At 40.6% G+C, this 57,671-nt stretch carries 53 protein-coding genes (2 of these 53 cut by a window edge); 44 read left to right on the forward strand and 9 right to left on the reverse strand.

The window, feature by feature from the left end; genetic code table 11:
* The 5 genes from ABIM45_07055 to tsaD form a co-directional block, all read left to right on the forward strand.
* On the forward strand, positions 1–1,255 hold the end of the coding sequence (locus ABIM45_07055) for a S8 family serine peptidase (GenBank protein ID MEO0239657.1). 1,586 nt of this gene lie to the left of the window's left edge; only the last 1,255 of its 2,841 coding nucleotides appear in the window; its start codon lies off the left edge, out of view; the stop codon is at positions 1,253–1,255.
* Positions 1,256–1,357: 102 nt separating this feature from the next.
* Positions 1,358–2,488: an amidohydrolase family protein gene (locus ABIM45_07060; protein MEO0239658.1), complete on the forward strand. Its 1,131-nt coding sequence runs from the start codon at positions 1,358–1,360 to the stop codon at positions 2,486–2,488.
* Complete coding sequence (locus ABIM45_07065) at positions 2,473–3,630, forward strand: amidohydrolase (GenBank protein ID MEO0239659.1); 1,158 nt, start codon at positions 2,473–2,475, stop codon at positions 3,628–3,630. Before ABIM45_07060 ends, ABIM45_07065 begins: the two co-directional genes overlap by 16 nt.
* A 9-nt stretch (positions 3,631–3,639) precedes the next feature.
* On the forward strand, positions 3,640–4,764 hold the full coding sequence (locus ABIM45_07070; protein ID MEO0239660.1) for an amidohydrolase: 1,125 nt from the start codon (positions 3,640–3,642) through the stop codon (positions 4,762–4,764).
* A gap of 1 nt (position 4,765) precedes the next feature.
* Positions 4,766–5,755, forward strand: coding sequence for a tRNA (adenosine(37)-N6)-threonylcarbamoyltransferase complex transferase subunit TsaD (gene tsaD / locus ABIM45_07075; GenBank protein MEO0239661.1), 990 nt, complete (start codon positions 4,766–4,768; stop codon positions 5,753–5,755).
* Here tsaD and purB read toward each other — a convergent pair.
* The 3 genes from purB to ABIM45_07090 are packed head-to-tail and all read right to left on the reverse strand — an operon-like array spanning position 5,748 to position 8,607.
* Positions 5,748–7,055, reverse strand: a complete 1,308-nt coding sequence (purB, locus tag ABIM45_07080; GenBank protein ID MEO0239662.1) for an adenylosuccinate lyase — start codon at positions 7,053–7,055, stop codon at positions 5,748–5,750. The two genes, tsaD and purB, sit on opposite strands and share 8 nt — an antisense overlap.
* On the reverse strand, positions 7,052–7,885 hold the full coding sequence (gene sppA, locus ABIM45_07085) for a signal peptide peptidase SppA (protein ID MEO0239663.1): 834 nt from the start codon (positions 7,883–7,885) through the stop codon (positions 7,052–7,054). Before sppA ends, purB begins: the two co-directional genes overlap by 4 nt.
* Before the next feature lie 5 nt (positions 7,886–7,890).
* Positions 7,891–8,607, reverse strand: a complete 717-nt coding sequence (locus ABIM45_07090) for a UDP-2,3-diacylglucosamine diphosphatase (protein MEO0239664.1) — start codon at positions 8,605–8,607, stop codon at positions 7,891–7,893.
* Between the two features lie 155 nt (positions 8,608–8,762).
* Between ABIM45_07090 and ABIM45_07095 the strand changes: the two genes are divergently transcribed.
* Genes ABIM45_07095 through ABIM45_07105 form a run of 3 tightly spaced genes read left to right on the forward strand, consistent with a single transcriptional unit; the run spans position 8,763 to position 10,204 of the window.
* Positions 8,763–9,281 carry a DJ-1/PfpI family protein gene (locus tag ABIM45_07095; GenBank protein ID MEO0239665.1) on the forward strand — a complete coding sequence of 173 codons (519 nt, stop codon included), beginning with the start codon at positions 8,763–8,765 and terminating at the stop codon, positions 9,279–9,281.
* 36 nt (positions 9,282–9,317) lie between these two features.
* Positions 9,318–10,043, forward strand: a complete 726-nt coding sequence (locus ABIM45_07100; protein ID MEO0239666.1) for an SIMPL domain-containing protein — start codon at positions 9,318–9,320, stop codon at positions 10,041–10,043.
* Between the two features lie 2 nt (positions 10,044–10,045).
* On the forward strand, positions 10,046–10,204 hold the full coding sequence (locus ABIM45_07105; GenBank protein MEO0239667.1) for a hypothetical protein: 159 nt from the start codon (positions 10,046–10,048) through the stop codon (positions 10,202–10,204).
* Positions 10,205–10,580: 376 nt separating this feature from the next.
* On the opposite strand, the gene ABIM45_07110 is transcribed toward ABIM45_07105, so the two are convergent.
* Positions 10,581–12,068: a sodium-dependent transporter gene (locus ABIM45_07110; GenBank protein MEO0239668.1), complete on the reverse strand. Its 1,488-nt coding sequence runs from the start codon at positions 12,066–12,068 to the stop codon at positions 10,581–10,583.
* A gap of 213 nt (positions 12,069–12,281) precedes the next feature.
* Between ABIM45_07110 and ABIM45_07115 the strand changes: the two genes are divergently transcribed.
* The 9 genes from ABIM45_07115 to ABIM45_07155 all read left to right on the forward strand — a co-directional run bounded on the left by ABIM45_07115 (position 12,282) and on the right by ABIM45_07155 (position 20,124).
* Positions 12,282–12,827: an MjaI family restriction endonuclease gene (locus tag ABIM45_07115; protein ID MEO0239669.1), complete on the forward strand. Its 546-nt coding sequence runs from the start codon at positions 12,282–12,284 to the stop codon at positions 12,825–12,827.
* A gap of 10 nt (positions 12,828–12,837) precedes the next feature.
* On the forward strand, positions 12,838–13,650 hold the full coding sequence (locus ABIM45_07120; protein ID MEO0239670.1) for an extracellular solute-binding protein: 813 nt from the start codon (positions 12,838–12,840) through the stop codon (positions 13,648–13,650).
* A gap of 125 nt (positions 13,651–13,775) precedes the next feature.
* A complete protein-coding gene (locus ABIM45_07125; GenBank protein ID MEO0239671.1) occupies positions 13,776–14,147 on the forward strand; it encodes a PadR family transcriptional regulator in 372 nt (123 codons plus the stop codon).
* 15 nt (positions 14,148–14,162) lie between these two features.
* On the forward strand, positions 14,163–14,447 hold the full coding sequence (locus tag ABIM45_07130) for a DUF5320 domain-containing protein (GenBank protein ID MEO0239672.1): 285 nt from the start codon (positions 14,163–14,165) through the stop codon (positions 14,445–14,447).
* A gap of 23 nt (positions 14,448–14,470) precedes the next feature.
* The gene (locus tag ABIM45_07135; GenBank protein MEO0239673.1) at positions 14,471–14,848 is read left to right on the forward strand and encodes a NifB/NifX family molybdenum-iron cluster-binding protein; all 378 of its coding nucleotides are present in this window, start codon (positions 14,471–14,473) and stop codon (positions 14,846–14,848) included.
* 126 nt (positions 14,849–14,974) lie between these two features.
* Positions 14,975–17,029 (forward strand): prolyl oligopeptidase family serine peptidase, encoded by a 2,055-nt coding sequence (locus ABIM45_07140; protein ID MEO0239674.1) that lies wholly within the window; start codon positions 14,975–14,977, stop codon positions 17,027–17,029.
* Positions 17,026–18,339, forward strand: coding sequence for a methylenetetrahydrofolate--tRNA-(uracil(54)-C(5))-methyltransferase (FADH(2)-oxidizing) TrmFO (gene trmFO, locus ABIM45_07145; protein MEO0239675.1), 1,314 nt, complete (start codon positions 17,026–17,028; stop codon positions 18,337–18,339). The genes ABIM45_07140 and trmFO overlap by 4 nt, the downstream gene beginning before the upstream one ends.
* A complete protein-coding gene (locus ABIM45_07150; GenBank protein ID MEO0239676.1) occupies positions 18,306–19,211 on the forward strand; it encodes a tyrosine recombinase in 906 nt (301 codons plus the stop codon). Before trmFO ends, ABIM45_07150 begins: the two co-directional genes overlap by 34 nt.
* On the forward strand, positions 19,201–20,124 hold the full coding sequence (locus ABIM45_07155; GenBank protein ID MEO0239677.1) for a lysylphosphatidylglycerol synthase transmembrane domain-containing protein: 924 nt from the start codon (positions 19,201–19,203) through the stop codon (positions 20,122–20,124). Before ABIM45_07150 ends, ABIM45_07155 begins: the two co-directional genes overlap by 11 nt.
* Here the strand turns inward: ABIM45_07155 and ABIM45_07160 are convergent.
* From ABIM45_07160 to ABIM45_07170, 3 genes are read right to left on the reverse strand one after another with little or no spacing between them, the layout of a single operon-like run.
* A complete protein-coding gene (locus tag ABIM45_07160) occupies positions 20,121–21,323 on the reverse strand; it encodes a 2,3-bisphosphoglycerate-independent phosphoglycerate mutase (GenBank protein MEO0239678.1) in 1,203 nt (400 codons plus the stop codon). The two genes, ABIM45_07155 and ABIM45_07160, sit on opposite strands and share 4 nt — an antisense overlap.
* Positions 21,324–21,335: 12 nt before the next feature.
* Positions 21,336–22,103, reverse strand: a complete 768-nt coding sequence (locus tag ABIM45_07165) for an ABC transporter ATP-binding protein (protein ID MEO0239679.1) — start codon at positions 22,101–22,103, stop codon at positions 21,336–21,338.
* Positions 22,084–23,040, reverse strand: a complete 957-nt coding sequence (locus tag ABIM45_07170) for an iron ABC transporter permease (protein MEO0239680.1) — start codon at positions 23,038–23,040, stop codon at positions 22,084–22,086. Before ABIM45_07170 ends, ABIM45_07165 begins: the two co-directional genes overlap by 20 nt.
* A 74-nt stretch (positions 23,041–23,114) precedes the next feature.
* Here ABIM45_07170 and ABIM45_07175 point away from each other — a divergent pair, with 74 nt between their 5' ends.
* From ABIM45_07175 to ABIM45_07185, 3 genes are all read left to right on the forward strand, one after another.
* On the forward strand, positions 23,115–24,371 hold the full coding sequence (locus ABIM45_07175) for a DUF1015 family protein (GenBank protein ID MEO0239681.1): 1,257 nt from the start codon (positions 23,115–23,117) through the stop codon (positions 24,369–24,371).
* Positions 24,372–24,381: 10 nt separating this feature from the next.
* Positions 24,382–24,822: an OsmC family protein gene (locus ABIM45_07180; GenBank protein MEO0239682.1), complete on the forward strand. Its 441-nt coding sequence runs from the start codon at positions 24,382–24,384 to the stop codon at positions 24,820–24,822.
* A gap of 156 nt (positions 24,823–24,978) precedes the next feature.
* Complete coding sequence (locus ABIM45_07185; protein ID MEO0239683.1) at positions 24,979–26,097, forward strand: glycosyltransferase family 4 protein; 1,119 nt, start codon at positions 24,979–24,981, stop codon at positions 26,095–26,097.
* Here the strand turns inward: ABIM45_07185 and ABIM45_07190 are convergent.
* Positions 26,084–27,529, reverse strand: coding sequence for an oligosaccharide flippase family protein (locus ABIM45_07190; protein ID MEO0239684.1), 1,446 nt, complete (start codon positions 27,527–27,529; stop codon positions 26,084–26,086). The two genes, ABIM45_07185 and ABIM45_07190, sit on opposite strands and share 14 nt — an antisense overlap.
* 334 nt (positions 27,530–27,863) lie before the next feature.
* On the opposite strand from ABIM45_07190, the gene ABIM45_07195 reads away from it, so the two are divergent.
* The 17 genes from ABIM45_07195 (at position 27,864) to ABIM45_07275 (ending at position 49,637) form a co-directional block, all read left to right on the forward strand.
* Positions 27,864–28,223, forward strand: coding sequence for a hypothetical protein (locus ABIM45_07195; GenBank protein ID MEO0239685.1), 360 nt, complete (start codon positions 27,864–27,866; stop codon positions 28,221–28,223).
* Positions 28,220–32,758, forward strand: coding sequence for a S8 family serine peptidase (locus tag ABIM45_07200; GenBank protein ID MEO0239686.1), 4,539 nt, complete (start codon positions 28,220–28,222; stop codon positions 32,756–32,758). Before ABIM45_07195 ends, ABIM45_07200 begins: the two co-directional genes overlap by 4 nt.
* 366 nt (positions 32,759–33,124) lie before the next feature.
* The gene (locus ABIM45_07205; protein ID MEO0239687.1) at positions 33,125–33,964 is read left to right on the forward strand and encodes an RIO1 family regulatory kinase/ATPase; all 840 of its coding nucleotides are present in this window, start codon (positions 33,125–33,127) and stop codon (positions 33,962–33,964) included.
* Between the two features lie 32 nt (positions 33,965–33,996).
* Positions 33,997–35,244 carry a flippase gene (locus tag ABIM45_07210; protein ID MEO0239688.1) on the forward strand — a complete coding sequence of 416 codons (1,248 nt, stop codon included), beginning with the start codon at positions 33,997–33,999 and terminating at the stop codon, positions 35,242–35,244.
* A gap of 13 nt (positions 35,245–35,257) precedes the next feature.
* Positions 35,258–36,016, forward strand: a complete 759-nt coding sequence (locus ABIM45_07215) for an NAD(P)-binding protein (protein MEO0239689.1) — start codon at positions 35,258–35,260, stop codon at positions 36,014–36,016.
* 19 nt (positions 36,017–36,035) lie between these two features.
* Complete coding sequence (locus ABIM45_07220) at positions 36,036–36,530, forward strand: hypothetical protein (GenBank protein ID MEO0239690.1); 495 nt, start codon at positions 36,036–36,038, stop codon at positions 36,528–36,530.
* A 322-nt stretch (positions 36,531–36,852) separates the two neighbouring features.
* On the forward strand, positions 36,853–37,203 hold the full coding sequence (locus ABIM45_07225; protein ID MEO0239691.1) for a hypothetical protein: 351 nt from the start codon (positions 36,853–36,855) through the stop codon (positions 37,201–37,203).
* A 339-nt stretch (positions 37,204–37,542) separates the two neighbouring features.
* The gene (gene glf, locus ABIM45_07230) at positions 37,543–38,694 is read left to right on the forward strand and encodes a UDP-galactopyranose mutase (GenBank protein MEO0239692.1); all 1,152 of its coding nucleotides are present in this window, start codon (positions 37,543–37,545) and stop codon (positions 38,692–38,694) included.
* A complete protein-coding gene (locus ABIM45_07235) occupies positions 38,691–39,728 on the forward strand; it encodes a glycosyltransferase family 2 protein (GenBank protein MEO0239693.1) in 1,038 nt (345 codons plus the stop codon). The genes glf and ABIM45_07235 overlap by 4 nt, the downstream gene beginning before the upstream one ends.
* A gap of 221 nt (positions 39,729–39,949) precedes the next feature.
* Complete coding sequence (locus ABIM45_07240; protein ID MEO0239694.1) at positions 39,950–40,861, forward strand: glycosyltransferase family 2 protein; 912 nt, start codon at positions 39,950–39,952, stop codon at positions 40,859–40,861.
* Entirely contained in the window at positions 40,855–42,261 is a 1,407-nt protein-coding gene (locus ABIM45_07245) for a hypothetical protein (GenBank protein ID MEO0239695.1), read from the forward strand. The genes ABIM45_07240 and ABIM45_07245 overlap by 7 nt, the downstream gene beginning before the upstream one ends.
* The gene (locus ABIM45_07250) at positions 42,258–43,412 is read left to right on the forward strand and encodes a glycosyltransferase family 4 protein (GenBank protein MEO0239696.1); all 1,155 of its coding nucleotides are present in this window, start codon (positions 42,258–42,260) and stop codon (positions 43,410–43,412) included. The genes ABIM45_07245 and ABIM45_07250 overlap by 4 nt, the downstream gene beginning before the upstream one ends.
* Positions 43,409–44,785 (forward strand): hypothetical protein, encoded by a 1,377-nt coding sequence (locus tag ABIM45_07255; GenBank protein MEO0239697.1) that lies wholly within the window; start codon positions 43,409–43,411, stop codon positions 44,783–44,785. The genes ABIM45_07250 and ABIM45_07255 overlap by 4 nt, the downstream gene beginning before the upstream one ends.
* A complete protein-coding gene (locus ABIM45_07260) occupies positions 44,782–46,023 on the forward strand; it encodes a glycosyltransferase family 4 protein (protein ID MEO0239698.1) in 1,242 nt (413 codons plus the stop codon). The genes ABIM45_07255 and ABIM45_07260 overlap by 4 nt, the downstream gene beginning before the upstream one ends.
* Positions 46,020–47,210, forward strand: a complete 1,191-nt coding sequence (locus ABIM45_07265) for a glycosyltransferase family 4 protein (GenBank protein MEO0239699.1) — start codon at positions 46,020–46,022, stop codon at positions 47,208–47,210. Before ABIM45_07260 ends, ABIM45_07265 begins: the two co-directional genes overlap by 4 nt.
* Positions 47,182–48,294, forward strand: coding sequence for a DUF1972 domain-containing protein (locus ABIM45_07270; protein ID MEO0239700.1), 1,113 nt, complete (start codon positions 47,182–47,184; stop codon positions 48,292–48,294). Before ABIM45_07265 ends, ABIM45_07270 begins: the two co-directional genes overlap by 29 nt.
* A complete protein-coding gene (locus tag ABIM45_07275) occupies positions 48,291–49,637 on the forward strand; it encodes a hypothetical protein (GenBank protein ID MEO0239701.1) in 1,347 nt (448 codons plus the stop codon). Before ABIM45_07270 ends, ABIM45_07275 begins: the two co-directional genes overlap by 4 nt.
* A 27-nt stretch (positions 49,638–49,664) precedes the next feature.
* Here ABIM45_07275 and ABIM45_07280 read toward each other — a convergent pair whose 3' ends face one another.
* A complete protein-coding gene (locus tag ABIM45_07280; GenBank protein ID MEO0239702.1) occupies positions 49,665–50,744 on the reverse strand; it encodes a glycosyltransferase in 1,080 nt (359 codons plus the stop codon).
* A gap of 144 nt (positions 50,745–50,888) precedes the next feature.
* Between ABIM45_07280 and ABIM45_07285 the strand changes: the two genes are divergently transcribed.
* The 7 genes from ABIM45_07285 to lysS all read left to right on the forward strand — a co-directional run.
* Positions 50,889–51,608, forward strand: a complete 720-nt coding sequence (locus ABIM45_07285; GenBank protein MEO0239703.1) for an ABC transporter ATP-binding protein — start codon at positions 50,889–50,891, stop codon at positions 51,606–51,608.
* Positions 51,605–52,870: an ABC transporter permease gene (locus ABIM45_07290; GenBank protein ID MEO0239704.1), complete on the forward strand. Its 1,266-nt coding sequence runs from the start codon at positions 51,605–51,607 to the stop codon at positions 52,868–52,870. The genes ABIM45_07285 and ABIM45_07290 overlap by 4 nt, the downstream gene beginning before the upstream one ends.
* 115 nt (positions 52,871–52,985) lie before the next feature.
* Positions 52,986–54,131, forward strand: coding sequence for a hypothetical protein (locus ABIM45_07295; protein ID MEO0239705.1), 1,146 nt, complete (start codon positions 52,986–52,988; stop codon positions 54,129–54,131).
* Between the two features lie 9 nt (positions 54,132–54,140).
* Positions 54,141–55,421 carry a TIGR04013 family B12-binding domain/radical SAM domain-containing protein gene (locus ABIM45_07300; GenBank protein ID MEO0239706.1) on the forward strand — a complete coding sequence of 427 codons (1,281 nt, stop codon included), beginning with the start codon at positions 54,141–54,143 and terminating at the stop codon, positions 55,419–55,421.
* 7 nt (positions 55,422–55,428) lie between these two features.
* On the forward strand, positions 55,429–55,866 hold the full coding sequence (locus tag ABIM45_07305; GenBank protein ID MEO0239707.1) for a radical SAM protein: 438 nt from the start codon (positions 55,429–55,431) through the stop codon (positions 55,864–55,866).
* Positions 55,863–56,105 carry a hypothetical protein gene (locus ABIM45_07310; GenBank protein MEO0239708.1) on the forward strand — a complete coding sequence of 81 codons (243 nt, stop codon included), beginning with the start codon at positions 55,863–55,865 and terminating at the stop codon, positions 56,103–56,105. Before ABIM45_07305 ends, ABIM45_07310 begins: the two co-directional genes overlap by 4 nt.
* A 133-nt stretch (positions 56,106–56,238) precedes the next feature.
* On the forward strand, positions 56,239–57,671 hold the 5' portion of the coding sequence (gene lysS, locus ABIM45_07315) for a lysine--tRNA ligase (GenBank protein MEO0239709.1). The gene runs 43 nt beyond the window's last position; the window shows 1,433 of its 1,476 coding nt (coding positions 1–1,433); its start codon is at positions 56,239–56,241; the stop codon falls past the right edge of the window.

Genomic DNA, 57,671 nt, shown 5'->3' on the forward strand with positions numbered 1-57,671 from the left:
CATAGTGAGCTCAAGCGCAAACACACCAAACGGAACAAGTATTGATTTCAATTTGAATATTACCTGCGATGGTGGGTACTCCTGGAACTACAGCTTCTCTTTGACCGTAGGTATTCCTGGAGTCGATTATGCGGACCATTCACCGGGTAATATTGTTTTAACGGTAACAAAGTATGGCACGCTGGGATATATGAGCTCAAGTCAGTCTCAAGGGTCCGGTTGTAAATATCCTTCATCTTCCGCATCTCATCTGTTCTACGGCGCTTTTGCCGTTGGGACCCAGCTTCCTTATGTAATCGATAGATATTACGAATCCAGTTCCGGAGACGATGACGACTGGGTCACAACGACCAATCCCGATGGGAGAGTCTTTAAATACAATCCCTATCCACCCTACTATGAATATTCACAGGCCATTTTTACTGACGCTGGTGGTGAAGTGTCCAAGGGTTTATGGGTCTATCAAAGGGGATATACCTTTAACGATGGCGTTGCTCCCAACTATGTAATCCTTGAATACACTCTATACAACTCCTCGCCTAATCCAATCAACGGTCTCTATGCAGGCCTCTTTACCGACTGGGATATCGGAGGAAGCAGCGGCGCCTCATCCAACGCTGGCGGCACCGATGCCACAAGGAATTTGGCCTACCTCTACTATTCTTCCACCTTTATGGGAACAGCCATTCTTAACCCTTCACGTCAACAAACCACACTAATTGCAAACCGTTCAGTGATAGACCATGACACCTATGTTTACCCCTACAATGGCCTTCCCGACAGTGTAGAAATGAAATTCCTCAACGGCACCTATACTTCAGCATCCACCAATAGAAACTATGATTGGTCAACGGTTGTATCGGCAGGACCTTTCAATATTGCACCTTACGATTCTGTGAAGGTGGCCTTTGTTGTAGCCGGGGCATCGAGCTTAGCCAACCTACAAAGCTATGTAGAGGATGCCTATGCAAGATACTGGAGTACTGTGGTAAATGCTGGTGAAGCCCCACAGCAAACAAATATTACGATACCCACCATTTCACGGAGCAACTTCAACTTCTCCATTGGCAAAAACGTAAGAGAGGTTAAAGTATCCGTTTACGACGCAAAGGGTTCACTGGTTAGGAGCGATACCTATGCTCCTACAAACGGGATGGTTAATGTAAATCTTTCAGGGCTCTCCGCTGGACTTTACATCGTAAAGGTGGAAAGTGAAAACGTAAAGAAGACATCAAAAATTATTCTCGTAAAGTAAGGACTGCACTAAGGGAAAATTCATGCGGGGCCCCCTTCGGGGGCCCCGCCCTTTTTGATTGTTCGCGTTGCAAACTAAAAAATTATTGCAAAAGGAGTAGCAATGAAAATCATTAAAGCCGGTAAAATTATAACCCTGAAAGGCAACGAGATACTTGAGAACAAGTACATCGTGGTCGAGGATGGGATAATCCAGGATATAACCACATCAAAACCTTCTGTGGGTGAATTTATCCATGCAGAAAAACTTGTGGTTATTCCATCCTTCATCGACCCTGCAACCCAGATAGGACTTGCAGAAGAAGGTGCAGGATTTAACTACTATGACTCTGACGAAGCCACTTTTCCATCCCTTCCCCACCTCCGAAGCCTCGACGCCTTCTACCCAAAAGATCTTGGTATAAAGGATGCAGCTAAGGGCGGTGTTTCTTATTTCGTCTCCTCTCCTGGCGACTCTGCTGTTTTCTCAGGCCTCGAAGGTATATTTGCAAGCATGGGAATTACAGCGGATGATATGGTAAGGGTATTCCCCTCTGCATTGAAACTCAATATGAATTACAGTTCACGAATCCGCTGGAGATCAGAGGGTAAATACCCATCGACAAAAATGGGAATTCTGGCACTAATTCGAGAAAAATTCGAAAAGGCAAAAAATTACGAAAAGAAGAAAGAGAAGGAAAAGGACTTAGAGATGGAAGCCCTTCTTAAGGTCCTGCGTAAAGAGATACCTATTAAGATCTCCGTAAACACAAGGGATGAAATCGAAAAGGCCATTGAATTAAAAAGGGAGTACGATATTAACATCATTCTCCAGGAGGCAGAAGATTCTTTCCAGGTTGCAGACCTTTTGAAAAAAGAGGAAATTCCTGTTATTGCAGGTCCCTATTTTATCGCCGGTAGGCTATACCACCAGAGAAACCATTATGCAAAAAATCTCTATCCCCTTTACGAAAAAGGCGTAATCTTTGCTCTAACTACCCTCCATCCCGTGGTACCCGTTCATCTCCTTTACCATCAGTCAGCCCTCCTTGTAAAGGTGGGAATTCCAGAACTTGATGCACTGCGTTCAATATCCACAAACCCCGCTAATATACTAAGCCTTGAAAGGGAGGCAGGTACTATTGAAAAGGGAAAAAAGGCAAACCTTGTCTTCCTTTCCGACGAGCCCTTTACAAAGGAATCTGATGTGGTTGGCCACATGTTAGAAGGAGAAATGGTATGGAAAAACTTTTAATCATAAAAGGTGGTAAAATTTTCACCATGGAGGGCGCACCCCTCGAAGGTGGCTATGTGGTGATTAAAAATGGTAAAATTGAAGATGTCACCCCGAGGATGGAAGTTCCTAAAGATGCAAAGGTGATTGACGCAGCAGATAGCTTCATTTACCCTGGATTCATTGACATTCACACCCATACTGGCTTATGGGAGGAAGGAGTCAATATTGAGGGTTCCGATGGCAATGAGGCAACAGACCCTGTAACTCCTCATGTCAGAGCCATCGACGGGATCAACTTCCACGATGATGGATTCAAAGAGGCGATTTCTTCCGGTGTCACAACAGTCAACATAATGCCCGGAAGCGCCAATGTAATTGGCGGTCAGGGCGTTGCCACAAAGACAACGGGCGAAATCCTTTTGAATCCCTCTGGCATCAAAATGGCCCTCGGTGAAAACCCCAAAAGGGTTTACTCCTCTCAGAAAAAGTTGCCATCTACGAGGCTTGGCAACGCCGCTATTTTGAGAAAGGCCCTCATCGACACCCTTAATTACATCGAGAAGAAAAAGAAGGACAAGAAGGCCTTTGATTTCAAACTCGAACCCTTGGTTGGCCTTTTTGAGGGGAAATACCCTGCACGAATTCACTCCCACAGGGAGGATGACATCCTCACCGCCCTCAGAATAATGAAAGAATTCGGAATAAAATTTGTGATTGAGCATTCTACAGAAGGACATTTCATTGCAGAAATCCTAGCTAAGGAACAGGTGCCCTGTGCCCTCGGTCCTACAATAACTACAAGAATAAAACAGGAACTCAAATTCAGAACTCCCGAAACTGCAAGGATTTACGAAGAAAAGGGCGTTCTTTTCGCCTTCACCACCGACTTTCCCGTCCTTCCCCACTACGGTCTCTTTTACTCCGCCCAAATCGCAGTGAGACATGGCCTTTCAGAAGAAATGGCCTTAAAGGCACTAACAATAAACGGCGCAAAAATCCTCGGCCTTGACCACAGGATAGGGAGCCTGAAAAAAGGGAAAGATGCCGATATCGTTATAACTAACAAAGAAGTCCTGGATCCCAGATTTCGTGTAAAAATGACCATCATCAGCGGCGAAATTGTCTATGAACACAAATCAAGAGAGGACCTCTATATTTAGGAGGGATGAATGATCGTCCTTATTGGAGGGAAAATCTTTACCGGCGAAGAATTCATTGAAAACGGGGCAATTTTCATTGAAAATGGAAAAATCGTAAAGGTTTTAAGAAGGAAACGAATACCGAAAAATGCCGAAATAATAAACCTTAAAGGTAAATACATCCTTCCCGGTTTAATCGACCCGCATACTCACATCGGAATGAGAGATGAGGGAGCTCCGAGGGATTATTCTGACATAAACGAGGCTACTGACCCTGCCACTCCTCATCTCTATGCGATCGACGCCTATAATCCGCAGGACCCAGCTGTTGGAAAGGCCTTGAAAAGCGGTGTGACAACGGTTTTCATTACCCCCGGCAGCGCAAACCCCATAGGAGGGATTGGTTCTGTTATAAAACTCAAAAACGCACCTATTTCAGAAATCATTGTGAAAAAAGAAGCAGGTCTAAAAATGGCACTGGGGGAAAATCCAAAGCTTACCTACAGAGAGAAGAAGACCTTTCCATCGACAAGAATGGCCACTGCCGCAGTAATCAGAGAATGGTTCACAAAGGCAAAAAGATACGGAGAGGAGAAAAGGAAAAAAGAAAGGGATTTAAAACTGGAAAATATCTTAAAGGCTTTAAGAAAGGAAATACCCTGTAGAATTCACTGTCATTCGGTCCAAGACATTGAGACTGCATTAAGACTTCATGAGGAATTCGGTTTCGAAATGATATTGGAACACGCCAGTGATGCGCCCCTTGTTGCTGAAAAACTTAAGGGAAAAGTAAAGGGAATCGTCGTAGGGCCTCTTTTTGGTGTAAGTTCGAAGCCTGAGTCAAAAAATCTTAGTTTCGAAAACCCCGCGAGGCTATCGACCTATGGTATCCCTGTGGCGATCACCTCCGATCATCCATTTAACGCCCTTTATCACCTCAACCTCTATGCCGCAATGAGCTTCAAAGAGGGTCTTGATGAGATCACAGCATTCAAAGCAATAACATCCACGCCCGCTGAGTTCCTCGGTGTTGCAGATCGTGTTGGCTACATTAGAAAAGGAAACGATGCCGACATAGTTGTTTTTAATGGCCATCCCTTCGATGTAATGTCGAGGGTTGAAATGGTTTTCGTTGATGGAGTGAGGGTGGTTTGATATGATTGTTCTTGGAATTGAAACATCCTGCGACGAAACGGCGGTAGGAATCGTTAATAACGAATACAAAGTATTGATAAACCTTTCGAAGACCCACCTTGAACACAGCGTTTTTGGCGGCGTAGTCCCCGAAATCGCCTCAAGAATGCACACAAAATTGATTCTCCCTATGACCGAAGAGGCTTTAAAAAGAGCCAACTTAAATTTTGATAACATAGATGGAATCGCTGTTACTTACGGGCCTGGACTTGTGGGTTCACTCCTCGTGGGACTTGCCTTTGCCAAATCCTTAGCATACTTTTTCAATAAACCCTTCATTGGCATCAACCATTTAGAAGCCCATATGTTTTCAATATTTTTGAACAAGAGACTTCCCGAAGAACCCTACCTTTTTCTCATCGTTAGTGGTGGACACACGGAACTGGTACTTATGGAAAGGCCAGGCAAGTATAAATTTCTTGGTGGCACTGTAGATGATGCAGCGGGGGAAGCCTTGGACAAATTCGCAAAGATGGTGGGATTACCATACCCCGGTGGTCCTATAATCGACAAACTTTCTCAGACAGGAGACCCCAATTTTTACCGATTCCCAAGAGCAAAGGTAGAAGGCTTGAACTTCAGTTTTAGTGGCCTTAAAACGGCAGCCTTATACCTCATAAAAGAAAAAGGTGAGCAATTCGTGAAAGAAAATCTGAACAATCTTTGTGCCTCTTACCAGGAGGCTGTAGTCGATATGCTTCTTGAAAAGGTTAAAAGGGCCATCGAACAAACAGGCGTGAAAAACCTCGGAGTCGTTGGTGGAGTAAGTATGAACTCGCGACTCAGGAAGATCTTCACCGAGGCATTAAAGGGCATCAAAGTTGAATTTCCAGAGCCTCAATTCACAGTGGACAACGGAACTATGGTGGCAGCGGTCGGGGTATTTTATCTCGAAAAAGGCAAAAGGGACGAATTCAATTTGCCCGCAGACCCTTCACTAATCTTCAGCTAAGGCCAAATCTCCTGTAAACTTCATCTACGTTTCTGAGGAAATCCGTCTTAAAGATCTCATCGATTTCTTGCGGTGTAAATATTTTGCCGAGTTCTGCATCTGAGAGAACCATTTCTCTGAGGCCCACGCCTTCATCAAAGGATTTGTGGGATACCCTCTTTACAATCTCGTAGGCATCCTTTCTGGGGAGCCCCTTTTTCACGAGGGCAAGAAGAAGTGCCTGTGAGTAGTAAAAATCGCCGTACTTTCTGAGATTTTCCTCAATTTTCTCTCTATTTACTACAAGGCCTTCAACGATACCCTTCATTAGCCTGATAACATAGAAAAGCGTACAAAGGGCGTCTTCAAAGATGTATCTCTCGTTGGAAGAGTGAGAAATATCCCTTTCGTGCCATAGCGGGATGTTTTCCAGGGCAGGAATAAGGTAGCCCCTTAAAAGTCTCGCAAGGCCACAAACCCTCTCAGATTTTATAGGATTTCTCTTGTGAGGCATCGCAGAGGAGCCCCTCTGACCCTTGCCAAAGGGTTCCATAATCTCGTTGACTTCCGTTCTCTGAAGAAGTCTTATTTCTGTAGCAAATCTCTCGAGGGAGGAGGCAAGGATGGCAATCTGTGACATCATAAAGGCATGCCTGTCCCTCGGCACAATCTGGGTCGATACCCCTTCGGGCTTCAGATTAAGCCTTTTAAGAATCTTCTCCTCTATATCTGGAGAAAGGTAAACATAGTTCCCAACAGCCCCGGAAATTTTCCCTACGGAAATCTCATTCAGGGCCACCACTAAACGGCTCCTTGCCCTTAAAAGCTCTGAGTAAAAATAGAGAAATTTAAGGCCAAGGCTCGTCGGCTCAGCAAAAACCCCATGGGTTCTTCCCATAATGGGAAAATACTTATATTCAACAGCCTTCTTCTTTACTTCTTCAATGAGGCTATCCAGTTCCTTTATAACCTTTTCCAAAGCCTCCTTCAACATCAGCGCATTGGCAGTATCCACCACATCACTGGAGGTGAGACCGAAGTGGAGGTAGCGACCTTTATCTCCTACCCTTTCTTCAAGGGCTATAAGGAAGGCAATCACGTCATGATCCACTTCCTTCTCGATTTCCTTGGCTCTCTTTGCAAACTCTACGTAGTCGATATCCTTTACCTTCTCCGCAACTTCGGAGTAACTGCCCTGCGGGATAAGGCCTTCCTCCTCCAAAACCTGAAGGTGAGTGAGTTCAATCTCAACCCACTTTTTATACTTATTCTCCTCCTTAAAAATATCCCTGATTTCTGGAATGGAATACCTCTCAATCATTGAAGCACCATCCTGTAATCAAATTTCACTTCCAAGGGACTTTTAATAACCTCATCAAGATTAAGATACCTTAAAATAAGCGGTAACTTTTTTCTTTCAACCCAGCGGACCGGTCCTTTAACCTTCGCCAGCTCTCTTAATCTTTCCTTAGCGAGGACCTCATCTCCAACGGTATCAACAAGACCGAGCTTAAAGGCATCGTTACCAGTTAAAACCCTTCCATCGGCAATCCTCAAAACCGAATCCCTGGGAAGATTTCTCCCCTTCGCAACTACGTCGACAAAGTTATTATACCCTTGCTCGATGATATTTTGTAAAATTCTACGCTCCTCTTCAGAGAGTTTTTTAAAAGGAGAGGCGATGTCCTTTACCCTTCCCGATTTTATTACCACGAATTCAACTCCCACTTTATCCAGAAGTCCTTTGACCACAGGATATTCAATAATAGTTCCAATGGAACCTGTCAAAGAAAGCGGATGAGAGACTATATAGTCAGAGGCACAGGCAATATAGTAACCACCTGAAGCGGCAACCGTCCCAAAATAGGCAACTACGGGCTTTCCTTTTTGCTTGAATCTCAAAATGCTTCTGTAAATCTCATCGGAAGGCACAATCCCACCACCGGGCGAGTTTATAAGCAAAAGGAGACCCCGCACACTTTCCTTTTTTGCATAGCCATCGATCTCATCGACAATCTCCTTAGAACTGGAAATAGTACCATTGATTCTGACAACGGCCAGATTTTCTTCAAGGTTGGTAATTGCAAAACCCGCAATTACGTAAATTATCCCTATTCCAATAAGCAGCCACAACCACCATTTTTTCTTCATAATGTCTAAATTTTAACTTCTTCCACCTTAACAATCAAAGAGCCTTCCAATTTCCAAAGGGTGAGAAGTTCTGAAGAAATAGTCATAAAGGTAAAGTAGGTTAGCCAATCACCAGGATTTGCGTAGATTTTATCACCGTATCGTCTTAACATCGGCCTATGAAAATGGGCAGTTACAACAATATCGTAGTGGCTTAACAGTTTTTCTACTTTTTTGAAATTTTTCTCCTTTAAAGGTTTTGCAGAAGAACGGCCTCTTGACCATCGGGAGATTTTCCTTGCAATAGCATAGGTAAAATCGCAGGGCAAAAATTTCATCAAGCTTTGCCAGAGGGGAAAAGTCAAAAAACGCCTTGTCATTTTCCCCCTCACAGATAAAAGGTCACCATGAGTAAAGAGCATCCTTTTACCCCATTTTTCCAGGACCAGCTCCCCTGAGATTATCGTAAAGCCAATCTGTTCTAACTTTTTTAAGGGAAAGAAGTCATGGTTGCCCTGAATATAAAATACGGGGGTAGACTTTGTAAACTGCTGGAAAAGGTGAAAATAATCACCGTAAATCTCCTCAACCTTTTCGGGGCACTCAAAGTAAAAATCAAAAACATCACCAAGGAATACAACGGCTTCGAGTTCCTTGAAATTGTCGAAGATTCGCCTTAGCTTCTCTGCTTTCTCCTCCTGACCCCCAACCCCTATGTGCAAATCGCCGAGAACAAGAATCACAGGAAAAGTATAAGGAATTTGAGAGGAATTAAAAAGCTTTAAGGCTCGGGTAATTGAGTAAAACCCCTGCCCTTGACAGGTTATGCCTGTGAAAATATAATCATAATATGGTCAGACTTTTAATTTTTTTAGCATTAATAGGAGGGGTTAAAAAAATGGACAAGAAGGTCCTGATGATCATTGCTCACGAGAACTTTCGAGATGAGGAGCTACTTACACCCAAACAGATCTTCGAAAAGAACGGCATAAAGGTTACGATTGCATCTACTGATACAACACCGGCAAAAGGGATGCTTGGTGCAGTAGTAAAACCCGACGTAAAGGTTTACGACGAAGATTTTTCCAAATACGATGCCGTTGTCCTTGTAGGTGGAATGGGATCACCGGTTTATTGGGATGATAAAAAATTGCACGAAAAACTGATTAAATTTTACCAAGACGAAACCAAGATCCTTGCCGCTATCTGCCTCGCTCCAGGGACCCTCGCAAGGGCTGGGCTTCTAAAAGGCAAAAAGGCTACTATTTGGAAATCCGCCAGTGATGAAATTACAAAAGGTGGTGGAACCTACACTGGAAAGCCCGTTGAAAGGGATGGCAGAATAATAACAGGAAACGGACCCGACGCAGCTAAATCCTTTGCTGAAGAGATTCTTAAGGCGTTACAGGGCAAATAAATAAGATAAAAAAACTTCTAAGTAGGGAGGCGTGAATTGGATATTAAATTTTCAACGGAAAAGTGGCTTCCTTCCCTCATTTTAAGCTTAGGAATGGTTGTGTCCTCTTTAGTAGTATCCTCTACCCTCTATAAAATCAAAAGGATGGACAATACCATAACCGTTACAGGTTCAGCAAAGACGAGGGTAATCTCCGACCAGGTGAGATGGACCATCAGCATATCGCGAATCAGCCCCACCCTAAGTGAAGGTTACTCTCAGATGGCAAAGGACCTATCAAAGATCAAAGAATTCCTTAATAAGAACGGCATTCAGGAAAAGGAGGTCGAGGTTACCCAAATTTATACAAGTCAACCCTGGCTCTACACCGAGAGGGCCGATAGGATGTACTATCAGTTCAATCAAAGCATCATAGTCAGTTCTATGGAAGTTGACAAAGTTTTATCCGTCGCTGAGAAGATTTACAGCCTTGTCCCTGAGGGTGTCAATATCACAGCAAGTAATTTAGAGTTTTACTATTCAAAACTTCCTGAGCTCAGGGTCTCCCTTCTTAACGACGCTATGATTGACGCAAAACAACGTGCAACAATGATTGCAAAGAGCACGGGCAGGAGGGTGGGAAAGGTAAAATCTGCAAAGATGGGAGTGGTCCAAGTAATGGCACCCAATACAATCCAGATTTCCGACTATGGGACTTATAACACAGAATCGAGAGAAAAGGAAGTTATGATTACCGTTCAAGCCACCTTTTACCTTAAATAAAAATGGACTTTGAAACCTGGTTAAAAGAAATCGAAACGGACGAGAGGAAGTTCAGTCTTTTTAGACTCCACAAAAAATTCTTCTTGATTAGCAGAATCTCAATTTTGATTGACATGGTGATGATTATCGCTGTATCAATTCTAATGGGGAAATTTCTCTGAATCTTTTCACAGCAGCCATACGAATTTAAAACTTTTATTTTGCTTTTTATCCCTTTGATTTTTACTTACCTTTGCTTCATTTCAATACCACTCTACTTATTTTCCCGTACCTTCGGACTTATTATAACAGGGCTTAAGGTGGTGTCCTCGGAAACACTTCTGGGCCCTTCACTCCTTGAAACCTATTATTACATTGGACAAGATAAGAGATATCAAAAAAATTACCCTATATATTTGTTCCTTGTGCCTTATCGCTGAAAGACCTAAGGCGCGATACCTCGCTATTTGCTCCTCTTATTAGCGTAGTAAAGAGCTTGAACAATTCCACCAAAAAGGATAAAAGAAACCACAATTAAAACAACGATCCCTTGCCAATTCATTTAAAGACTCTTTTTGTTTTTCGAGTTGTAAAATAAATTGCCAGAATTAAGAAAATCGCAAGAACTGCCCACCCGCCGATGACCTCTGCAAGACGGGGGTATCCACCATAAGGTTCCCTTATTCTTTCCTTCAAAGCAGATACAAAAATAATCAAAGAAGATAGAGGCACTATAAACTTAACTGAAATATTCCACCATTTACCTATGGGACGGTCAGAAACCGAATTTGCAAACTCTCTCATCTCCTCAGAACCGTAAAACCAGCCAATCAAAATACTTTCCAAGAAGGCCACGGTAAAAAGGCCAAAGTGGTTCATAAAGTGGTCAACAATATCGAGCCAGTATAGGCCCGCACCAGTTGTATAAATAATACCGATGAGAAAAGCAAGAATTGCAACACCGATATTTGTGTATTCCCTTTTGGTACCAAATTTATCCATAAGGGCAGTGATAAAAGCCTCAACTAAGGAGAAGGCAGAATCTATGGCAAGGGTCAAGAGCATGAGAAAGAAGAATACTCCAAATAGTGGGGCGAGGGGCAACTTTGAAATGATAGTAGGATATGTAACAAAGGCAAGTTCAGGTCCCCCTCTTGCCACCTCGGCAACGGAGACTCCTTGAAGCTGAGCATAATAACCGAGGGTTGAAAACACCGCAAAACCCGCTACGAAGGCAGTTGCAGCGTCAGCGAGGGCGACCAAAATCGCGTTGTTTACTATGTCAGAGCCTTCTGGCAAGAAACTTGCGTATGCAATCATTACCCCGAAACCCACCGTTAGAGAGAAAAATATTTGGGAAATTGCGGCATGCCACAATGCTGGATTCAAAAGCTCCTTCCAATTGGGTGTCAGATAGTAGTTTATCCCTTGCACGGCGCCAGGTAAAGTCAAACCTCTTATGACGAAGATTAACAAAAGAATCCAAGGCATTGTAACGGTTACATAAACCACCTTTCCAACGGTCCTTGCCCCCTTCCAAATGGAGAAGACTATCCATACCCAGCTAACTAAAAGCCCTAAAACAATGGGCCATTGCACTTTCCCAAGCTCAAATACGCCGCTTGTTAAACCAAGAACTTTCTGAAAGAAAAATTCCTTCGTATTTTCACCCCAGGCCGTGTTTAGTGAATAGTAAAGATAATCAAAGGACCAACCCATAATGACAGAGTAATAGGTCACGATTCCAAATCCAACGAAAACTGCAAACCATCCGAGCCACTCAAAATTTATCGGGAGTCTTTTCTCATTGCTCAATTTTGCCATGGAATAGGGAGCAGACCCCTTAAACTTGTAACCAATGGAGAATTCAAGCAACAGCATAGGAATACCTATTAAAATTAAGGCAATAATATAGGCAACGATGAATGCACCTCCGCCAAATTTATAGGCAATGTATGGAAACCTCCAAACATTGCCCAATCCTACGGCGGATCCGATCGATGCGAGAACAAAAGCAGTTCTCCCACTCCACTTTGCCTCTTCCATAACACCTCCTTGTGGTTACGCAAAGTTTAAATCAATATAAGGGCTGATAAATGTAAGTTCAAGAAGACATTAGGCATCAAAACAAACATTGAAGCAAGAGTCTTTAAGTAATAACCTGATAATCTCAGAACGCAAAATAAAATAGGTGAGAAATCCAATTCACAACTCTCGACATACTTTCTACATGCTTAGATATAATTTTGACATTACAAAATGGGAGATTTACGACAATTAGGACGACCAGATAACAATGGACCGGGCAAAAATCATTATAGCGATAGCCGACAAATGGAAGAAGTTGAAGACAACAGTATAGGACTTATTGTCACATCGCCACCATACTGGCATATAAAAGATTATGGAAGTGAAGGGCAAATAGGATATGGGCAATCACTTCATGAATACTTAAAACTTTACACCAAAATTACTGAGGTTATAAGGGCCGAAATCTGTGAAGTATCAGGAGAGGATTGTATAAATTACATATGCGACCTTCTGATAAACAGAACCTTTGAAGGGTTTAAGACTGAGGTGGAGACAATTTACAAACTTTTAGAAAGAGAGTTAAGTGTTAAGATAAAACCAGCACCCGATGAGTGGGATAGACTTTACAACTCACCTACAATCAGACGCCCGAGATACACAAATGGAAAGAGTGGCTCGGCCGTACTCATAAGAACTTTGAAAAAAAAGTTCGGAGGGAAAGTATTCATAAAAAGCTCCTTAAGGTTATTTGCAACTTCCTGTAATCAGCATTAATATATAAGCGATGCAATTTATTAGCCTTTTTCTGTTTGCCCAGCTCACCATTCTTCATGCCGGGTCCTTATCAGCCATGATGGATGAGTTAGCGAAGAAATTCAAAGAGGAAACCGGTATCGTGATTAACAGAAGGGCTGGAGGAAGCCTCTTTCTTGCCAATTTGATAAGAGAAAAAAGGGTAGAATGGGATATCTTTTTTTCTGCAGACTATAACATCATTTCCGATTTAAAGGGCACTTTTTGTGATACTTTATACCCTTTTGCATCCAATGAACTGGTAGTTGCCTTCACTAAAACGAGTAAATACAGCAATGAAATTAACGAAAATAACTGGTTCCGAATCCTTTCAAGGAGCGGACTCCGAATCGGGAGGTCGGACCCAGAGCAGGACCCCTGTGGTTACAGAGTTCTCCTTCTTTTCAAAATTCTCAAAACAAAATATGGAGATACCCTTGTTCAAAAGATAATGGCCAACTCCTCTGAAAAAAACGTGAGACCAAAGGCAGCAGAAGTAGCCAATTTACTGGAAATCGGGGAACTGGATTACGCCTTTCTCTACATAAATGAAGCCTTAACGAGAAATTTAAATTTTATAGAGCTCAAAGATTCGCTTAATTTTGGAAACCCAAAACTTCAAGGCTATTATCGGCAATTCAGGATCACCCTAAAAAGTGGAAAAATCGTTCAGGGTGACCCTATTGTTTATGCCTTCTGCATTAACAAAAACTCGAAAAGGAAAAAGGAAATTGAAATCTTTCTAAATTTCTGGGCAAAGCATGGCAATGAATTACTGAAAAAGTATAACTTCAAGAGCCTGTAAAAAGCCAAACTTAAACCTATAAACCAAAACTGTATTATTGCATGTAAATTTAAAAGTACATAATTTTCTTGAATTCTCACAATCAACTTGACAATTTGCATATATGCAACTATAATATATATACTATGAGAAAGAGATGCATCGGACCTCATCATGGACTGGAGGGGCCTGGGGGCCTCCAACTTGGCTTTTTGTTGCAAGGTTTAATCCTAAAACTCTTATCACAAAAACCACTTCACGGTTACGAAATTTTCACTAAAATTGAAGAGAGCTTTCCTGAAATTCCAAACTTTCGTGGGCTTGTGATGCGAGGTGTCGGCTACAGGATTTTAAGAATGATGGAAGAAATGGGCCTTATTTCCTCAGAATGGGATGTATCTGTAGGCCCTGCAAGGAGGGTTTACAAAATCACAGAAGAGGGCCTTAGAGCCCTGCACAATTTCAACAAAAATTTAGAGATTCTTAAAGATACAATAGAGAAATTTATAAACTTTTAAAACAGGAGGTGTAACATGTACGGAGCAGGCTGGGGAGCAGGCCGTGGATTTGGACGCGGATGGGGCTTTGGCCCAGGATGGGGTGTGAGAGCAGCTTACCCAGAAGTTATTCCTCCCTACGGTGCAGGATGGGGTTTAAGAACCTACTATCCTGGATTTTGGCGCCCTCGTGGATGGTGCTGGTATTGGTACTTTTCCAATGAAAAAGAATACCTCCAGACAGAAAAGGAAGCCATAGAGAACTACCTTGAAATAATTAAGAAAAGGCTCGAGGAGTTAGAAAAGAAAAATAACCAGTAGATCTACAAGCAAGGGGTATTACTGTGAAAATAGCTGTTGCATCAGAAGATGGAAAAACTATTTCGTTGCACTTTGGAAGAGCAAAGGGCTTTGTAATCATAGAAGTAGAAAACAGCGAAATAAAATCTATAAGCTTCGTACCTAACTCAGAACCTTGTGGAAATCACGAGTGTGATGAACACCATGGTGAACACCATTCCCGAGGATCAAAGCATGAGAGAATTCTCAAAAATCTTGAAGGTGTGGATATTGTGATTGCCGGAGGGATGGGTGGAGCGATCTATGAAGAACTAAAGAGAGCCGGTAAGCAGGTTTTTATAACCGATCAAAGGGATATAATGGAGGCAATTAAGCTACTTCTCGAAGGAAAGCTCGATAATTTAGAAGAACTGCTACACTGAGGATTTAACGACCTTATCACTCAATTCTAAATTTTAAAAGAAATCTTTCTTTTAGAAGCCCGTTAGATTTATCTTCTTTACGCCCTTAATCCTTTATCATTTATAGGTTTCCAAGGGAGGTCTGAGATGCTGGAGGTGTTGATGGCTGTTTTCACTTTTGTTTACCCTCAAACAAAAAGCCAACCGGTGGTTGACACCCTCTTTGGGGTCGAAATCAAAGATCCTTACAGGTGGCTGGAGAATGTAGACGATCCGAAAGTGAAAAAATGGGTTGAAGAGCAAAACAATCTCACCCTCAGAACATTGAAAAATCTCAAAGGATTCAGAAAACTTTACAGGGAAATTGACAAAACTTCCCGGAGAAAATGGATTTCGATACCCAGCATTTTTGAGAACATCTACTTCTTCGAGAAATACGATGGCAAGAGCAACCACTCAGTAGTCTACATGAGCAAAGGAAAATGGGATATAAAAAGGGCAAAAAAGATCATCGATCCTAACAAATTCAGTAAGGATGGCCTTGTGGCCCTCGACTTTTTTTACCCAAGCTATGACGGCAAATTAATTGTCTTAGGAAAATCTTACGGAGGAAGTGAGAATAGCATTCTCTACATTTTTGACGTTGAAAAGGGAATCTACCTACCGGATTCAATACCCGATACCAAGTGGACATCCGTTGCCTGGCTTCCTGACAAATCGGGCTTCTATTACACAAGAAACACCGGCGGCGACAAGTTTTTGCCGCGGGTTTACTTCCACAAACTCGGCGACGACTACAAAAACGATAAATACATCTTTGGTGAAGGCCTTCCTGAAACCTGGACCCCTTCAATTAGTGCCACCCGTGATAAAAGGTTCCTAATACTCACTGTCGAAAAGGGCTGGTCTTCAAACGACCTTTATTTCAAGAAAATTGATTCAGGAGGGGATTGGCAAAAGATTGCAGAAAATCTCGATGGAACTTTTACCCTTGCCTCCTATGGAGATTACTTCTACATTCTAACCAACTACAAAGCACCCAGATACAGATTGATACGCGTTCCCATTGAAAACCCTGACATAGAAAAAGCGCAGGAGATTATCCCGCAAAATCAATGGGTCCTTGAGAATTTCTCCTTCACAGGTGGAAAGCTGATTTTCAGGGTAACGGATAGCACCTTTACAAGAATCTTTGTTGCGGACCTTAATGGAAAGATTGAATATGAAATCCCTCTGCCCGACAGAGGAAGTGCCTATTTTACAATAGAAAATTACGAATCTCCAGTAATTTATATATCCTTTCAGTCCTTTCGCTATCCCCCAGCGATCTTTTCTTTTAATGTCAACACAAAGGAAATGAAGAAGATTTGGCAACTCAAGGTCGATTTCAATGTCGAAGATTATGTCCAGGAATTTGTGATGTATCCTTCGAAAGACGGAACTTTAGTGCCTATGTACATTATCCATAAAAAAGATATGAAGATGGATGGGAATAACCCTGCCCTTCTCACAGGATACCGAGGCTTTGCCGTTGGAATGAGTCCCCACTTCCTCGGAGAGAATCCTTACTTCAAGAGGGGTTTCGTCTACGCCATTGCCTGCCTTCGAGGAGGGAATGAATTTGGTGAAGATTGGCACAGGCAGGGTATGAGAGATAAAAAACAAAATGTCTTTGATGACTTTATCAGTGCCGCAGAGTATCTGATACAGAAGGGTTACACAAATCCAGAGAAACTCGCCATCTCCGGAGGCAGTAACGGAGGTTTACTCGTAGGTGCAGCAATGACCCAAAGACCCGATCTCTTCCGCGCTGTTTACTGCGGCGTCCCTCTTCTCGATATGATAAGGTATCACAAATTTGGTGTAGCCCACATTTGGATTCCAGAATATGGAAATCCTGACAATCCCGATGATTTCAAGTACCTCTACGACTACTCCCCTTACCACAGGATAGACAGGAACCTGGATAAGGTTTTTCCTGCGGTCTTTTTCCACACAGCGGAATTTGACGGCAGAGTTCACCCGATGCATGCAATGAAGATGGCGGCAAAGATGCAAAATATGGTAAAAACAAAGGGGCCCATTTTACTGTACGTAGAACCACAGGCGGGACACGGTGCAGGAAAACCGAGAAAGAAGGCCATCGAAGACAGAACCCTTTCCACTATCTTCATCCTCTGGCAACTTGGTGTTAAGATATGAAAGTAGCGGTAATTGGAGGTGGACTGGCAGGCAGCGAATGTGCTATTAACTTAGCAAAGGCCGGAATCGAAGTTGTACTTTATGAGATGAGACCATCAAAGTTCACCCCCGCTCACAAGACCTCATACTTTGCAGAACTTGTCTGCAGTAATTCTTTAAAATCCACGGAACTTCACAATGCCCACGGCCTACTAAAAAAAGAAATGGAAATCCTAAATTCCTCGCTTCTCGAAATTGCAAAGGAAAGTTCCATTGCAAGTGGTAGGGCTTTGGTCGTGGATAGGGAAATCTTCTCCAAGAAAGTTACCGAAATCATCGAATCTCAACCCCTTATTAAAGTTGAGAGGAAAGAGGTAACTTCACTCCCTGATGCAGATTACACTGTGATAGCAACGGGGCCCCTCACCTCCGAGGGATTTTCAGAATTTCTTAAAGGCCTCGTAGGCGAATCCTTTCTGAACTTCTATGATGCTGTAGCTCCAGTGGTAACGGCCGAATCCCTCGATACAAGCAAAATGTATTTCAAAGACAGGCATGGAGAGCAAGACGAAATTTATCTAAATATTCCTCTCACTAAGGAGCAATACCTTGCCTTTGTAGAGGAACTCCGCAAGGCAGAGATCTATGAACCCCATTTAGAAGAAGATAAAAACTACTTCGAGGCCTGTTTACCCATTGAAGTAATGGCAAAAAGGGGCAATGAAACCCTAAGGTACGGACCTATGCGACCTGATGGCCTTACACCGCCCGATGGCACAAAGCCATATGCAGTGGTCCAACTAAGGGCAGAAAACCGAGAGAAAACCCTCTTCTCCATTGTTGGATTTCAAACCCAGCTTAAAATAAAGGAGCAGGAAAGAATCTTCAGGATGCTACCCGGTATGGAAAGGGCAGAATTCGTGGTTTATGGAAAGATCCACCGAAACACCTACCTCAACTCCCCTCAGGTCCTTGATGATTATTTAAGGCTGAAAGGAAGAGAAGACCTTTTCTTTGCAGGTCAGATTATAGGAACGGAGGGATATGTAGAGGCAATGTGGGGAGGCCTTTTGGTTTCAATCTTCTTAAGGAAACTTTATAAAACCGGGAAATTGCCAGAACTTCCACCCAAAACAACCATAACGGGCGCCCTGCTCGATTACATAACCCACTATCCTCACAATGACTTCAAACCGATGAACGCCAACCTTGGAATTTTGAGCCCCGTTGATTTCAGAATTCGTGGGAAAGATCGTAGGATTTATAAATCCCAGAGGGCAATAAGGGACCTCACAAAATGGAAGGAAAAGAACTTATCAGAGATTTTTTAAGCTATCTTAAAAACGAGAAAGGCTTTTCAGAAAATACGGTCTCCTCTTATGAAGATGATTTAAACCAGTTCTGGGAGTTTATGCGCGATGGTCTTGGAATAAAGGAACTGGAATTGGTCTCAAGAAACCACATAAGAGAATTCGTCTCTGTACTACTTAGAACGGGCTTTTCTAAAAGGAGCGTGGAAAGGAAACTCTCCTGCCTCAGAACCTTCTTTAAATACCTTAAAAGATTAGGGATTATCGAAAAGAACCCCATGCTGGGAATCCGAAATCCTAAAAGGGACCAATACTTACCCGATGTGCTACCGGAGAAAAAACTCAATGAATTCCTCGACTCCTGGAGGCCTGAAACCCTCAACGATTTCAGAGATAAAGCCATCATCGAACTTATGTACTCCTGTGGACTTCGCGCTTCAGAAGTGGTTGAATTAAAATGGGAATCCCTCCGGGAAAAAGAAAGGGAACTGAAGGTCCTGGGAAAGGGCAGAAAAGAAAGGATTGTACCTGTGGGCGAAAAGGCTTTACAGGCTTTGAACTCTTACAAAGAGATCCTTCTAAAAGAGAAAGGAAACCTGAAGGACTACATCTTCGTCAACAAATTCGGAAACAAACTCACAAGGAGGGCACTCTGGGACATCATTAACAAAAGATTTGAGACACTCGCAAGGCTCTATGGTGTCCATCCCCACGCCCTCAGGCACAGCTTTGCCACCCACCTCTTAAACCACGGTGCCGATTTAAGGTCCATTCAAGAACTCTTAGGCCACAAATCCCTCTCTACCACTTCCGTTTACACCAACCTCCCCTTCTCCGCTCTTCTCGAGGTTTACAGGAAGACCCATCCAAGAGGTAAAGAGGATGAAAAATAAGATATTGCTATGGGCTGGATTTGCCCTCAGCTTCCTCTTCTTAGCACTGGTTCTAAAAGACTTTGAAATAAAGAAACTCTACGAAATTGTCAGCCATTTAAAAATATGGCCCTTGCTTGTCGCCTCGCTGATCTTCTTTGTAAGTTACTCCGTTAGGGCAATAAGGTGGAAATACTTTTTCCCTAAGGAACAGTCCATCGACCTTAAATCCGCCATAGGGTCCTTCTTCATAGGGAATTTTGGCAACAATATCTTTCCTGCAAGACTTGGAGATGTCTGGAGAATCGTCTTATTACACCAGAGAAACGATACACCTAAGAGCTTAGTTCTCGGAGCTACCATCGTCGAAAGGATCTTTGACGCCACTGCCATTCTAATTAGCGGAATTGTTGCTCTACTATATTCAAACCTGCCTCGGGTTTACATTTACACAATTATTGGCCTCTTCCTCCTTATTTTCATCTCCGTTTTCGTAGCCTGGTATCTTGAGGAAAAGTATCAGAACAAATTCAATTTACCGTCTAAAGCGGTATGGATTATAAAAAACCTGAAATTGGCGATGAAACCACTAAATACCCCCACAAAATTCCTTAAAATCCTCGCCATTACCCTCCTTTCCTGGGGGATAGAGCTTATAAGTTTTTACTTCTTCCTCTACGCCTTTGGGATCAAAGCTTCCATTGCCCTTTTGACCCTTATACTCTTCTTTATTAACATTGCTGTCTCGGTTCCATCTGCCCCATCAAACATAGGAACCTTTGAGTATGGATTTGTCCTGGCGGGCGTTCTCTGGAACCATGATAAAAGTTCTATATTCACAATTGCCCTTGTTGCCCATTTTTTCAGATTTTTAGTTAGTATGATACCCGGGGTAATCTTTTCCTCAATCTGGCACTTTAAGCTGAAATCCTAAGCACCCCACTTTTTGAGCTTCAAACCTGCTGCCATCGCAATCGGCAAAAGGTGGTAGGCATACATTATTCCGAGAGAGCCCTTAGCACAGTTTCTTTCAGTAAACCTCTCAATCCCGTCAAACCCCATATATTTAGAGTAAACAAGTAGCGGATTGGGGTGCCAGGAATGGGATTTAAGGAGGGAAGGGGTAGAATGGTCCCCAGTGATAACAAGGACATCGGGATTTACCGATAAAATCTCGGGCAGATAGGAATCGAGTTCCTCTATATATTTGACCTTTTTCAGAAAGTCACCGTCTTCGCCCGCCTTATCAGTGTACTTGTAATGGAGATAGACAAAGTCGTAATTTGCAATGTTTTCCTTCAGGTACCTTACAAGGTCTGCAAAGGCCTCACCCACATCGGGGGTATCCATTCCGAGAATCCTTGTAATCCCTTTGTACATAGGGTAATTGGCAAGGGAAAGTGCCTTCATCCCCGTCCTTTCCTCAAAGCTCTCAACCTTCGGTTTTAAGGAGTATCCCCTAAGCAAAACCCCATTGGCCCTCGGTTCATCCTTTAAAACTTCAAGTATTTTGTCCACCAACTGGTTTATAACCCCTGCCGTCTTCTCAGACTCTTTCTCATGCCCCTTTGCCTCTAAAAGTTTCAACCCTTCCTTCTGGGGGTCGGTATCACTTATTTGGTCGTGCAATCCCGGTCCTTTCAGGATGATTACGAACCTGTGTTCCTTCCCCGGTAAAAAGGTCACCTTGTAATTTTCTATACCTGTTATATTCTCGGAAAGTTTATTAACGATCCTCTTCATCTCTTCCGTTTCAATTCTTCCTGCCCTTCTGTCGGTCACAACTCGATCCGGTGTTATAGTACAAAAATTCGCCCTTATTGCAAGTTCATCATCGGACATAATATAGCCGATACCATAGGCCTCAAGGGCCCCTCTTCCGATTTCAACCTCCTCGGGATTGTATCCAAAGAGTGAAAAGTGGGCAGGTCCGCTTCCGGGTGTAATCCCATATTCCACCGGTATGGTCAAGCCGAGAACAGATTGTGGCGCAAGCTTGTCCAGATTGGGCGTTTTTGCATATTCCAGTTCAGTCTTGTTTCCGAAATCAGGATGTGGGATGCCGCCAAGGCCATCGGCCACTAAAAACAGAATTTTCGTGTTATTTTTTTGATAAAGCTCTCTTATTTTCATTGCAAACCCTCCTTAAAAGGTCTCCTCAAAAAGAAGGTCTTCGTTGACCCTTTTAATTCTCACATTAAAAACCCTTTCCAAAAGTTTCAATTCCACATCCTCTTTTTTCCCAAGAAATTCAATCCTTCCATCGCTTAAGACCAGAAGTTCATCGGAGAAACGATAAGCGAAATTAATATCGTGAATTATGGCAATAATGGTCTTCCCATTTGCCTTCATCCTTCTCAGGGCTCCGAAGAACCAGAGTTTATGATCGATGTCAAGATGGGCGGTAGGCTCATCCATAATAAAAATCTTTGAATCCTGTGCGATCATCCTTGCAATTCTCACTCTGGCCAGCTCGCCTTGAGAGAGTTCCCAGAGGTACTTCTTGCCCAGCTTATGAATCTGTGTAATTTTTTTCGCAGTCTCAATTATGGAGTAATCTACGTCACTTAATCCAGAAAAGCCTGAAATATAGGGATACCTTGCCAGCTCCAGATAATCATCCACCCTCAACACCTCATTGTGGATGATCTCCGTTGAAGGCAGGGCAGAAATGTACTTGACCAGCTCCCTCCGAGGATAGGTGTTAATATCCCTTCCCCAGACAAATACCCTGTTCTTCTCTGGCTTTATGATCCCTGTGAGCAGTCTAAATAAGGTCGTTTTCCCTGAACCATTGGGTCCAATGACCGTAAGAAAAGTACCCTGTTCAACGGAAAAACTTAGATTCTTGATCAACGGCTCAAAAGACTTCACATAAGAAAAGCTTAATTCCTTAACCTCTATTACCTTCATTCCTCTGCCTCCACACTATCCAGAAAAAGAATGGGACCGCAAAGATACCGAGGATGATACTTAAAGGAAGCTCTACCGGCGCCACCACTCTCGAAACAGAATCGGCCACAAGAAGCATCAAAGCCCCTCCCAATCCACTCACAGGCAATAACACTGCATGCTTACCGCCAATTATCTTTTTTATAATGTTCGGGACCATTAGTCCTATAAATCCAATCGCACCAGTAATCGATACAATAAGGGCAGTGCTGGCAGAAGTGGTGAAAAACACCATATTCCTTATTTTGTTAACGTCAATCCCGAGGCTTAATGCCTCATGATCCCCCAGGGTTATCGCGTCTAATTCCTTCATCTTTAAAAGGGGGAGTGAGGCTATTAACATGGCAAGAAAAAGGGCGATTCCCAGTAACGGCAACTCCCCTTCCGTCACAATAACACTTGTAGATCCCCAGAGAATGTAAAGTATCTCCTCCAGCACCTCCCTTTTAAGAACGAGGAGATAAAAAACAATGCCGTTAAAGAAGAAATTGAGAAAGAGGCCACCGAGAATGAGCAGTTCCTTAACAAGACTGCCTCTTACCCGAGCAAGGTAATAGATGAAGAAAATGGCAATGACAGAAAAAAGAAAGGCAGGAATCGAAAAGGCGTACTGAAAACTGATGCCAGCGATCTTTGAAAGGGCGACACCGAGCAAAGCACCCGAAGAAACTCCCAAAATGTATGGGTCAGCAAGGGGGTTCTGGAGAATGGTTTGAAGGGATGCCCCCGACATTGCAAGTACATAACCGGCAACGAAGGTAACCACAAACCTCAAAATTCTAAGCCGCAAAATCTCCTGGGAAGGCATTTTAAATGTGAAATTGGTCACATAGAGGTAACTAAAAGCAAAAAGTAGGATAAGTAAAACACCTAAGTAAATGTACCAGTTTTTCCGCATATTCATAATTTTAAAGTGGTTGCTTTGATTGGACAAAGGCTTTTTCTTATAATCTTAACACAAGGAGGAGTTACATGTCGACGGTAAAGCCCTTTAAAGCTGGAAGACCAAAAAAAGAGTTCGTGGAACAGGTAAATTGTCCACCTTATGATGTTATTTCTGTAAAAGAGGCAAAGGAACTTTACAAAAAGAGCGAACTTAATTATGTCAAGGTAATAAGGCCCGAGGTCCACTTCCCCGACGACTATGACCCCTACAGAGAAGAGGTCTACCTAAAGGGAAAGGAAAACCTGCAACAGTATTTCAAAGACGGCATCTTCTTCGTCGAAGATAAACCTTCTTTGTACATTTACGAAGAGATTATGGGAGACATACGTCAGGTCGGGCTCGTGGGAATCTTTTCCTGCAAAGAATACGAAGAAGGGAAAATTAAAAAACATGAATTGACGAGGGAAGAAAAGGAAATCGACAGGGCGAAGCACATCGATATCCTCGGTGCCCAGACCGAGCCTGTCTTCCTCGCCTACAGGTCATGGGAAAAGTTGGACAATCTCATCTTCGAGGGCACAAAATTCCCAAAAGAATATGACTTTGTTGCTGATGGAGTGAGGCACATCCTGTATCTTGCAAAAGATGATGAATATATAAAGGAAATCCAGAAACTCTTCGCCGAACTTCCTCACCTTTATATTGCCGATGGCCATCACCGCTCCCAGGCGGCCTGGAGGGTAATGAAATGGAGAAGCGAAAGGAATCCAAAACACACTGGGGAAGAGCCTTATAACTTCTTTCTCGCCGTTGTATTTCCCCACAAAGTACTGCACATCATGGACTACAACAGAGTCGTAAAGGACTTGGCGGGACTTACCGAAGAAGAATTTCTCAACAAACTCAGGGAAAAATTCGAAATAGAGGAACTCCAGGTAAGGGGAAACGATGCAAAACCCAAGACAATCCACACCTTCAGTATGTATTTAAACGGTAAATGGTACTCATTAAAGGCAAAACCTTCCATCATTAAAGAGGATGACCCAATAAATTCCTTAGATGTTAGCATTCTTCAAAACGAGGTTTTAGATCCCATCCTTGGCATCAAAGATCCAAGAAGGGATAAAAGGATAGACTTTGTCGGCGGCATAAGAGGCCTCACAGAACTTGAAAGGCTGGTGGATAGTGGGGAATTCAAAGTGGCCTTTGCCCTCTATCCCACAACTATGGAACAACTTTTCAGGGTGGCAGACGCAGGCATGATAATGCCACCCAAATCTACATGGTTTGAACCAAAACTCCGTAGCGGGCTATTTTTACACCTTTTAGATCCGCTACAATAGGGAGGTCACTATGGCGACCATTAAAAAAATAAAAGTAGATGCAAAGTGGGCGGGCAATATGCTCATTGAACTAAAGGCAAGGGATTTGGTCCAGTATGTGGACCAGCCTGAGGCATCCGGTGGGACTAACAAGGGAATGACACCCCTTGAGTATGTTCTTGGAGCAATGGCAAGCTGTATCATTACCATTGGATTAATTATTGCAAAGCAGAAAAGGCTTAACATAAAAGGACTTTCAGCCTCAGCGGAAGGCGAAATAGATTACGATGTTTTGATGGGAAAGGCTGACAAACCTCGTGCAGGTTTCTACAAAATCAAGGTCAATGTTAAGGTCGATGCAGATATGTCCAAGGAAGAGAAAGAAAAATTCTTAAAAGAGATCGAATCTAGGTGCCCTGTGGCAGACAACCTTCTCAATCCTACGCAAGTAGAGGTGGTACTGGAAGAGTAGGGAGAATTTTAGAGAAAACATAAAAAACCTTATAAAGAGGCAGACAGCATATAAAAAGAGTTTTACCGGTACTTGCCGAATTTCTTTTAACTGAATTTTAGCATATTTGTGAGGGTAGCAATTCCTTCGCCCTCTTAGTTGTATAATTTTTGATGGATGAAACTTCTGCTTCTTTCTAAGGTCAATTCCGTTCACACCCAACGCTGGGCAAATGCCCTTTCGGAAAGAGGAATCGAAGTTCTGGTATTCGGTCTTGAAGGCTTGAAATCTAAAGAAAATCCTTATCGCTCTGAAATCACCATAAAAACTGCGGGCATCGATGAACAAAAGCAGGGAGGTTTCAAAGAAAAATTAAATTACCTTAAAGCCTTACCGCTTCTTAAATCCACTATAAAAGAATTCAAACCCGACATCCTCCACGCCCACTATGCCTCCAGTTATGGACTTCTGGGGGCATTGACCGGCTTCCATCCCTTTGTAATCTCCCTCTGGGGTTCTGACATCTTCGATTTCCCTAAGAAATCCTTTTTAAACGCCCTTATTATCAAACATAACCTTAAAAGGGCCGACCTGATAACCTCAACCTCCATTACCATGGCAAAGGAAGGGGCAAATTACACATCAAAGAAGATTGAAGTCGTGCCCTTTGGTGTCGATTTAGAAGTCTTTAAGCCTTCAGAGGGTAAAAGGACCTCTCCCGGCACTTCCATAGTAATTGGAACAGTGAAATCCTTAGAAAGAAAATATGGAATTGACACATTGATTTTAGCCTTTGCCCTTTTGAAAAGAAAATTTGAAAAGGACGACTTGAGGCTAATCATAGTCGGAGACGGCCCCGAAAAGGACAATTTGAAACGACTCACAAAAGATTTAAACATAGAAGATTTTGTCACCTTCACAGGCTTTGTACCCCACAAAGATCTCCCGGGTTATATAAACATGATGGACATTTTTGTCCTTCTCTCAAGGGTGGAAGAAAGTTTTGGGGTTGTGGTGGTTGAAGCGATGGCCTGTGAAAAACCCGTTGTAGTCTCAAGGAAGGGCGGACTTCCTGAGGTTGTTGAAGATGGGGTAACTGGATTTGTCGTTCCCGCAGAAAATCCCGAAGCCGCAGCCTCTGCCTTAGAGACCCTGATCTTGAACAAAGACCTAAGGTCATCAATGGGAAAACGAGGGAGGGAAAGGGTAAAAAAATTATACGACTGGAAAGAAAATGTTAGCATAATGGTTGAACTTTACGAGGAATTGCTAAAACAAAAATCTAAGACCTTTTAAGAAACTTTTTTATCTCTGTAATCCCAATTTTAACTAAATCCGCATAAACAAGACAAAGGGCAATAATAGCGATTAAGCTCACCCCACCCACTGCCACAGGATTACTTACAAAGGTTGCAAAGAGGCTTACAAAAAGCAGAAGGCCAATGGCAGAATAAATCTTTTCAAGGGGGTACCTTACCGGGTAAAGTTTCATAGAAACAAAGGTTTCAAAGGTAAGGAGCACTATAAAAGAAAGCCCCGTCGAAATAGCTGCCCCCCTTGCCCCGAGCTTTGGGACCAGGAGGTAATTCAAAAGTGAGTTGATAAGGAGGCAAAGGCCATCGGAAACTATGAACCAGTAAGTTTTTTTCAGGAAATTTATACCCCTTGCCGTAACTGCCAATACACTGGAGATCACAGGAGGGAAAAGGAGAAAAGGCAAAGTCAGTGAGGCCGGCCTGTAATCCCTTGCCATAATGTAAAAGAGAAGATCCTTAAGGCCTATTACCACAAGGGCGAACAGAACCATCACAAAGCTTATAACCTTTGCAGCGTCGATAAAGAGCTTCTTATTTTCCCTGTCCTTCTCGTAAGTTTCATAAGCAACGGGAAACCAGAAGTTCTGAAAGCCTGAATTTATCAAATACATTACATAACTCAGCTTAAAAGCAACGCCAAAATAACCCAGTTCAGTAAAGGTGGAAAAGGTTCTGAGAAAGATTCGAGAGATCCACTGAAATAGCCACCACAGCAGTGCAGAAGGCAGAAGGGGTAGTCCATAAAGTGCGAGCTTCTTAAGTAAATCAGAGTCCACTTTCACAGGAAGGAGATTGGAATGCTCAAAAATCGTCCCAACTAAAAAGGAAAATCCATTCCCGAATATCTGGCCCCAGACAATGGCATAGAAGTTTCTTCCAAGGAAAAGTGCATAAAGAATCGTTACCCCCACATTTACCACGGATTGGACCACAAACACAGTAGAGTAAAGGAACCCCTTCTTCTGCATTCTGATTACCGCAAGGTTGTAGGTCTGAAGTACCCCCGTGATGAGAGAAAGGGAAACAAGGCCCGCCATCGGATGGTTTTTATCACCGATCAAAAAGAGGGAGAGACTTTCATTAAAAGCAAAGAGCAGGAGAGAAATGATGACGAACAGGGCCAAAGGCGGGAATAAAGAAGTCCAGAAGAGCTCCGAACGCCTCTTTTCTTCAACCTCGTAGAAGTACCGTACAAAACTCTGGTCAAAACCTGCAAGGACAACAACGAGCAAGAAAGAGTAAACCGTTGAGTACATTGTGGACTTTCCAAACTCAGCCGGGGAAATAAGGTATGTGATTATAGGGATGGAAAAAAAGCTAATGATTGCCTGTATCCAAACCCCGAGAGAAAAGGAGAAAAAGAGCTTTAACGCCTCTTTAAAATTGAGCCTCTTAAATCCACCTTTTTCCATGAGAACCTTAGGAGTAAATTATAATCTCAAAACCGTGCAAAAACTATAAAAATGCGGAAAGTGAAAATGAAGCGGTATTTTCATGCAAAATTATAAGCGCAGGGAATTCAATAACTTAAGCTCTTTAATCATCTCTCTCCCTTTATTTCAATGCTTTCAGCCAACTGTTCAGATTTTTGACACTTGAAAATTTTTAATGCTGAACTTATAATAAACAAATTTAAAAAGGGGGTTTTATGTGGCTATTTCTGTGGTTATTCCTCCAGGTTCCCCCGGAAAGGGTGGAACTAAAGGTGTTAAATGAGGGTATAAAACCCGTTCCTCCAATCCTCCAGTGCTAACGGTTCCTGATACCATAAAATGGCCTGAACCATTAGAAAACACGCCTACCATACCTTTCAAAGTGGGAAAGGCTCCGGAGATGAAGAGGATAGAAATCCCCTTCAATGAGGTTCTCTACCAGTCCATCGCCCAGAACACCATTTCAGAATACCACGAAAGAGTCAAAAACGCCTTAAAGAGCAAGGCAGACGATAGAGAAATAGCCCGTCTCAAAATGGAAATGGAAAAAACCTTACTGATGCAAAGGCTTGAAATTTCAAAGATCGAAGGGAAAGATGAGGAAGTGGAGAAGGTAAACAGAGCCCTAACAAACCTTGAAAATCTGATGAAAACTCTGGAGGTGGAAAAATGAACCTGATACTAATGCTATTACTTACCCTGACCGATGTATATACAAAAATGGGGGCATCCCTGAGGGAGAAAATCCAGGGGATGAAGGATAACGAAAAAATCCCCGTCATCGTTGTAATGAAACAGGGATACGACCTTTCTAAATTCAAAGAGGATGACTACGACGGCAAGAGAAAATATATGATGAAGACCGCTGAAGAATCTCAAAAGCCTGTAATAGATTGGCTAAAATCCATCGGAGAAACGGAGAACCTTAAGCAATTCTTTGTAATAAACGGTTTTGCCCTCAAAATTTCAAAGAAGGCCCTTCTGGAACTCTTAGACAGGGAAGATGTTGCCTATGCCATAGAAGATGAGTATAGAAGATGGATCCCAGAAGAACCCCAGAATTATACTAAGGCATCTTATCCCACAGGCTCTTCAGAAGTCCCCTGGGACAGACAGATAATGGAGGCAGATAAAGTCTGGAAAGATTTGGGTTACGGAGGTGAAGGAATCGTCGTTGGAATAATGGATACTGGTGTGGATGTTGACCATCCTGCCCTTAAAGACAACTGGAGAGGAATTGCAGGCTGGTATGATGCAGTAAATGGAAAGCCTACTCCCTATGATGACAATATGCACGGGACGGCCTGTGCCAGCATCCTTGCAGGGAAATACAATCTCGGTATCGCACCAAAGGCAAAATGGATTGCGGTAAAGATCCTTGATAACCAGGGAAGCGGGTCTACATCCCAGATTTTATCAGCCTTCAACTGGATTGCAAGTCTTCCAGACAGTTTAAAACCGAGGATAGTGTCTAACTCCTGGGGATTATCAGCTTGGGATGACGTAACCTTCTTTGACGCCTGTAGCACGTGGAAGGCACTGGGCATTTTCCCCGTCTTTGCCATTGGAAATGATGGTTCAGACCCTACCAAACAATCGGTACCCGGTACCTATCCAACGGTGCTCGCTGTGGGTGCCACCGATCCTAACGACCAGATCCTCTCCTACAGTTCCCGTGGTGGCGCTCCAGACCTGGAAAGATGGAATGATACTGACAACTGGTATGCACCAGACTGGAACAGGCATAAACCGGATATTTGCGCCCCTGCCGACCCCGTCTGGGCTGCCTACCCTGGTGGCGACTATATCAACGACTTTAATGGCACATCCTCAGCCACTCCCCATGCAGCAGGCGAAGCAGCCCTCATCCTTTCAAAGAACCCCTATCTCACCCTCTCAGAGCTTTACCTTACTATAAGAAATAATGTAAAACTAATTCAACCTCAGCGCTACGATTTCCCCAATGACACAACGGGATGGGGAAGGATTGACGCCTACAGGGCTGTTCTGAATACCCCTGAACCAACAAAGTCCAACATTGTTATTCTTGATTACACCGTAGATGATAGGCTCGGAAACAGCGATGGGAGACTCCAACCCGGAGAGAGGGTTTACCTTAGTGTAAGATTTAAGAACAGAGGAGTTTCTGCCACATCGGTAACCGCCTCATTGGTCTTTGATTCCATCCCCGGCTACACCCATTATGTAACATATAATACGAGAAGCGTTTCCCTTGGTTCGATGGGAAGGGATGAGGAGAAAACCGGGACCTTCGATATAACTCTCTCCTCCTCCGCCCCTACGGATAAATACCTCTACTTCACCGTAAAGGTAGTTACCAACGACGCAACCAGGTATCTCTTCTTAAACATACCAATCGCTGCAGCGAACTACCCTGCACATGCGGATGGCATAGTCTATGACAATAACACTCCAACTTATAACACAAGTAATGACGACGAATATGGCAATTATACGTACTTCGCCATGAGGTTTGAAGCCCCTGCACCCTGCAGGTTAGACTCCCTTAGAGTCTACTTTGATGGAACTGCCACCAATGAGACGCTCTTCGTGTGGAAGCATAATGCAACTTACAATGCACCCGATGCGGAACTTTACGGCTATGCCTTGATAAATGTCAATACCGCCGATGCCTGGGCACTGGTTACCCTTTCTTCACCCATCTACATAACCCAGCCCGGCTACTTCTGGATAGGAATTTGTAAAAACGACGCCTATTCGGTACCCTATCAGGATGATGACGGTGCGAAGACCGTCAACCTTTCAACGAACAACAGACTTGATCCATCTTCCTGGTGGGGGAGAGACTACTGGTATGATTTCTGTATGAGGGCCTTTGTTTACATTGATTCAATAACTGCACCTCAATTCACAGAAGTCACATCGTGGAGACTCGACGATAGTTATTACGGAAATGATGACGGTTTTATTGATCCTGGTGAGAGGGCTTCCCTCAAAATATCTATAAAGAACATTGGAATCACTGCAGAACAGGTAGTGGGCTATCTGTCTCCCGCTGATCAGGCAACAGCGGATAGCGTGGTAATAGAAAAGGACACTGCCTACTTCGGAACAGTTTACAAGGGTGAAGGCACCAACGACAATGATCCCTTCATTATCACCTTTACAAAGTGGAGCGGACTTTCTGGCTTTGATCCAACCTTCCAGCTCATTCTCCACTACTATTACGGAAGTGGATTAAGAGATGAAAAGTGGGATACCGTTACCTTTTCTATCACAGGGCCCTACACTACAATGCCTGTTTCTGACACAGTATGGTACCCAATGGGACTCGGTTATGGTTTCCTGCTCAGCAGTTATCCAACATCTACTGCTGATAGATACTGGGCAACCTACGCCCAATTTGGCCCAGGGGTAAACGATTCCATCTATGTTGATTACGTCTACATCTACGGATACAACAATGGAACTACTGCAAGGAACATGTACCTTTACCTTTGGTCACACAACGCCACTTCCAACACCCCGAGCGGCGCACCCTTCTATACCAGTGCCGCAATCAGTGTCCCGGCCGGTGCCAGCCAGTTCTACTTTGCAAGACCTAATATAAAAATTCCTTCCACCTTCTGGTACGGTCAGAATTCAAGAGTGGGTACTACGGGAACAGGCCTCAAGCCGCCCTTCTGGTCTTCTCCTTTTATAGGGCAAAATTATACCCTTGTTAGCACATCAAACAGTACCTGGAGTGGAAGTTATCTGCTCGGTTATGTTGCGGCTCCCCTCTTTATGTATTTCAAAATTATGCATAACCATCCAACCCTTTCCTACTTTACACCCGATGGTTGGGATAGCCCCATTGTGCCTTCAAACTCTAATTCCACACTGCTTCCATCAATCCTTAAAGGTGATACAACGGTTTACATTGCAAGCTGGGTAGCTTTAAACAGAAGCAATGTAAATGCAACCGTCCCATCTGGAAACTCAACGAGGAACATTATGTTCTTGGACAACTACTCCCTTGCTCAAACAACCATCACTGGCCCATATACCATATCACCCTGGAATTATATCTACGCCTCCGGATATCAAACCAATATATCCGCTGGAAGACATAGCCTTGCCTATAAAATCGATTGGGACAACATAGTACCGAGTAATGTATTTAACCACTATCTAAGATGGTGGGGTGAGCAGTATGTCTTTGCACCTATTGGTTATCTAAACTACAACACACCCACCTGGTCCACTTACGCTCCTCTTATGTACACCGTCGGCTCCGGATATACTCCGAATGTAAGGGCTTTCAGGATCAAGACCGTACCCAATCAGTGGACCCTTGTGGCGATAAAGAACTCCAAATACGGCTCAAGCAGTGACTCCATAGACCTCGACCTCAAGATTTTCGATGATGCACCAACTTCACCTAAGGATGGCTTAGAACATCCCGTTGCTGCCTCTGCCCTTGGTCCCGACAAGATCGACTTTATTACCATCTGGTCAACCAGTGAGCAGGATCTCTATCCCGGTGTTTATTCCTTTGGAGCGGTAAGGGATAGCTTCCAGATCGTTACATCTAAATCGGCCATTGGATACTTAGTTGCAAATGGCACCGGTACCTTGGATGTAACACTACCGGATGGTCAATTTGCCTATGTTGAAAATGTGATATTCCCTCAAAACACGAATCCAACATTAACGGTAAGCGTACCCGATGGAAATGCTGATATTGCCCTCTATCTCTACTCAAAGAAGGCACTCACTACCAACTATGGTAATCCATTCCAGTATGTAACGATGGCAGATGCCAACGGTGTTGGCGGAAGCGAAAGCGTAACCTACTCCTCCACCTCTGGTGATGACACAACCGCCCTTGTGGTCATTGTGAAGTCTACAACAGGAAAATCACCGGTAACCATAAGATTCAACAATATTGTAGTGCTACAAGTAGATGAAAATGCCGACAACTTCCTCAACACCATCACCTACACCATACCAACCGTCGCAAAGCCAGGAAACTCCATTGTAGTAACTTCACCAACCCTCCTGCCCTTCAGCGTAAAACTCTACGATGTCACCGGTAGAGAAGTGGCGACCCTCTTCGACGGTCTCGTCAACAAAGGAAAGACCTCCATCTCCATACCTTCCAACCTAAAAGCCGGCATCTACTATGTCGAAGTAAGGTCCGGTGGAAACAGAGAAATGCACAAAATGATAGTGGTGAGGTAAGGGGAGAGAAAAAGCATCTCTTCGGGGCCTTACCCGTTCGGGTAAGGCCCCTTTTCATTTAATAACGCAGTTGACAAAATTTCCTGCCAAGTCTATAACAAATAGTTCCCTTACACTCCTTAAAAAATTCAAGGCAACAACATTAAAATTTAACACCAAATGGCCTTTTATGTCAATTTTAAAAGAAAATATTTTTTAACAACAAGTAGTTTCAGCAACTTTAAAGAAGGCTTAAGATTTTACAGACCTGTCAGTGCCGTGGGATTTATTAAAAAAGGCTTAATACACATTGCTTACCCCTTTATTAAGTTTTGTAGCAAACGAATAAAAAAAGAAGATTTTTTTCAGCGATATAAAATTGAGAAATTGCTTGAATGGGAAAAAAACTGGGGAACGTTCAACGCAGTTTACATTCCGACGGGAAGCGGGAAGTTTGTAATTCAGGTGGTAAAAGGTTCGAAAGTTGCAGGCTACTTGAAGTTTGCCGTCACCGACGAATCAGCCAAAGCCTTAGAAAACGAAGAAAAAATTTTAAAACTCCTTGAATCTGAAACCATTAATTCTTTTTGCTACCCCAAAATTCTCTATTCCGAGAGGTCTTATGGGAAAAAACTTCTCTTTTTGGGCGCCCCTGAACACTTAAAAAGCCCAATTAAATTCAACTTCAAAGCCATTTTAGAATTATGGAAAAATATTTCTGCAATCGAATCCAGAACTCTTCTTCTGGAGCAAATCCCGTGCTTAAAGGATTTGGAGAGTAAAATAAAAGGAAATAGAAATGTACCTCAAATTGAAATCTCAAACATCTTTGATAAAATAATGCTTGATCTCAGGGGCCTTGAAATCCAAACAGGCTTAGTTCATGGTGATTTTAAGATCTGGAACATTTTTAAATTGAAAAATGATAAATTCTATGTTATTGATTGGGAATGGGCGCAAAGAAATTCGTTACCCTTGTGGGATTTATGGACTTGGGCATTTTGGAACTATTTTTCAAGCGGCAAAAGGCCAAACAAAAACAAACTATTAGAAAGGGCTATGGAAATTGCAGAATTATCGGGTAATAAAATGAGCGTAGATATAGTCAAAAACCTATTCAAACTCTATTTAATTTATCTTTACACCACACTCGAAGAATTTGGCCATAAAGATGGACTTACAACCAAGACTTTAGAAACACTTTATTCGCTGTTGATTGAACTATGATCAAACAAATCAGGAGTCTCTTCAACAAGATAATGAAAAATCCTGATTACAGAGCTCTTTTAGAAAATTTTTCATCGCTAACGGCGCTCCAGTTTGTAAACTATGTTTTTCCAATAATTACATTCCCTTACCTCGTACGGGTCTTAGGTGTTGAAAAATTTGGCTTACTCTCCTTCGCACAATCTTTTGTGGCCTATTTTACACTATTAACAAACTACGGATTCTATCTTACGGGAATCCAACAAATCGCAATCAAAAGGGAAGATAAAGAAGAATCTGGCAAAATCCTTGCAAGCATAATCGGAGCTAAAATCTTCTTAATGATCCTTAGCTTCTTTATTTTTAGTTTAATCGTTTTTTCTTTTAAAAAATTCAGGCAGGATTACACCCTTTACTATTTCTGCTTTGCAATAGTCTTGGTTGAAACTTTCACACCTTATTGGTTCTTTCGTGGAATTGAAAAAATGCGCTACATAACAATCCTCACCGCAATTTCGAAAGCATTTTACACTGCAGGAATCTTTCTTTTCGTGAGGAGATCAGAACAGGTCTATCTGGTTCCTCTAATAAGCGCTACATCCACATTACTAGTCGATATTGAGGCTTTTAGAGTAATATATCTTAAGTTTAACTACAAGTTCGTAATCCCTAGGACTAAAGATATAGTGTATCAGTTGAAAGATGGTTTTACTATTTTTATGTCACAAGTTGCCATAAACCTTTATACTACATCAAACACCTTCATCCTCGGGATTCTGACAAACAACACATATGTAGGCTATTACGCTGCTGCACAAAAAATCCTATCCATCATACTATCCCTAATTTCCCTTGTTCAACAAACACTTTATCCATATGCTAACCGCCTTGTTGCAACCCAAAAGGGGAATGCTAAAGTGTTCTTCCAAAAACTCACTAAAATCATTGGAATATCGGGACTTATAATATCTCTTTTTTTGTTTATCTTTGCTCCACTATTGGTAAAAATTATCCTTGGTTCTGGATACCTCCCATCTATCACAACAATCAGGATTTTATCTCTACTGCCTTTTTTAGTTATATTAAGCAACGTATTTGGACTTTTAATTATGCTGCCTATGGGTTATAAAGCAGAATTCATGAAAATCTTATGGGGAGCCAGTATTATAAATATAACCTTCGCCTTAATCCTTGTCCCAAACCTTAAGCACAATGGTACCGCAATGAGCGCAACAATAACAGAAATGTATGTCACCCTCACTATGTGGCTATTTTTACGAAGAAAAAGAATTACAATTTAACATGTACGATAACGTGAAGTCAAAAGTTTTCATAATCGGGGCAGGGATTACTGGTTTAACAGCGGGCATTGGTAATGATTTAACTTTGATATTTGAAAAAGAAAATTTTCCAGGGGGATTGTGTGCAAGTTATTACACTGATTTTAATTGTAAAAAATTTACTCAACGTTTGTCTAAAGAAACCTTTAGATTCGAAAGGGGTGGTGGACACTGGATTTGGGCTTCAGAAAGGGATTCTCGATACATAGAATTTCTGAAACAATTCTCAGAATTGAAATTTTATGAGAGAAAAGCCGCCGTATATTTTAGGAAATGGGACTTAATTGTTCCATATCCTCTTCAGTTCAACCTCTACCTACTACCTGGCGAAATAAAAGAAAAGATAAAACAGGACCTTAGAAAGGTAAGTGAAACTCAAGCAACCTCACTTAAAGAATGGCTTTACAATAATTTTGGGGAAACTTTGTGCGAAATTTTCTTTTTCCCTTTTAACGAGAAATATACAGCAGGATTATTGAATAAAATTTCTTTAAAGGACGAATATAAAACGCCTATTATAAAAGAAAGAATAATAGAGAGTTTAGAAAGACCATCTTATGGGCAAGAATTTGGATATAATCCAAAATTCTTTTACCCTGTAGACGGCCTCGATGCCCTTACCGCAAAAATGGCATTAAGAGCAAATATTTCTTATGAAAAAGAAGTAGTACAAATAGACACGAAGCGAAAAGAAATCATCTTCAGAGATGGAGATGATATTAAATTCGAGTAGGTTGATTTCTACTTTACCTTTGAAAATATTAATGCAGCTCTCAGGAATGTTTGACGAAATTGATTTTCTTCTTCATAACTCTTTGTTGGTTTTAAACATCGGCGCTATCAGAGGAAGAAAGAAAATAGACCATCACTGGTTATATATTCCGGAATCTAAAAGCGGATTTCATCGAATAGGATTCTACTCAAATGTTGATAAAGACTTTCTTCCAGAAAGTCTTGCAAATGACGAGCATATAATTTCTCTTTATGTCGAGAAGGCATATCCGATGGGTTTCGAACGGCAGATTGATGTGGAAAAATCAATAAAGGGTATAATCGAAGAGCTCAAAGAATGGCAAATTATAGAAAAAGAGCTCGTTGTAGATTATACGTTGGTTCCCATTGCCTATTGTTGGGAATCAAAGAAATATTACAAAGATCACAAAGAGAAAATATTAAATCAGAAGAAAAAATTACTCCTTATCCTTTTCAGAAATAGCCCTCTACTTTACATCAACAAATTTACCTGACCCTTATTTTTTAAATCCCTTCATTCTTTACCACACCCGATTCCTTGACACCGAAGAAAATGGAGACCACAATGTATTCTGGATTTTAGCAGGCAACTATCAGGGTGCCAAATTCATTTCTCAATTTGAGTTCTCCATCGACGATTGGCACATTCCCGATGTCAATGTCTGGGGCCCAAATAAGATTGCCTGGATCTTTAGAACATATTTCACCGATTTTCCCCGTACAGGTTTTCAGTCAGGAATATCCTATTCTGGCGCAACCCGTTGGGTTTTTGTGCATCGATTAGAACTCCTTTATTTCAAAAACAAAACAGAACCAATGGGCACTCTGAATGATAACGATTTCGACAGCCTTTCCATCTTCCTTCGAAAACCCATTTTAAATTCCTTTAGCCATTGTAAGTTAACATTCTTTTACAAAAGAAAAGGAGAGGGCTCCATAAATGACAAAGATTATACCTATTACTTAGACTCAGCTCCTCTTGAAACTTTCCTCTCCGGAACTGTTGAACATCACCTCGGAAGTAGTATAAACTTCGAAATAATAACAAAAAAATCGAGGCTCATGCTGGACATATCACTCCAGAAAATTTTTAACAGCAATCACATTAAGGGGAAAAGCTCCTTAGAGCTCTCCGCAAAAATTTTTATTTCAACAAGGGCATATTAAAACGCCTGCAACACCAAGATCAAAGTTTATTCTATGGGATCGAAAAGAAAACTACCTTGAGAACTTTATCCTTTCTCCCCTTTATTGTCTCCATAAGCCAGATTTTTGGCGTTTTAATAATGATACCTAAGGAATTCAAAAGAGAATTCATAAAAATTTAGTGGAGTGCAAGCATTATTAGCATCCTTTTATCACTCCTTTTAGTACCAACATTGAAACACAAGGGCACTGCACTAAGCTCAGTTCTAAAAGAAACCTTCGTTAGTTTTTCGATGCTCATTTTTCTTAGGGAAATCCAAGACACTCAATTCATACCAAAAGCATTATAATTAGCCTCAAATGGATAGTTTTCATTATGTGGTAGTTGGTGCAGGATTTGCAGGTTGTACAATTGCGGAGCGGATTGCGAATATTCTTGGCAAAGAACTCCTCATCATAGAAAAAAGACCACATATTGGGGGAAATTGTTACGACCACAGGAACGAAAAAAACATCTTAGTTCATAAATATGGCCCCCATCTTTTTCATACAGACTTTAAAGATGTCTTTGAATATCTCAGTAATTTTACGGAATGGCATCCCTACGAGCATCGGGTCCTTGCAGTAATCAACGGTAAAAAGGTCCCTCTTCCTTTCAACTTTAACTCCATCGAAACCCTTTTTCCACCAAATTTCGCCTCAAACCTTATAGAAAAATTGGTAAAAACCTACGGAAAGGACAATAAAGTGAGCGTTAAAGAACTAATGAGCTCACAAGATAAAGATCTGAACTTTCTTGGAAACTTCGTTTTTGAGAATGTATATAAAAACTATTCTAAAAAGCAATGGGGGATAGACCCACTCAAACTCGGTGAGGAGGTACTTTCGAGGGTTCCGATTTTAGTTGGAAGGGACGATAGGTACTTCCAGGATAAATTCCAAGCAGTGCCAGAACACGGCTATACCAAAATTTTTGAAAGGATGCTTTCTAACAAAAAAATCAAACTCCTTTTGAACACCGATTTCAAAGAGCTAATAAAAATCGACTTCTTAGAAAAAAAAATTTACTTTAAAGGTAAAGAATTCAAAGGGAAGCTCATCTTTACTGCGCGCATCGATGAACTTTTTAACTTTATATTCGGCGAACTCTCTTATAGAACCCTTGACCTAAAATTTGAGACCTTAAAGGTGAACTACTTTCAGGAAGTAGCAACAGTAAACTACCCTAACGATTATGAATTTACAAGAATTACCGAGTTCAAACACATCCACCCTGTTGATAGTGAGTACACCACAATTCTATACGAGTTTCCGCGAGAATGTAAAGAGAGTGACATCCCTTTTTATCCTCTTTTTACACAAGAAGAAAAAGAAAAATACTACAAGTATCTTGAACTTGCGGAAAAACTACCCAATTTGATTCTTGTTGGAAGATTGGCCGAATTTAAATATTACGATATGGATGATGTGGTTAAAAAGGCATTAGATATTTTAGAAGAGAAACTAAAATGAAGGGCAAAGTCTGTGCGGTAGTGGTAACCTATAACAGAAAAAATCTGCTTTTAGAATGCTTGGAGGCACTTAGAAAACAAACAAGGCCTTTACAAGGAATTTACTTAGTAGATAACGCATCCACTGATGGGACCCCCGAATTACTTTTAGAAAAAGGATACATAACCGAACCCCCGCCTAAAGAGTTAAAGGAGCCCTGGGAAAAGGAATTTACAATTCAAAATCTAACTGATGGTAGTACAATAAGGTTTCATTATGTTAGAATGCAAGAAAATACGGGTGGGTCAGGTGGGTTTTATGAAGGAGTTAAAAGAGGCTACGAAAAAGGTTATGATTGGCTTTGGCTTATGGATGATGACGCAGAACCCAAAGAAGACGCTTTGGAAAGGTTAAGTATGTTTTTTAAAGAAGATAATAATGTTGTAGGTTTAACTGGATTGGTTTTATTGCCAGATGGTACTGTATTCAAATACCATGTGGGAAGGGTGAATTCTAAAAACATTTTTCCTTTAGGGCACTCCCCTTTAGATATGAAAGAATATCAAAGCGAGGTAACTGTGGTCGAGATGGCCTCATTCGTGGGTTTAGCAGTAAGAAGAAACGCAATTAAAAAGGTCGGTTTCCCCAGAAAGGAATTTTTCATCCATCACGATGATGTAGAGTACTGCATACGTCTGAGAAGTGTAGGGAAAATTTTGCTTGTGCCTAAGAGCATAATATTTCATAAAGAAGCCGCAAAAACAGGAAGGATAGAAAAACGGCTATTGGGAAGAAAGTTTGTAAGAAAGAAGTTTAACGAACTCTGGCTTACTTATTATGGTATTAGAAACTTTGTTTGGCTGGGTAAAAAATATTCAGAAAATAAATTCTTATTTTATTATAAATTAGTCAAAAATTTATTCAAACAAATATTAGTCGTTATTTTAATCGATGATAACAAATTTAAAAGAATTAGGTTCATCATAAATGCTTACTTAGATGGATTAGTTGGCAATTTTGATAATGAGAAACCAAAGAGGATTTTATATTGGTGAGCAGGTTTTGGAATTCAAAACCTTGAACATTATTTTTTTATTTTAACTTCCCTGTTCTTGCTTTTGTATTTTAGTAACCATTAAATCATAATGACAAGTACGACGAGGAGTCATAGTTGATTGACTCTAAAAATGAACTAAAATACAAATTTAATCAAGTTGAAATTTCTTGCAAAATAGCTTAAAATCTTATTAATTTTAAGAAAAAAGTATTTTTTGCAATGATCGATTTCTCGATTGTTATAGTAAATTGGAATTCTACAGAATACTTAAGGGAATGCATTAAATCACTCAAAAAACATACTAAAAATTTATCATACGAAATTATTGTCATTGATAATAATTCAAATGATTTTAACCCTGATGAGTTTGAATCAGAATTCCCTGATATCAGAATAGTAAAGAATAAAGAAAACTTGGGATATGTAAAAGCGGCAAACCAAGGAGCAGCCTTGGCAAGAGGAAACTACTTGGTACTGCTTAATCCAGATACCTTGTTCATCGATAACTCACTGTATAAGATGAAAAAAGTCTTAGATGATAATCCAGAAATCGCAGTAGTGGGATGCAAAGTTTTAGATAAAAACTTAAAAGTAAGCCCATACACTATCCTTCAACTACCATCACTTAAAGATCATATCCTGAGAGAACTTCACTTAAAAAAGAACTTATGCAAGCCCAAGGATTATTATGAACAAAGTCGATACGTAAGCGGTGTTTCTGGATGTTGTTTTATGACCAGAAAAGCCTTAATAAATAAAGTTGGACTCTTTGACGAGAACATAGTAGCTTACAATGAGGAAGTAGATTTCTTCTTAAGAATCAAAAAATTAGGTTACAAAGTATTCTACCTCGCAGAAACCTCTATCATTCATTTCGACGGAGGTAGTTACTCATTAGTACCACTTCAGCGAGAAATAGACCTAAGAAAGAGCAGGCTCTATGTGGTTAAAAAGCATTATTCCAAGAGAATTTATTTAACTTGGCTTTTATTTGAAATAATCAATCTAATCTTAAAATCGATTTTAACTGGTATATTAAGCTTGCTACCTGGTTCAGCTAAGTTAATAAGAAGAGAATTTTTTAATAGAAAATTAAAGATTTTACACGAAATCTTTAAAACTGCATGTTGAACATTTTATCATTGCTTGCCTTTGCAGTAATATTATTTTTAAGTTCACTAAATCCTTTTAAGACATTGTATATCCTGATATTATTTACCATTTTTTTCAACCCCCTCATCCATTATCCATATAAGTATTATCTTTTTTCGCCAATTGGCGGCGAGAGTGGTGCCAATCTTTTAGATGTAATGAGTCTTGCATTTTTGATTGGTTTTATATTTTACTTTTTAAGTAAAAGAAGACGAGCCTTTATAACAAAAGCAGAAATTCTATTGATTTTATTAGTTTTATTACTAACAATTCCTGCTATAACGGGTCTTAAAAGCGGCCATACTGCAATTTCCGTCCTTAGAGACATGAAAAACCCTTTCTATTATTTTTTGGCTCTACCATTAGCTTCATGCATCGACTCAGAAAGAAAATTAAAAAAAGCTATCAACTTTATTTTAATACTATCCTATTGGGGTTTAGTATACTTTTGGATCTCAAAAATTCTTAATATCTCTTATTTATCAGAAAGCCCAGGGGGGTCGCGATTAATTCCTTTAACATCTGGAATTGTTAAAACTGCTTACGGTTTTTATAGCACATTCCCATTTTTCGCCTTCGGCTACTTTTGGAATCTTTCTCTTTATATTGCAGAACATAGTAAAAAATTCTTTTTAAGAAGTTTTTTATTTTTCCTAACAATATTTATCTCATTGTCAAGAGGGGCGTTTGTTGCACTTATCATTTCCACAATTACATTTTTATACTTTAGTGCTAAAACTTTCTCAAAAAAAATAGATGCAAAATCAATGAAATTTATCTCTATTTTTACGACAGCACTGATTTCATTTATTTTCATATTTCAAATAATTACACTGGAAAATTATACCTTTGCTGAAAAGCTATTGAAGATTCCATTCGTTGAACGTTACCTTAGCATTATAAAACCAGAAATTACTACACAAGAAGCTGTTGCAAGTGCTGAATTCAGATATAAAGCCATCACATACTTTAGATACCATAAAGAAGAAAACCCCAATTTCAATGAATTGATTGGTTATGGATACGGAGAAATTCCATATACCCCTTTGAAAATAGAGTTAGCAGAGTATTTAGGACACTCTGCAATAGGCTGGGGAATTTTCCGTCTTGGATTAATACTATTTTCAATATACATAATAATTTTATTTGTCCTGTTAAAAAGAGTTGGTAAATTCGTGCTTCAGAATGATGAAAAATTCCACAAAACGCTTTACATCGCCAACCTTTCATGGTTTGTATACAACTTCATAAGAGCTTTTCCTGCTGATACCTTGTTCAGTAACAATACATCTTCTACTATGACGCTCACAATAATGCTTGTATTTTTCCTATCAACCTATAAACAATTAACAACAAAAAAAGAAAGCATTACTTCATGAGAATTTTAATAGTTACTTGTGGCTTATCATCTGAAGTTGCGGGCATATCAAGTGTAATATTACAACTCGCTAAACAATGCAAACAAAAAGGACACACCGTAATTGTAGTAGGGAATACTAAAAAGAACCCAAAACTCGTAGAACAACTTATTTTATCAGGGATTAGAGTAGAAAACATTAATCTCTCTACTTCTTATCGTAATTTGCTTTCAAATCTAATAACTTTCATAAAATTAGTAAAACAATTTAAACCAGACGTGATTCACACTCACGATAGATGCTCCGATATCAAGTCATTCTTAATTTGTAAACTATTTAAAATAAAACATATAATTACGATCCATGGCATTGTGAGTGTATGGAAGAAATATGCAAATGAATTCAAATTTTCAAATAAATTCCTAAATCCGTTACTCAATAGAATATGGTTTCATGTGCTAAAAAAAGTCGATCATGTCGTAGCAGTTAGCGAAGCTGTGAAATATGATCTATTAAAAACCATACAGTTAAACGAAAATAAGATTGTAACAATTTACAATACAGTTGACTTAGAAAGGTTTTCGCCCATAAGTTATTTACCATCCCAACTACGTAAAGAATATTTCCCTGATCTTCCCAATAGATTTACTCTTACTTTCGTAGGACGTTTAGTCAACGAAAAGAAACCAGAATATCTAATACTTTTAGTTAGCGAATTAGTAAGAAGAGGCTACGATTGCCAAGGAGTTTTTGTGGGAGATGGGCCACTGATAACCAATCTCCAAAAAGAAGTCCAAAAGGCAGGATTAATAGACCGCATTTTTTTCTTGGGAAAAAGAAATGATATGCCAATTATCTATAACATATCTGACATTGTGTTGAATTTCCATGAAGGAGAATCTTTTGGTCTGGCTGTTGCAGAAGCTTTAAGTTGTGGAAGACCGGTTTTAGCTGTTGCTGGGGGAAACATTCCATATTTAATAAAGCACAACTTCAATGGATTTTTAATAAACGATTTAGACGTTAAAGTCGCATGTGACCATATTGTCACCCTTATAGAGGATAATAAAAAGTGGATTGCAATGGCTCTAAATGCGAGGAAAATTGCAGAAAATCTGTTTGGAAAATATGACTTTTCTGAAAAGTACTTGAAGTTATACTCAACTGTATGAACGTTGCAGAAATTACAAGACAACTTTTTAGTGAACTTGAAAAAAGGGGAATAAGATATTGCATATACAATGGTTATGAATATCTACCGAATGAGGTAAAAAGCGACCTTGATATTGCAATTGAAAAGAGAGCTTTTAAGGACCTAGATTATATCATATATAAATGTTCAGAAAACAATAACTCCATAGTCTTACACAAAATTTGGCACGACCCATGGAGAATCGCATATATAATATCACCTCTTTATATTGAAAAACCTTACAGTTTGCAATTGGATTTCTTTGGAGAGTTTACACTACGTGATTATAAAAAAAACAATACAATTTTAAGGTATTTAATTCTGGAAGAAGATGAGCTATTACTTGAAAGGAACAAAAAAGACTATTTTTATATTCCTTCGCCCTATTTGGAATTTTTTGTAAAGTTAACTACAATGATTTTTAAAGCCTCCTATTCTCAAGAAAAATTCGCTAAAATTTTAGAACTTTACCAGAACGAAAAAAATAAGGCTCAAGATCTAATAATCAGATTTTTCCAAAACCTTAGTTTAGAAATTTGCTCAAATCTCGAGAAAAATAATTTTGAATGGTTCGAAAAAAATAGAGACATCTTGATTAAAGCACTGAAAACTAATAAATTTAAATATCTTACCCCTTCAAGAATTTTCTTGTCTGTTAAAATGATAATACATCGTATCCTTAGACCAGTTGGTATGACTATCACTTTTTTAGGTCCTGATGGCTGCGGTAAATCGGCTATAGTAAATAAAACAGCCGAACTACTTTCAAAGAGTTTTCACGGTAGAAGTCTGTTCTATTGGAGGCCAGAGTTATTGAAACAACCAGGTGTTGCATTTGGATTAAGAGAAGACACAAAAACAGACAATCCAAACCCACATGATCTCCAACCGGAACCTTCCATAAAATCATCCTTTAGATTTTTGTATTACCTATTCGATTTTGTAATTGGATACATTTTGAAAGTCTATCCATTAAAAATTAAAAAACATCTCTGCATTTTTGATAGATATTATTATGATGTTTTAGTTGATAAAAAAAGGTATAATCTCTCTTTACCAACATTTATTTTAAAGTTGCCTTTGCCGCTGATACCTAAACCTGACATAACGTTCATCCTTGATGTGCCACCACAAGAACTTTATAAAAGGAAACAAGAGTTACCTTTATCTGAGCTTGAAAGGCAAAGAAATTTGTTCTTATCGTTGGCTAAAAAATTGCCAAATGCAATTATTATTGATAATAATCGCTCTTTGAAAGAATCATTAAACGAAATTACTTATAAAATTTTGAGTACAAAAAGTTACAAAACACGAGGCATATTAAAAATAAAGGAAGACCATACGAAAAAATGAAAATAATATTAATAGCGTATGCCTGCGAGCCTGGTAAGGGCTCTGAACCCAGGTTAGGTTGGTTATGGGTAAAACATTTATCCCGGAAGCATCGGGTATATGTAATAACAAGAGTAAGTAACAAATACGCTATAGAAAAGGAATTGAGTAATAACCCAATTCCAAATCTAAACTTCCTTTACTTTGATCTTCCTAAGCCCCTTCTATTCTGGAAAAGGGGCAGAATAGGAGTTCAAATCTATCATTATTTATGGCAAATAGGCATCTTTATCAAATTCGGATATCTAATAAAAAGACGAAATTTTGATATAGTTCACCATGTTACTTTTGGACACAATTGGCAGCCCGTGTTCCTTTCATTAGTAGCAAAAAATTTCATCTGGGGACCGATTGGTAGCGAAGATACCCCAAAAATTATACTGAAACAACTTCCATTTAAATATAAAATAAAAGAATATTTAAGAGAACTTGGAAGATTCATTTTACTTAACTTAGATCCATTTGTTCAATTGACCGCAAGAAAAGCAAAGGTTATTTTAGATTCCTCTTCAAGATGGACAAAAAAATACTATCACAAGGACATTCAAGCTAAGATTATAAAGTTTCCTCAAAATGGCATTGATCCAGAAGAACTCCCCCTCACTCCTAAGGAAATCTTGGAAAAAAAGGATTACAAAACCTTCAACATTGTTTTTGTTGGTGAATTTGTTCCATGGAAAGGGATTTTGTTCGTTGTGGATACTATCAAAAAGTTCGCTGAGTTTGCTGGAGACGATTGGAAAGCTATTTTAGTTGGATATGGCCCAGAATTAGAAAACGTTAAAAGAGAGTTATACTACTTAGGTAAAAAAGTCGCATTAACGGGAAAAATAAATATTAATGAAGTCTGGAATATCCTAATAAATGGGAATGTATTTCTATATCCCAGTTTCCACCATGGCCAGGCAACAGTTTTGATGCACGCATTGGCTTGTGGATTACCCGTGATATGCATAGAAGGAGACGCTACTGCAGAAACCATTACTTCAGATTGCGGCATTGTTGTAAAATTGGGTGACAAGGAAGAAATAGTTAGGGGATTAACTGAGGCACTACTAACTTTATATAAAGATCGAGAATTGTTGAAAAAACTTTCTAAGAATGCACAAGAACTGGTTTTTAGAGAGTATTCCTGGGAGAAAAAAGTAGATTTCGTAACAAAAATTTACTATAACCTATTAAACAACATAGAAAAATGAATATCCTTTTAGTCCATAATTTCCATCGCTCGGGGGCCCCAAGTGGAGATGATATTGTAGTAAAACAAGAAATTCAACTTTTGAAAAGCTACGGGCATGAAGTGATTTTGTTTTCGAAAAATAACGATGATTTTGAAAAACTTAATTTCATAAAAAAAATCGACACCTTTTTGCACCTTGATTATTCACAGAACGTATATAAAGAGCTTATTTCCCTTATAAAAAGTGAAAAATTTGATATAGCACACATACATAATATCTTCCCACTTATTACGCCCTCTGTTTACTTCGCATTAAAAGCATCTGGAATCCCAATTGTACACACTCTGCATGACTTTCGTTTTTTCTGCGCTAATGCCTTCCTTTTTAGAAATGGGAACATCTGCGAATTATGCCCCACTGAAAGCACTATTAATGCCGCGAAATATAAGTGTTTTAAAAATTCTTTTATTGGCTCTGTATTTGTTGCAAGGTATCTTTCGAAAATTAAAAAAGAAAGATACTTCCTTATTCCTCAAAAATACATCGCATTGACAGAATTTTCTAAACAAAAATTCATTGAATTTGGCATTCCTAAGGAAAAAATAGCGGTTAAACCTAATTTCGTTGAAAATTCACTCCCTAATCCAAAAAAAAAGAAAGCAGATTATTTTGTCTATGCAGGCCGTTTATCTGAGGAAAAAGGTATCAAAATTCTAATAAAAGCTTTTGCGGATGATAGACTTAGACAAATCCCATTAAAGATTATCGGTTCAGGTCCTTTGGAATGGGAGCTTAAACAGGCAGTTGAGAAATACAATTTGAAGAATATCGAAATCCTTGGATTACTTAGTAGATTAGAAGTCCTCAAACAAATGGAAAGTAGCATTGCAACCATCTTTCCCTCTATTTTGTATGAAACTTTTGGGCTTACGATCGTAGAATCCTTTTCTGTTGGAACTCCTGTAATTGCCTCAAATTTTGGGACGATGAGCGTTTTAATCAAACCCTTTAAAACCGGCCTACTTTTCGAAAGAGACAATCCTGAGGACTTAGCAGAAAAAATACTATATTTGTACAACAACCGAGAATTGGCTTACGAAATGGGGAAAAACGCTCGAGAAGAATACCTTCAAAAATACACACCAGAGGTGAATTATAATTTATTGATGCAAATTTATGAAGAAGCAATCAACGCTAACAAATAAAGTAAAGGTTGCTATAATTGGTTCAAGGGGACTGCCTCCAAGGTACGGTGGTTTTGAGGTTTTTGCCCATTACTTAGCACAGCATCTCGCCGATCAGAATTATCTTCCTGTAATATACTGTGTGAGCACACTTAAAAATTTGGAGTACGATAGAAGAATAAAACGCGTTTTTATAAAAACCCCTCCAATCAGGTCTCTGGAAAAGCTTACATTAAGTAATCTCGCCACTCTTCATGCGGTCTTCTCAGAAAAGGCTGACGTAATAATTTACTTAGGAGTCTCTGGCGGGTTGACCGCTTGGATTCCAAAATTACTCAAAATTCCAATAATTCTTAACCCTGACGGCCTTGAGTGGAAGAGAAAAAAGTGGAATTTTTTGGGAAGATCCCTTTTGCTCCTTCTTGAGAGAATTGCTGTAAGACTCTCTGACACAATTGTTGCTGATAATGTTGCCATCGGTAACTATATAGAAACAAGATATAGGAAAAAATGGGTCTTCATACCCTATGGGTGCAATGATTGCCTCATCCATGAAGGTAAGTGGGAAGAATTAAAAGAAAGTTACGGTTTAGAAAAAAATAATTATTACCTTGTTGTTGGGAGGAATGTTCCCGAAAATAACCATGACCTTATTATCAGCGGATTCCTGAAGAGCAATTCCGGCAAAAAACTGGTGATTGTCTCAGATAAACCAGCAAATAAACCTGCAAAGGATGAAAAAATTATCTTTACAGGCCCTATCTTCGACAATATCAAATTAAATACTCTCAGAAAATACGCTTTTGCTTACATTCACGGGCATAGTGTAGGAGGTACAAATCCGTCGCTACTCGAGGCCATTGCCTGTGATAACCTTGTAATTGCCTATGATGTACCTTTTAACAGAGAGGTTTTAGAAAAATACGGCCTTTATTTTAAATCCGATGAGAAACTGGAAAATATCATTAAAAGCCTTGAACTCGCTGATGATCCAATACAAACAGGGATACTGAAATTTTACGAACAAATAAGAGTAGAAAAATACAACTGGCAGAGGGTAGTGGAAGCTTATGAAAAAATTATAAGAGAAGTTGCAAAACCATGAATATATTGTTAATTCTGCTCTCCGTTGGTTATCCCAAATTAATTCCCGACGATGTGCTATTTGAATCCCTTATAAGAAACCAATATTTTCAACTTCAAAACGTACGATTCTCAATACCTCCAAAATTTTCGGGATTAGAAAAATCAGTTTACAGTCAGAACATACTTCACACTTTCACAGTGAATTTCGAATATTTTTATGATTCAACAGGTACCCTTGATCTCTTTCCAAGATTTTTCTACAAATACAATAACATGGGCGTTGTCATTGAGCCACTTTTCAGGCTTGGTAAGGTAAGGGGTTGGCCCTACGCTAAGTGGCAAGATATAGTTTGCGGAGCTTATTCAAGGGCATATTGGTATTATGAGCTTCCAAATTTTATCTTTTTTCTGGGAAGAAATAAACTTCAGGTGAACTTAGAAGGAATTTTGTCAGAAGAAGACCCTCCCATTGATGGATTCCTGAGCATATTTAGAGGTAAGTATGTCAATTTTTCCTTCTTTTTAGGACAACTGGATTCAAGAATACCGAGGGATTCGAGTAATTTCTATGAAACAGGCAAGCTTTACAATCGCTATCTATCAATACATTCCTTAGAATATAAAATCAAGCGATTAACTTTTTCTTTTACCGAGGCTGTTCTTTATTTCTCAAACACAAATATGCCGGATTGGTACTTCCTTAATCCATTTATGATCTACCATCCACGGGTATTAGATTCGACAGAAGGTGGTGAACACAACACATTCTGGATATTATCAGGGAACTATTGGGGTGCGAAATTTTCTTCGCACTTTGAGTTTCTCATTGACGATTTTCATCTTCCCGATCCCGATCAGTGGGCACCTCATAAACTGGCCTGGATTTTTAAGAGTTACGTGATTGATTTTCCGTTTAAGGCGTCTGTCTCTGGACTCTCTTACACAGGGGCAACACGATGGACCTATACTCACGGCTTGAGTTTGCTCTATTACAATAACCGCGGTGAAGTTATGGGTAATTTGAACGAAAATGATTTCGATAAGCTTGAGATTTTTACAAGAAAACATTTCGGCAACAAACTGGACCTAAGAACCTCATTCTGGTTTAAGAGAAAGGGAGAAGCAAATACGGAAGAAAAGGATATCTACTGGGAGAGAGGAATTGATTATCCACGAGAATATTTTTTGACGGGAATTGTAGAAAAGCGCCTTGGAACAGGTATTGAACTGGACTTTCACACGCCCCGGATTGTTATCCGCTCAAATTTCGAATATGACTGGATTTGGAACTATAAGCACCTTCAGAGTAATAAGGGTAGTGAGCTAAGGCTTAAACTTTACGGGAGTGCAGGCATTTTTTAAACTAAATTTAAAATCTTGAAACAGGACCTAACCAGAATTCCTCCTGGTCAAAAACAGGTTAATCTTTTTATTCTTAAACCTCGTAATCCTCAAATACCCCACCACATATACCACTAGATAAAGCAGATACAAAGCGATCAATACTTTTGTGTTTGATCGGAAGAAAAAGGCAAGAAGGCAGGTGAGGAGGCTGCCAGTCCAGAAGAGTGGAGAAGTCTTCGCATTGTTCCGCACATACCTCTTGAATACGAGGGAATGCATATGTAAAAAATCTGCATCCATCGCATTCTTTTTCTTTGCAAAGCGCCTCCGGTAAATGGAGAAAATCGTTTCCGTGAATGGATAGGCAACGCAGAGAAACGGATACCAGGGAGATATCCTTTGATTTCTGTAAACAAGAAGTATTGATGTTGTGGCAATCAGAAAGCCAAGGAAGTAGGCACCGTTATCGCCGAGCAAGATCTTACCAGAGGGATAATTGTTCAAAATAAAGCCCAAAAGGGCAAAAATCGCAAGGAGAGAAATTGAAAAGACAACAAAGTCTCTTACAAGGTAAGCAGTTAAACTGTAAAAACCGAGGATTATGATTCCTATTCCGCTGGCAAGTCCGTGAAGTCCATCAATAATGTTAAAAGAATTGGTAATTCCCGCGACAGCAAATATTGTAAAGGCTAATCCGAAAAAGGTGATTTTGAGCACCAGGTCAATAATGGGAATATCCACGTAGCTTATGTAAACCTTAAAAACGAGGCTAAAAAGCAAAGCGGTACAGAAAGAGACAGACAATCTTATAGAAGGTCTTACCTTCTGGAACATATCCTCGTAAAGGGCTATGAGGACAACAGGCATAGAGACTAAAATAAGTAAGAGAAGGCCTTTTAAATTAACCACTAATCCAGCGAGTACCAATGAAATAACAATTGCAATTCCACCCATCCTTGAAACCTTTTCAGGGTGTACTTTCTGAGGCCCGCTTCCCGGCGTATCTTGAACGGCCTTAAGATTGGCAAAATGTCTACTTAGAAGCCACGAAAGTAAAAAAGCTATAACGCTTCCTGCAAACAGTCTTACTTGTAGAGCTAAAGCCTTTTTTAAACTACCTAACATTTAAGTTACTACCATTCTCACCTGCAAAATTATAACTCTCTTGAAAAATAGATTCAACAGGAAGTTAATGCATAATTAACCTCAAGCGGTACTCTGCCATTATAACTTATCCCATGCTTTAAAATATTTTCACAGGGAGAAAGAATGCCGGTTCTTGAGGTAAATTCGCTGATAAAATTTTATGGGAAGGTTCAGGCCTTGAAAGGTATCTCCTTCTCCGCTGAAGAAGGGGAAATTTTCGGGCTAATTGGCCCTAACGGAGCGGGAAAGACCACTACCCTTAGAATCCTTTCTACCCTACTAACTCCATCGGGTGGCGAGGTTAAAGTTTTGGGATTCGACGTCCAAAAGGATGCATCAAAGATTAGAAAATTCATCAGTTACCTACCTGAAGAAGCGGGGGCTTACAGGAACCTTCGGGGCATCGACTACCTGAAACTAATGGCCCATCTTTACGCCGATGATAAAAAGGAAGTTGAAAAAATGGTCTTAAAGGCTATTGAAATTGCGAAATTGGGGGACAGGATTTACTCAAAGGTTTCCACATACAGCAAGGGAATGACGAGAAAGCTCCTTTTGGCCCGCGCCCTTATGCACGAACCAAAACTTGCCATCCTCGATGAACCCACATCGGGCCTTGATGTTTTGAATGCCCACGAAATAAGGAAAATCATCAAGGAGTTTGCCAGAGAGGGCAAAACGGTGCTCCTTTCTTCTCACAATATGTTAGAGGTCGAATATCTCTGTGACAGAGTCGCCTTTATCCATGAAGGTAATATTGTAGAACAGGGAAAACCAGAGGAACTTAAAAAGAAATACGGGGTAAAGAATCTGGAAGAGGTCTTCGTGGAGGCTGTCAAATGAGAAAGTTCACTGCACTACTGATTAAGGAATTAAGGGAGCTTATCAACAAACAGCTCATTGCATCCTTCGTTATCATCATCTTAATGTTCCAAATTATCGGAAAAATCGGCGAATCTGAGAGTAAAAAACTGGAAGAAAGGAAAGAGATCGGACTTGTAATGCTGGATGAGGGTAAGTACAGTAAAACCATAGAAACTACCTTGCGAAGCATCTTTAACGTCTATTATGTCGAAGGTAGTACTCCAGAAGAATGGATGAAAAACGCTTACGAATCGGACATCAGAAATGTGGTTGTAGTCCCTCAGGCTTTCTCGAGGGAAATCGAAGCAGGGAAAAGGGCAAAAATCGAGGTCTACGCAGTTACAAAATCTCTCGGAATAAGGGAACGCATTCAAAAAACGATACTTACAAGCATCATCAACAGCCTGAACGCATCCATATCCCGAGAACTTCTCCTCGAAAAAACAAAGGGAGAAGATCCTGAATTTCTGACAAAACCCGTTTCAACAGAGGAATATGTCTATCTGAAGGGCAAAATATTAAAGGCATCGTCGGATGCCATATTTGCTTATATGATCCAGCAATCCATTTTCATTCCTATCATTCTCTTTCTCTTGCTGGTTTTCACCTCTCAGATGATTGCCACTGCAATGGGCCAGGAAAAGGAAAACAAGACCCTTGAGACCCTCTTAACCACACCCGTTTCCCGCGCCTCCATCATTTTTGCAAAGATGATCTCCGCCGTTATCCTTTCTTGTATTTTCGCCGGTGCTTATATGTACGGGTTTAAAGGATATATGTTCGCTGGAACCGGCGGGGCATTAAGTGAACTCATCAAAATTGCTAAGAATTACGATCTTGCACTCCCCGTTCAGGGGATCATTCTCTTTGGAATTTGCATATTTCTTTCTCTCTTAACAGGACTCTTGATGACAACAATTATTTCCCTCTTTGTGGAGGATACCCGATCTGCCCAGTTGGCCATAACACCCGTAATGATCCTGCTTCTTGTACCCTATTTCCTCAGTTTCACCGTAGACATTATGGAACTAAGCCCCGTGGCGAAGACCGTTATATACCTGATTCCCTTCACCCACCCTTTCTACTTTTATAAATTCTATATGCTGGGCTATATGAAGGATGTTTTCTTTGGAATTGGCTACTTAGTTCTACTCAATATTCTCCTTACCCTACTCATCATTAAACTATTCTCAACGGACCTCCTCCTCACTGCGAGAATTAACCTGAGGAGAGGCAGGTAGGAAAGGCGAATCGGAATTTTTTTAACGCCTTTCCTCTGTTTTTCAATCCTTGCAAATCCTTAATCTTGATTGCACAGATTCAAGTGTATAATTAGTTCAAATCAAGGAGGGAATGATGATTTTCAAAAAAATACAACACGCTATTTCTTTAGCACTGCCAGCTTTGGTGCTTATCCTTAGCTGTGCAAAGGTAAATAACAATAACACCCTCACTGAGAATGCAACACTAAAATTTACCGTTTCTGGGTACGAATTGTTGGATATGGCAAAGGATGGATCCTGGTTTGCAGGCTATGACGTAACCAATCACAAAGTGGCCGGATTCAGCGGGGCAAACGGAAGTAAAATCTGGGAATACACAATCCCAAAGGTCTGGATTAACACTTATGCAGGACCAGAAGAGGTTCAGGACTGGGTGCGTTATGGCGCAAAAATTACCGATGATGGAAACTATATCCTTTTAGCCTGCGAATATACTAAAACGATATTGAGCAAAACGGGGACCGTGATCTTTTACGCCGATAGCTTCAACTACGGAGATATAAGTTTCTCTCTCGGAGGACCCGCCGATATAACCGGGGACGGTTCCTATTTTGTTCAGGGAAATCCTCTGACCCTATTTACACAAACAGGACAAGTAGTATGGTGCAAAGCGGGTGATCAATACGGAAGCTTATCAAATAACGTGGCAATCAGCAGAAATGGGAGTTATGTGGCAAGGGATTATGGTGACGTTTATCTTTACGACTTCTCGGGAAATCTCGTGCGCAGAATACCGGATAACGAAATTGTATCACATTTTATCAAGTTTTCTCCGGAGGGTGACCTAATATTCTGGGGTGGACTGGGCGGAGGCAAAGTAATCGATCTTATGGGCAACACTATCCATTTGGAAACCACCAATGATTTCTACGGAGTTTCCGATATGGCCATACCCGAAAGCGATTCCCTCTTATTTGTTGCACTCGCTGGGAAAGTGAAACTTTACACCCTCTCATCAACATCCTCTTTACTCTGGGAAAACGATTCCACCCCAGGTATGGTTTACGTCGATGTGAGCAGTGACGGAAGCCTGTTTGGTGCTATAGGTGGGGGCTATGTTTACATATTTGACAGGAATGGACAGATTCTCTTTTCCGCCAGCCAGGATGGAGGCTCAGGCGGGAAAATAATAATCGGCGGGAGAATAAGAATCTCCGCCAACGGTAAATATTTTTGTGCTCAGGGAGGCGGAGGAATATACTACTACGAAATGAAGTAAAATTATTTAATGAGTACAGGCAGCAGGCTTGCCCTCGTCTTTTACTATTCTGGCAAGCACAGGTACAGCATTAATGCCCTTTTGGGGGCCATTGAACAGGATGAAGAGCTTAAAAACCTAAACACCTTTCTCTTCGAAAATCCTCCGGATCTTTTAAAGGGCATTAGGGGACTCCCAAGCGATTATGAAAAAGTAGTTGTAGGCATCTCCTTCTTTACCACGGAGCTCTGGGAAACCATAAATCTTGTTGAATCAATAAAAAGGCTTGAGAGGAGGGTCTTTCTCATTGCCGGTGGACCTCACCCCTCCGGCGACCCTGAGGGAACACTCAAAATGGGCTTTGACCTTGTGGTAAGGGGAGAGGCAGAAGAGACCTTAAAGGAAATTCTCAAGAAATTTCAGAGAGACGAAGATATAAAGGATGTGAAAGGGATTTATTATCTTGAAAAGGACAATCTCTTTTTCACAGGTCAAAGAACTCCGATTAACCTTGATAATTTTTTCCCTTTTTCCTTGAAACATGTCAAATTTGGTCCCATTGAGATCACAAGGGGATGCCCTTACGGTTGCTATTACTGTCAGACCCCAAGGATCTTTGGTTCAAAACCAAGGCACAGAAGTAAAGAGATCATCTGGGAGTATGTAAAGATAATGAAAGAAAGAGGACTGGGAGATACCCGATTCATTACGCCCAGTTTCCTTAGTTACGGTTCGGAGGATGGCAAAACACCAAACCTTGAGTTCATTGAAGAATTCCTTGCAGGGGCGAGGCAGATTCTAAAAAATGAAGGTAGAATCTTTGTAGGGACTTTCCCCTCCGAGATAAGGCCCGAACACGTAACCCCAGAAAGCTTGAAATTGATTAAAAAATATGCGGACAACAATAACATCATTATTGGAATGCAAAGCGGAAGTGATAGGATCTTAAATCTTATTCATCGAGGTCATACGGTAGAAGATGGAATCAGAGCGGTTCAATACACCTTAGAGGCAGGTCTCATCCCAAAGGTGGATTTCCTTTTCGGCCTGCCTTTTGAAGAGGAAGAAGATCAGTTAGAGTCAATAAAAATTATGAAGAGACTTATCGAAATGGGAGCGATCATTCATGCCCACACCTTTTTACCCCTCCCCGGTACTCCTTTCAGCAAGTACAAGCCTACCAAACTCTCTAAAACATTGAAAGATTTCCTGAAGTACTACTCATCCAAAGGACGTGTTTACGGAGATTGGCAAAAACAGGAAGAACTCGGCATAAAAATCACAGAATACCTTGTAAGTCAAAAACCTTAATTTCATCATGGTTATAAGAGAAATAAAAGCGAAAAACATACTTACAAAGTCAAAGGTTTACGACTGGGTGTTAAACCCCTATATTGGTTGCCAGCATGCGTGTACCTACTGCTATGCCCGTTTTATGAAAAAATTTACCGGGCATAGGGAAAGCTGGGGAGAATTTGTAGATGTAAAGATCAATGCGCCCGAGCTTTTAGCAAAGGAGATTAAGAAAAAGAGAAGGGGAGAAATCTGGATAAGTGGCATCTGCGATCCTTATCAACCTGTGGAGAAAAAATACCAGCTTACGCGAAAATGCTTAGAAATCCTCTCGGATTATGATTGGCATGTCTTCCTTCAGACAAAATCACCCTTGGTTCTAAGAGACCTCGATATCATAAAGAGATTCAAATACATCGATGTGGGATTCTCCCTTCTATTTCATCGAGGCTCGCTGCCTTGAGAACGCTTCACGAAAATGGTTTAAAAACCTATGTAATGATCGCACCGGTGCTCCCAGGTGCTGAAGAGCTCCCTGAATTCCTAAAGAATATCGTGGATTACATTATCGTTGATAAACTCAATTACCACTACGCTGACTGGGTTCTCAAAAAATACAATTTGCCGAGGATAGAGAAACTCGACTTTTTAGTGGATAAGTTAAAAAAGACAGGCTTACCTGTGGAAGTGGTCGGGCAATAAAAATTCGCGTTATTTTTCAATTTTCAGCTGCATTATTACACACCGAGCACTACAAATTTACCAAAATTAATCAGTTCCGTTTGTTTAAACACCTGAATTGGCTTTAAATTAAGCAATGTCGTAAGGAGGAGGTATGTCTGAAGAATTCGAAGTCAGAAAGGAGAAGGTAGAGCAACTTAGAAATTCTGGAATTGAACCTTATCAGTATAAATTTTTGAAAACCCACGAATCAAAGTTCATCAAAGAAAACTTTGAAGAATTTGAAAACAAAGAGGTTCTCATTGCGGGCCGATTGATGACCAAGCGGGTTTTTGGGAAGCTTTCCTTTGCGCACATAAGAGACGAAAGCGGTGACATTCAGATTGCAGTCCAGCAAGGTATCACGAAGGTGCCAGGGACCGATGAGGATGGCTCCAATTTCTTCAAAAAATTCATCGATGTCGGCGACATCATCGGAATCAAGGGAAAGGTATTTAAGACAAAGACAGGTGAAGTTACCGTTCTTGCTGAAGAACTTACACTCCTTTCCAAATGCTTAAAGCCCCTTCCTGAAAAGTGGCACGGGCTAAAGGACAAAGAGATCATCTATCGGGAGAGGTACCTCGACCTCATAATGAACCTCGAGTCCCGGGAGGTTTTTAAGAAGAGGACAAAAATTATCAAATTTATCAGAAACTTTTTCGACGAAAAGGGCTTCTTAGAGGTGGAAACCCCCGTTCTTCAACCGGTTTACGGGGGTGCCTTTGCCAAACCCTTTGAAACCTATTCAAACGCCCTTGACACCAAGCTTTATCTCCGCATAGCCGACGAATTATACCTCAAAAGGCTCCTTGTGGGTGGGTTTGAGAAGGTTTATGAAATTTCAAAGGACTTTAGAAACGAAGGAATCGACAGGCTCCACTATCCCGAGTTCACCATGCTGGAAGCCTACGCCTCTTACTGGGATTACAACGACATGATGGAATTGACCGAGGAACTCTTTGAGAAACTGGCTATCGAAATAAACGGAAAGGAAGAACTGCAATATTTTGATGAAACAATAAGTTTCAAAAGACCCTTTAAGCGAATAAGTTACCTCGATGAACTTGCTTCTAAGCTGGGAAAGGACCCCCTTTCTATGAGTGAAAAGGAACTCAAAGAGGTGGGTATCGAGATCGGACTTAAGAACGCAAGCAAATTGCCAGCCACAAGGCTCATTGACAAAATCTTTGATGCCCTTGTCGCCGATCACATAAAGGAACCCACCTTCGTAATTGACCATCCTGCCTTAATTTCACCCCTTGCCAAGAAACACAGGAAATTTAACGGAAGGGTTGAAAGGTTTGAGCTTTTCATCCTCGGCGTGGAGTTTGCCAATGCCTTTTCAGAGCTTAATGATCCTATAGACCAGAGGAAGCGCTTTGAAGACCAGATTAAATATAGAGAAGCAGGGGATGAAGAGATACCGAGGGAACTGGATGAGGACTTTCTCAACGCAATGGAATACGGCATGCCACCTGCTGGAGGAATTGGATTGGGAATCGACCGGATTGTAATGCTCTTCACCGGTCAATATTCCATTAGAGA

It is taken from the genome of candidate division WOR-3 bacterium, assembly GCA_039803545.1.
Lineage (GTDB): Bacteria > Hydrothermota > Hydrothermia > UBA1063 > UBA1063 > UBA1063.

Bases quoted from the DNA above. Each gene is read 5' to 3' on its own strand.
- ABIM45_07060 (MEO0239658.1), top strand. From the start codon at position 1,358: ATGAAAATCATTAAAGCCGGTAAAATTATAACCCTGAAAGGCAACGAG.
- ABIM45_07065 (MEO0239659.1), top strand. From the start codon at position 2,473: ATGGAAAAACTTTTAATCATAAAAGGTGGTAAAATTTTCACCATGGAG.
- ABIM45_07070 (MEO0239660.1), top strand. From the start codon at position 3,640: ATGATCGTCCTTATTGGAGGGAAAATCTTTACCGGCGAAGAATTCATT.
- tsaD (MEO0239661.1), top strand. From the start codon at position 4,766: ATGATTGTTCTTGGAATTGAAACATCCTGCGACGAAACGGCGGTAGGA.
- purB (MEO0239662.1), bottom strand. From the start codon at position 7,055: ATGATTGAGAGGTATTCCATTCCAGAAATCAGGGATATTTTTAAGGAG.
- sppA (MEO0239663.1), bottom strand. From the start codon at position 7,885: ATGAAGAAAAAATGGTGGTTGTGGCTGCTTATTGGAATAGGGATAATT.
- ABIM45_07095 (MEO0239665.1), top strand. From the start codon at position 8,763: ATGGACAAGAAGGTCCTGATGATCATTGCTCACGAGAACTTTCGAGAT.
- ABIM45_07105 (MEO0239667.1), top strand. From the start codon at position 10,046: ATGGACTTTGAAACCTGGTTAAAAGAAATCGAAACGGACGAGAGGAAG.
- ABIM45_07110 (MEO0239668.1), bottom strand. From the start codon at position 12,068: ATGGAAGAGGCAAAGTGGAGTGGGAGAACTGCTTTTGTTCTCGCATCG.
- ABIM45_07115 (MEO0239669.1), top strand. From the start codon at position 12,282: ATGGGAGATTTACGACAATTAGGACGACCAGATAACAATGGACCGGGC.
- ABIM45_07120 (MEO0239670.1), top strand. From the start codon at position 12,838: ATGCAATTTATTAGCCTTTTTCTGTTTGCCCAGCTCACCATTCTTCAT.
- ABIM45_07125 (MEO0239671.1), top strand. From the start codon at position 13,776: ATGAGAAAGAGATGCATCGGACCTCATCATGGACTGGAGGGGCCTGGG.
- ABIM45_07130 (MEO0239672.1), top strand. From the start codon at position 14,163: ATGTACGGAGCAGGCTGGGGAGCAGGCCGTGGATTTGGACGCGGATGG.
- ABIM45_07140 (MEO0239674.1), top strand. From the start codon at position 14,975: ATGCTGGAGGTGTTGATGGCTGTTTTCACTTTTGTTTACCCTCAAACA.
- trmFO (MEO0239675.1), top strand. From the start codon at position 17,026: ATGAAAGTAGCGGTAATTGGAGGTGGACTGGCAGGCAGCGAATGTGCT.
- ABIM45_07150 (MEO0239676.1), top strand. From the start codon at position 18,306: ATGGAAGGAAAAGAACTTATCAGAGATTTTTTAAGCTATCTTAAAAAC.
- ABIM45_07155 (MEO0239677.1), top strand. From the start codon at position 19,201: ATGAAAAATAAGATATTGCTATGGGCTGGATTTGCCCTCAGCTTCCTC.
- ABIM45_07160 (MEO0239678.1), bottom strand. From the start codon at position 21,323: ATGAAAATAAGAGAGCTTTATCAAAAAAATAACACGAAAATTCTGTTT.
- ABIM45_07165 (MEO0239679.1), bottom strand. From the start codon at position 22,103: ATGAAGGTAATAGAGGTTAAGGAATTAAGCTTTTCTTATGTGAAGTCT.
- ABIM45_07170 (MEO0239680.1), bottom strand. From the start codon at position 23,040: ATGCGGAAAAACTGGTACATTTACTTAGGTGTTTTACTTATCCTACTT.
- ABIM45_07175 (MEO0239681.1), top strand. From the start codon at position 23,115: ATGTCGACGGTAAAGCCCTTTAAAGCTGGAAGACCAAAAAAAGAGTTC.
- ABIM45_07180 (MEO0239682.1), top strand. From the start codon at position 24,382: ATGGCGACCATTAAAAAAATAAAAGTAGATGCAAAGTGGGCGGGCAAT.
- ABIM45_07185 (MEO0239683.1), top strand. From the start codon at position 24,979: ATGAAACTTCTGCTTCTTTCTAAGGTCAATTCCGTTCACACCCAACGC.
- ABIM45_07190 (MEO0239684.1), bottom strand. From the start codon at position 27,529: ATGGAAAAAGGTGGATTTAAGAGGCTCAATTTTAAAGAGGCGTTAAAG.
- ABIM45_07200 (MEO0239686.1), top strand. From the start codon at position 28,220: ATGAACCTGATACTAATGCTATTACTTACCCTGACCGATGTATATACA.
- ABIM45_07210 (MEO0239688.1), top strand. From the start codon at position 33,997: ATGAAAAATCCTGATTACAGAGCTCTTTTAGAAAATTTTTCATCGCTA.
- ABIM45_07225 (MEO0239691.1), top strand. From the start codon at position 36,853: ATGGGCACTCTGAATGATAACGATTTCGACAGCCTTTCCATCTTCCTT.
- glf (MEO0239692.1), top strand. From the start codon at position 37,543: ATGGATAGTTTTCATTATGTGGTAGTTGGTGCAGGATTTGCAGGTTGT.
- ABIM45_07235 (MEO0239693.1), top strand. From the start codon at position 38,691: ATGAAGGGCAAAGTCTGTGCGGTAGTGGTAACCTATAACAGAAAAAAT.
- ABIM45_07240 (MEO0239694.1), top strand. From the start codon at position 39,950: ATGATCGATTTCTCGATTGTTATAGTAAATTGGAATTCTACAGAATAC.
- ABIM45_07245 (MEO0239695.1), top strand. From the start codon at position 40,855: ATGTTGAACATTTTATCATTGCTTGCCTTTGCAGTAATATTATTTTTA.
- ABIM45_07250 (MEO0239696.1), top strand. From the start codon at position 42,258: ATGAGAATTTTAATAGTTACTTGTGGCTTATCATCTGAAGTTGCGGGC.
- ABIM45_07255 (MEO0239697.1), top strand. From the start codon at position 43,409: ATGAACGTTGCAGAAATTACAAGACAACTTTTTAGTGAACTTGAAAAA.
- ABIM45_07260 (MEO0239698.1), top strand. From the start codon at position 44,782: ATGAAAATAATATTAATAGCGTATGCCTGCGAGCCTGGTAAGGGCTCT.
- ABIM45_07265 (MEO0239699.1), top strand. From the start codon at position 46,020: ATGAATATCCTTTTAGTCCATAATTTCCATCGCTCGGGGGCCCCAAGT.
- ABIM45_07270 (MEO0239700.1), top strand. From the start codon at position 47,182: ATGAAGAAGCAATCAACGCTAACAAATAAAGTAAAGGTTGCTATAATT.
- ABIM45_07275 (MEO0239701.1), top strand. From the start codon at position 48,291: ATGAATATATTGTTAATTCTGCTCTCCGTTGGTTATCCCAAATTAATT.
- ABIM45_07280 (MEO0239702.1), bottom strand. From the start codon at position 50,744: ATGTTAGGTAGTTTAAAAAAGGCTTTAGCTCTACAAGTAAGACTGTTT.
- ABIM45_07285 (MEO0239703.1), top strand. From the start codon at position 50,889: ATGCCGGTTCTTGAGGTAAATTCGCTGATAAAATTTTATGGGAAGGTT.
- ABIM45_07290 (MEO0239704.1), top strand. From the start codon at position 51,605: ATGAGAAAGTTCACTGCACTACTGATTAAGGAATTAAGGGAGCTTATC.
- ABIM45_07295 (MEO0239705.1), top strand. From the start codon at position 52,986: ATGATTTTCAAAAAAATACAACACGCTATTTCTTTAGCACTGCCAGCT.
- ABIM45_07300 (MEO0239706.1), top strand. From the start codon at position 54,141: ATGAGTACAGGCAGCAGGCTTGCCCTCGTCTTTTACTATTCTGGCAAG.
- ABIM45_07305 (MEO0239707.1), top strand. From the start codon at position 55,429: ATGGTTATAAGAGAAATAAAAGCGAAAAACATACTTACAAAGTCAAAG.